The sequence below is a fragment of the Pseudoalteromonas sp. APC 3893 genome (assembly GCF_030408095.1).
Classification (GTDB): Bacteria; Pseudomonadota; Gammaproteobacteria; order Enterobacterales; family Alteromonadaceae; genus Pseudoalteromonas.
Genome location: NZ_JASDCD010000005.1, coordinates 1 through 57,232 on the forward strand (window position 1 = coordinate 1; position 57,232 = coordinate 57,232).

At 40.5% G+C, this 57,232-nt stretch carries 60 protein-coding genes, 4 tRNA genes and 1 pseudogene (1 of these 65 cut by a window edge); 36 read left to right on the top strand and 29 right to left on the bottom strand.

Annotation, left to right across the window (positions count from 1 at the left end; all coding sequences use genetic code 11):
* Positions 1-914: 914 nt before the first annotated feature.
* From QMA12_RS08475 to QMA12_RS08510, 8 genes are all read left to right on the top strand, one after another.
* On the top strand, positions 915-1,847 hold the full coding sequence (locus tag QMA12_RS08475; RefSeq protein ID WP_290209847.1) for a CHAD domain-containing protein: 933 nt from the start codon (positions 915-917) through the stop codon (positions 1,845-1,847).
* A gap of 39 nt (positions 1,848-1,886) precedes the next feature.
* On the top strand, positions 1,887-2,786 hold the full coding sequence (locus QMA12_RS08480; RefSeq protein ID WP_290209846.1) for a DUF350 domain-containing protein: 900 nt from the start codon (positions 1,887-1,889) through the stop codon (positions 2,784-2,786).
* 3 nt (positions 2,787-2,789) lie between these two features.
* The gene (locus QMA12_RS08485) at positions 2,790-4,511 is read left to right on the top strand and encodes a polyamine aminopropyltransferase (protein WP_290209844.1); all 1,722 of its coding nucleotides are present in this window, start codon (positions 2,790-2,792) and stop codon (positions 4,509-4,511) included.
* A gap of 80 nt (positions 4,512-4,591) precedes the next feature.
* Positions 4,592-5,005: a DUF2170 family protein gene (locus tag QMA12_RS08490; RefSeq protein ID WP_087534556.1), complete on the top strand. Its 414-nt coding sequence runs from the start codon at positions 4,592-4,594 to the stop codon at positions 5,003-5,005.
* A 58-nt stretch (positions 5,006-5,063) separates the two neighbouring features.
* A complete protein-coding gene (locus tag QMA12_RS08495) occupies positions 5,064-5,756 on the top strand; it encodes a PspA/IM30 family protein (RefSeq protein ID WP_087534555.1) in 693 nt (230 codons plus the stop codon).
* 68 nt (positions 5,757-5,824) lie between these two features.
* On the top strand, positions 5,825-6,463 hold the full coding sequence (locus QMA12_RS08500) for a DUF4178 domain-containing protein (protein ID WP_290209842.1): 639 nt from the start codon (positions 5,825-5,827) through the stop codon (positions 6,461-6,463).
* On the top strand, positions 6,460-6,777 hold the full coding sequence (locus QMA12_RS08505; RefSeq protein WP_290209841.1) for a hypothetical protein: 318 nt from the start codon (positions 6,460-6,462) through the stop codon (positions 6,775-6,777). Before QMA12_RS08500 ends, QMA12_RS08505 begins: the two co-directional genes overlap by 4 nt.
* A gap of 70 nt (positions 6,778-6,847) precedes the next feature.
* The gene (locus QMA12_RS08510) at positions 6,848-7,033 is read left to right on the top strand and encodes a hypothetical protein (RefSeq protein WP_087534552.1); all 186 of its coding nucleotides are present in this window, start codon (positions 6,848-6,850) and stop codon (positions 7,031-7,033) included.
* A 16-nt stretch (positions 7,034-7,049) separates the two neighbouring features.
* Here QMA12_RS08510 and QMA12_RS08515 read toward each other — a convergent pair whose 3' ends face one another.
* From QMA12_RS08515 to QMA12_RS08535, 5 genes are all read right to left on the bottom strand, one after another.
* Complete coding sequence (locus tag QMA12_RS08515; protein WP_087534562.1) at positions 7,050-7,445, bottom strand: hypothetical protein; 396 nt, start codon at positions 7,443-7,445, stop codon at positions 7,050-7,052.
* A 10-nt stretch (positions 7,446-7,455) separates the two neighbouring features.
* On the bottom strand, positions 7,456-7,929 hold the full coding sequence (locus QMA12_RS08520; RefSeq protein ID WP_290209840.1) for a hypothetical protein: 474 nt from the start codon (positions 7,927-7,929) through the stop codon (positions 7,456-7,458).
* Positions 7,930-8,057: 128 nt separating this feature from the next.
* Positions 8,058-9,434 (bottom strand): class II fumarate hydratase, encoded by a 1,377-nt coding sequence (locus QMA12_RS08525; protein WP_290209839.1) that lies wholly within the window; start codon positions 9,432-9,434, stop codon positions 8,058-8,060.
* A gap of 8 nt (positions 9,435-9,442) precedes the next feature.
* Entirely contained in the window at positions 9,443-9,808 is a 366-nt protein-coding gene (locus QMA12_RS08530; protein ID WP_290209837.1) for a hypothetical protein, read from the bottom strand.
* Between the two features lie 97 nt (positions 9,809-9,905).
* Entirely contained in the window at positions 9,906-10,088 is a 183-nt protein-coding gene (locus tag QMA12_RS08535) for a hypothetical protein (RefSeq protein WP_290209835.1), read from the bottom strand.
* Between the two features lie 181 nt (positions 10,089-10,269).
* On the opposite strand from QMA12_RS08535, the gene QMA12_RS08540 reads away from it, so the two are divergent.
* A complete protein-coding gene (locus QMA12_RS08540) occupies positions 10,270-10,863 on the top strand; it encodes a DUF938 domain-containing protein (protein WP_290209834.1) in 594 nt (197 codons plus the stop codon).
* Here QMA12_RS08540 and QMA12_RS08545 read toward each other — a convergent pair.
* The 4 genes from QMA12_RS08545 to QMA12_RS08560 all read right to left on the bottom strand — a co-directional run bounded on the left by QMA12_RS08545 (position 10,847) and on the right by QMA12_RS08560 (position 16,593).
* A complete protein-coding gene (locus QMA12_RS08545; protein ID WP_087534547.1) occupies positions 10,847-11,989 on the bottom strand; it encodes a GNAT family N-acetyltransferase in 1,143 nt (380 codons plus the stop codon). The genes QMA12_RS08540 and QMA12_RS08545 overlap by 17 nt on opposite strands.
* Positions 11,990-11,997: 8 nt before the next feature.
* Entirely contained in the window at positions 11,998-13,362 is a 1,365-nt protein-coding gene (locus tag QMA12_RS08550) for an alpha/beta fold hydrolase (protein WP_087534546.1), read from the bottom strand.
* On the bottom strand, positions 13,352-16,066 hold the full coding sequence (locus tag QMA12_RS08555; RefSeq protein ID WP_290209833.1) for an ATP-binding protein: 2,715 nt from the start codon (positions 16,064-16,066) through the stop codon (positions 13,352-13,354). Before QMA12_RS08555 ends, QMA12_RS08550 begins: the two co-directional genes overlap by 11 nt.
* Before the next feature lie 68 nt (positions 16,067-16,134).
* Entirely contained in the window at positions 16,135-16,593 is a 459-nt protein-coding gene (locus QMA12_RS08560) for an Lrp/AsnC family transcriptional regulator (RefSeq protein ID WP_290209832.1), read from the bottom strand.
* Between the two features lie 140 nt (positions 16,594-16,733).
* Here QMA12_RS08560 and QMA12_RS08565 point away from each other — a divergent pair, with 140 nt between their 5' ends.
* Together QMA12_RS08565 and QMA12_RS08570 are read left to right on the top strand one after the other, a co-directional pair.
* Positions 16,734-17,906, top strand: a complete 1,173-nt coding sequence (locus QMA12_RS08565; RefSeq protein WP_290209831.1) for a monodechloroaminopyrrolnitrin synthase PrnB family protein — start codon at positions 16,734-16,736, stop codon at positions 17,904-17,906.
* Positions 17,907-19,025: an aminotransferase class V-fold PLP-dependent enzyme gene (locus tag QMA12_RS08570; RefSeq protein ID WP_087534631.1), complete on the top strand. Its 1,119-nt coding sequence runs from the start codon at positions 17,907-17,909 to the stop codon at positions 19,023-19,025.
* Here QMA12_RS08570 and QMA12_RS08575 read toward each other — a convergent pair.
* The gene (locus tag QMA12_RS08575; protein WP_087534630.1) at positions 19,014-19,481 is read right to left on the bottom strand and encodes a hypothetical protein; all 468 of its coding nucleotides are present in this window, start codon (positions 19,479-19,481) and stop codon (positions 19,014-19,016) included. The genes QMA12_RS08570 and QMA12_RS08575 overlap by 12 nt on opposite strands.
* A 209-nt stretch (positions 19,482-19,690) precedes the next feature.
* Between QMA12_RS08575 and QMA12_RS08580 the strand changes: the two genes are divergently transcribed.
* Positions 19,691-21,106, top strand: coding sequence for a mannose-1-phosphate guanylyltransferase/mannose-6-phosphate isomerase (locus tag QMA12_RS08580; protein ID WP_290209828.1), 1,416 nt, complete (start codon positions 19,691-19,693; stop codon positions 21,104-21,106).
* 39 nt (positions 21,107-21,145) lie between these two features.
* Here the strand turns inward: QMA12_RS08580 and QMA12_RS08585 are convergent.
* The 4 genes and pseudogenes from QMA12_RS08585 to QMA12_RS08600 form a co-directional block, all read right to left on the bottom strand.
* Positions 21,146-21,259, bottom strand: a pseudogene (locus QMA12_RS08585) (2OG-Fe(II) oxygenase); the annotation flags it as partial.
* A gap of 61 nt (positions 21,260-21,320) precedes the next feature.
* Entirely contained in the window at positions 21,321-23,477 is a 2,157-nt protein-coding gene (locus QMA12_RS08590; RefSeq protein WP_290209827.1) for an ATP-binding protein, read from the bottom strand.
* 119 nt (positions 23,478-23,596) lie between these two features.
* Entirely contained in the window at positions 23,597-24,253 is a 657-nt protein-coding gene (locus QMA12_RS08595; protein ID WP_087534627.1) for a response regulator transcription factor, read from the bottom strand.
* Positions 24,254-24,479: 226 nt separating this feature from the next.
* Entirely contained in the window at positions 24,480-24,851 is a 372-nt protein-coding gene (locus QMA12_RS08600; RefSeq protein WP_290209826.1) for a histidine triad nucleotide-binding protein, read from the bottom strand.
* An 89-nt stretch (positions 24,852-24,940) separates the two neighbouring features.
* Here QMA12_RS08600 and QMA12_RS08605 point away from each other — a divergent pair, with 89 nt between their 5' ends.
* Positions 24,941-25,573 (top strand): DUF2057 family protein, encoded by a 633-nt coding sequence (locus tag QMA12_RS08605; RefSeq protein ID WP_087534625.1) that lies wholly within the window; start codon positions 24,941-24,943, stop codon positions 25,571-25,573.
* A 23-nt stretch (positions 25,574-25,596) separates the two neighbouring features.
* Here QMA12_RS08605 and QMA12_RS08610 read toward each other — a convergent pair whose 3' ends face one another.
* Positions 25,597-27,441, bottom strand: coding sequence for a M1 family metallopeptidase (locus QMA12_RS08610; protein WP_290209825.1), 1,845 nt, complete (start codon positions 27,439-27,441; stop codon positions 25,597-25,599).
* Positions 27,442-27,584: 143 nt separating this feature from the next.
* Between QMA12_RS08610 and murB the strand changes: the two genes are divergently transcribed.
* The 8 genes from murB (at position 27,585) to tuf (ending at position 32,125) form a co-directional block, all read left to right on the top strand.
* On the top strand, positions 27,585-28,595 hold the full coding sequence (gene murB / locus QMA12_RS08615) for a UDP-N-acetylmuramate dehydrogenase (protein WP_290209824.1): 1,011 nt from the start codon (positions 27,585-27,587) through the stop codon (positions 28,593-28,595).
* Positions 28,592-29,584, top strand: coding sequence for a bifunctional biotin--[acetyl-CoA-carboxylase] ligase/biotin operon repressor BirA (birA, locus tag QMA12_RS08620; RefSeq protein WP_087534622.1), 993 nt, complete (start codon positions 28,592-28,594; stop codon positions 29,582-29,584). Before murB ends, birA begins: the two co-directional genes overlap by 4 nt.
* Positions 29,581-30,276, top strand: a complete 696-nt coding sequence (locus QMA12_RS08625; protein WP_087534621.1) for a type III pantothenate kinase — start codon at positions 29,581-29,583, stop codon at positions 30,274-30,276. Before birA ends, QMA12_RS08625 begins: the two co-directional genes overlap by 4 nt.
* A 120-nt stretch (positions 30,277-30,396) precedes the next feature.
* Positions 30,397-30,472: transfer RNA gene (locus QMA12_RS08630), tRNA-Thr, on the top strand.
* 39 nt (positions 30,473-30,511) lie between these two features.
* Positions 30,512-30,596: transfer RNA gene (locus tag QMA12_RS08635), tRNA-Tyr, on the top strand.
* Between the two features lie 45 nt (positions 30,597-30,641).
* Positions 30,642-30,716 (top strand) — tRNA-Gly (locus QMA12_RS08640).
* A gap of 12 nt (positions 30,717-30,728) precedes the next feature.
* Positions 30,729-30,804 (top strand) — tRNA-Thr (locus tag QMA12_RS08645).
* A gap of 136 nt (positions 30,805-30,940) precedes the next feature.
* Complete coding sequence (tuf, locus tag QMA12_RS08650) at positions 30,941-32,125, top strand: elongation factor Tu (RefSeq protein WP_087532496.1); 1,185 nt, start codon at positions 30,941-30,943, stop codon at positions 32,123-32,125.
* A 304-nt stretch (positions 32,126-32,429) separates the two neighbouring features.
* Here the strand turns inward: tuf and QMA12_RS08655 are convergent, their stop codons facing one another.
* The 8 genes from QMA12_RS08655 to QMA12_RS08690 all read right to left on the bottom strand — a co-directional run bounded on the left by QMA12_RS08655 (position 32,430) and on the right by QMA12_RS08690 (position 39,995).
* Positions 32,430-33,365, bottom strand: a complete 936-nt coding sequence (locus QMA12_RS08655; protein ID WP_290209822.1) for an alpha/beta hydrolase — start codon at positions 33,363-33,365, stop codon at positions 32,430-32,432.
* A gap of 90 nt (positions 33,366-33,455) precedes the next feature.
* The gene (locus QMA12_RS08660) at positions 33,456-34,367 is read right to left on the bottom strand and encodes a HEAT repeat domain-containing protein (RefSeq protein WP_290209821.1); all 912 of its coding nucleotides are present in this window, start codon (positions 34,365-34,367) and stop codon (positions 33,456-33,458) included.
* 152 nt (positions 34,368-34,519) lie between these two features.
* On the bottom strand, positions 34,520-35,713 hold the full coding sequence (locus QMA12_RS08665; protein ID WP_087532640.1) for a dipeptidase: 1,194 nt from the start codon (positions 35,711-35,713) through the stop codon (positions 34,520-34,522).
* A gap of 59 nt (positions 35,714-35,772) precedes the next feature.
* Positions 35,773-36,018, bottom strand: coding sequence for a YheU family protein (locus QMA12_RS08670; protein ID WP_290209820.1), 246 nt, complete (start codon positions 36,016-36,018; stop codon positions 35,773-35,775).
* Entirely contained in the window at positions 35,990-36,994 is a 1,005-nt protein-coding gene (locus QMA12_RS08675; RefSeq protein WP_290209819.1) for a hydrolase, read from the bottom strand. Before QMA12_RS08675 ends, QMA12_RS08670 begins: the two co-directional genes overlap by 29 nt.
* Before the next feature lie 100 nt (positions 36,995-37,094).
* The gene (locus QMA12_RS08680) at positions 37,095-37,244 is read right to left on the bottom strand and encodes a hypothetical protein (protein WP_176372536.1); all 150 of its coding nucleotides are present in this window, start codon (positions 37,242-37,244) and stop codon (positions 37,095-37,097) included.
* A gap of 428 nt (positions 37,245-37,672) precedes the next feature.
* The gene (locus tag QMA12_RS08685; protein WP_087532626.1) at positions 37,673-38,086 is read right to left on the bottom strand and encodes a TIGR02444 family protein; all 414 of its coding nucleotides are present in this window, start codon (positions 38,084-38,086) and stop codon (positions 37,673-37,675) included.
* The gene (locus QMA12_RS08690; protein ID WP_087532625.1) at positions 38,073-39,995 is read right to left on the bottom strand and encodes an ATP-binding cassette domain-containing protein; all 1,923 of its coding nucleotides are present in this window, start codon (positions 39,993-39,995) and stop codon (positions 38,073-38,075) included. Before QMA12_RS08690 ends, QMA12_RS08685 begins: the two co-directional genes overlap by 14 nt.
* Before the next feature lie 131 nt (positions 39,996-40,126).
* Here QMA12_RS08690 and QMA12_RS08695 point away from each other — a divergent pair, with 131 nt between their 5' ends.
* Positions 40,127-40,330 carry a YheV family putative zinc ribbon protein gene (locus QMA12_RS08695; RefSeq protein WP_087532624.1) on the top strand — a complete coding sequence of 68 codons (204 nt, stop codon included), beginning with the start codon at positions 40,127-40,129 and terminating at the stop codon, positions 40,328-40,330.
* 8 nt (positions 40,331-40,338) lie between these two features.
* Here the strand turns inward: QMA12_RS08695 and QMA12_RS08700 are convergent, their stop codons facing one another.
* Positions 40,339-40,551 carry a SlyX family protein gene (locus QMA12_RS08700; RefSeq protein ID WP_087532623.1) on the bottom strand — a complete coding sequence of 71 codons (213 nt, stop codon included), beginning with the start codon at positions 40,549-40,551 and terminating at the stop codon, positions 40,339-40,341.
* The gene (locus QMA12_RS08705; RefSeq protein ID WP_087532622.1) at positions 40,538-41,536 is read right to left on the bottom strand and encodes a hypothetical protein; all 999 of its coding nucleotides are present in this window, start codon (positions 41,534-41,536) and stop codon (positions 40,538-40,540) included. Before QMA12_RS08705 ends, QMA12_RS08700 begins: the two co-directional genes overlap by 14 nt.
* A gap of 202 nt (positions 41,537-41,738) precedes the next feature.
* Here QMA12_RS08705 and fkpA point away from each other — a divergent pair, with 202 nt between their 5' ends.
* A complete protein-coding gene (gene fkpA, locus QMA12_RS08710) occupies positions 41,739-42,494 on the top strand; it encodes an FKBP-type peptidyl-prolyl cis-trans isomerase (RefSeq protein WP_087532621.1) in 756 nt (251 codons plus the stop codon).
* A 59-nt stretch (positions 42,495-42,553) separates the two neighbouring features.
* Here the strand turns inward: fkpA and rsd are convergent, their stop codons facing one another.
* Positions 42,554-43,024 (bottom strand): sigma D regulator, encoded by a 471-nt coding sequence (gene rsd / locus QMA12_RS08715; protein WP_290209817.1) that lies wholly within the window; start codon positions 43,022-43,024, stop codon positions 42,554-42,556.
* Positions 43,025-43,506: 482 nt separating this feature from the next.
* Between rsd and hemE the strand changes: the two genes are divergently transcribed.
* Positions 43,507-44,571, top strand: coding sequence for a uroporphyrinogen decarboxylase (gene hemE / locus QMA12_RS08720; protein ID WP_087532619.1), 1,065 nt, complete (start codon positions 43,507-43,509; stop codon positions 44,569-44,571).
* 100 nt (positions 44,572-44,671) lie between these two features.
* Here the strand turns inward: hemE and sthA are convergent, their stop codons facing one another.
* Positions 44,672-46,099: a Si-specific NAD(P)(+) transhydrogenase gene (sthA, locus tag QMA12_RS08725; RefSeq protein WP_290209815.1), complete on the bottom strand. Its 1,428-nt coding sequence runs from the start codon at positions 46,097-46,099 to the stop codon at positions 44,672-44,674.
* 13 nt (positions 46,100-46,112) lie between these two features.
* Positions 46,113-47,246 carry a fatty acid desaturase gene (locus tag QMA12_RS08730; RefSeq protein WP_290209813.1) on the bottom strand — a complete coding sequence of 378 codons (1,134 nt, stop codon included), beginning with the start codon at positions 47,244-47,246 and terminating at the stop codon, positions 46,113-46,115.
* A gap of 126 nt (positions 47,247-47,372) precedes the next feature.
* Between QMA12_RS08730 and fabR the strand changes: the two genes are divergently transcribed.
* From fabR to leuD, 12 genes are all read left to right on the top strand, one after another.
* Entirely contained in the window at positions 47,373-47,996 is a 624-nt protein-coding gene (fabR, locus tag QMA12_RS08735; RefSeq protein WP_087532616.1) for an HTH-type transcriptional repressor FabR, read from the top strand.
* Between the two features lie 105 nt (positions 47,997-48,101).
* The gene (locus tag QMA12_RS08740; RefSeq protein WP_290209812.1) at positions 48,102-49,124 is read left to right on the top strand and encodes a hypothetical protein; all 1,023 of its coding nucleotides are present in this window, start codon (positions 48,102-48,104) and stop codon (positions 49,122-49,124) included.
* A 1-nt stretch (position 49,125) separates the two neighbouring features.
* Positions 49,126-49,281 carry a hypothetical protein gene (locus QMA12_RS08745; RefSeq protein ID WP_290209811.1) on the top strand — a complete coding sequence of 52 codons (156 nt, stop codon included), beginning with the start codon at positions 49,126-49,128 and terminating at the stop codon, positions 49,279-49,281.
* An 82-nt stretch (positions 49,282-49,363) separates the two neighbouring features.
* On the top strand, positions 49,364-50,005 hold the full coding sequence (locus QMA12_RS08750; protein ID WP_290209810.1) for a peptidoglycan-binding protein: 642 nt from the start codon (positions 49,364-49,366) through the stop codon (positions 50,003-50,005).
* Positions 50,006-50,008: 3 nt separating this feature from the next.
* A complete protein-coding gene (locus QMA12_RS08755; RefSeq protein WP_290209809.1) occupies positions 50,009-50,233 on the top strand; it encodes a hypothetical protein in 225 nt (74 codons plus the stop codon).
* Positions 50,212-51,021 (top strand): DUF2235 domain-containing protein, encoded by an 810-nt coding sequence (locus tag QMA12_RS08760; protein WP_290209808.1) that lies wholly within the window; start codon positions 50,212-50,214, stop codon positions 51,019-51,021. Before QMA12_RS08755 ends, QMA12_RS08760 begins: the two co-directional genes overlap by 22 nt.
* A gap of 45 nt (positions 51,022-51,066) precedes the next feature.
* Positions 51,067-51,435: a hypothetical protein gene (locus QMA12_RS08765; RefSeq protein WP_290209807.1), complete on the top strand. Its 369-nt coding sequence runs from the start codon at positions 51,067-51,069 to the stop codon at positions 51,433-51,435.
* Positions 51,420-51,932: a DUF2931 family protein gene (locus QMA12_RS08770; RefSeq protein ID WP_290209806.1), complete on the top strand. Its 513-nt coding sequence runs from the start codon at positions 51,420-51,422 to the stop codon at positions 51,930-51,932. The genes QMA12_RS08765 and QMA12_RS08770 overlap by 16 nt, the downstream gene beginning before the upstream one ends.
* Positions 51,933-52,348: 416 nt before the next feature.
* Positions 52,349-53,902, top strand: a complete 1,554-nt coding sequence (leuA, locus tag QMA12_RS08775) for a 2-isopropylmalate synthase (RefSeq protein ID WP_087532615.1) — start codon at positions 52,349-52,351, stop codon at positions 53,900-53,902.
* A complete protein-coding gene (leuB, locus tag QMA12_RS08780) occupies positions 53,899-54,975 on the top strand; it encodes a 3-isopropylmalate dehydrogenase (protein WP_087532614.1) in 1,077 nt (358 codons plus the stop codon). The genes leuA and leuB overlap by 4 nt, the downstream gene beginning before the upstream one ends.
* Before the next feature lie 61 nt (positions 54,976-55,036).
* Complete coding sequence (leuC, locus tag QMA12_RS08785) at positions 55,037-56,437, top strand: 3-isopropylmalate dehydratase large subunit (RefSeq protein ID WP_087532613.1); 1,401 nt, start codon at positions 55,037-55,039, stop codon at positions 56,435-56,437.
* Positions 56,437-57,036 (top strand): 3-isopropylmalate dehydratase small subunit, encoded by a 600-nt coding sequence (leuD, locus tag QMA12_RS08790; RefSeq protein WP_290209805.1) that lies wholly within the window; start codon positions 56,437-56,439, stop codon positions 57,034-57,036. Before leuC ends, leuD begins: the two co-directional genes overlap by 1 nt.
* Positions 57,037-57,090: 54 nt before the next feature.
* Here leuD and QMA12_RS08795 read toward each other — a convergent pair whose 3' ends face one another.
* A protein-coding gene (locus QMA12_RS08795; RefSeq protein WP_290209804.1) for a hypothetical protein crosses the window boundary here: on the bottom strand, positions 57,091-57,232 show its final stretch. The gene runs 173 nt beyond the window's last position; only the last 142 of its 315 coding nucleotides appear in the window; its start codon lies off the right edge, out of view; its stop codon occupies positions 57,091-57,093.

Consider the following 57,232-nt stretch of genomic DNA (forward strand, 5'->3'; position numbering starts at 1 on the left):
ATCTCGGGTATAGGGAAAATCTGGAATGTTGGACAATGTAAGCTCAGTTAGAATGACTGCATTTAGCTCTATTAGATCACAAAAAGCATAAAATTAAAATAGATCATCAATTAAATGTGTTTGGTATTACTTTTTTTGGGGTCAGATTGTGGCTGAGGAAAAGCTTTTCTCGCATTTAACAAACTTCTCTTGATATCAGGTATATCCATACTATTGACCCTCTAAACGAAAATAGACTCCTTTGATTAAATTTGGAGTCTAAGGTGTTAATTAGTTAGTTGTGTAGTTAAAAGTTATACTTTCTATTCTATTTGGTGTTGAATAATGGAAAGTACCAGTTGCTTCAACTCTATGAACAATTGTTTGACTGCTTAAAAATAGCGAAGACATTAGAAAAGCGGTAATAGACATTTTCTTCATTAAAAATTCCTTATTATATAATCGGAGAGTTCTTCACCTTCTATTTTGTACCTTTTTTAGAATGTTTTAATGAGGCAACATTGTCAATGTACTAAGAACAAATTATTCAATCTGGTTAGCTAGGCCATACTATGTAATGAATATTTGTACGTTTAAGTATCCATTTTTAATTGAGCACTTTTGTAAATTCAAATGAGAGGGCATCCAACTAAATTGCAAAAACCATTACTAGATTAACTCGCTGAGCTTATGTTTATAAAGCAGAAAAGCAGAGGCTTCAAATTTGTGAGAGTGGTTATCGTATAGAGTGTTTGTCGGCTATGAGGGGGAGCTCGTGTCACCTTCTAGTTGTCATCTAGCTAATTAAAAGTTGAGTGCAGTAAAACATAGGTTTTGACCCTTAGAAAATATTATCTTGTTGCAATTTCATCCTTGGTTTACTTTCTAAGCTGTGTAAAACTAGCAGAGTTAATTTAGTAAATCAGGTGACATGAATGTCGGATATAAAAGCTTGGAAACTTATAAGCCTGTTTTGTTTGATAAGCTTGCTTATGGGCTGCCAATCGAAAGAAGAGCAGTTACAACAAACAATTCAACAATCTATAACTAAAGCAGAGGTTGAACTAAATGGGCTTGGTAAAGCCTTAGATAATGGTTCAATTCGTAATGCTGTCTTATTGACTGAATATGCGCGCATAATCAGTAATGAAAAACCTCAGTTATCGCAAATCGCTTCTGTAATGGCTCAAGATGCAACGCGAAATGGTGCGCTTTATTCTGGCTTGCAGCAACGCTTGGCTGATATTAAAAGCACGTACCTTATACCGCCCTATGAAGAAACATTACGAAACTTAGATTTATTAAGAGATGCAGCAAAACCCACTTTGTTTTCTGATGCATTGACTGATCCTATCAATATGCTAGCTGATATGTCAGGTGGTTCACTTGCCCGTGTTGGCGCTATAAGTCAGCAAGCAGAAGGTGCTGGCGAAGGTAATCAATTAGTTGGTAACCCAAATTACGGTAACTGGCAAACTAATAGTAATGGTATTAGTTTTTGGCAGTGGTATGGCATGTACCGTATTTTAGGTGATGTATTTGACCGTGTTGAATATGGTAGTTGGAGTAAACGCCGTAAGTACAGTTATTACAATGATTATGGTAGAGCGCGTTACACCAGCCCTAAACAAATGAAAGCACAAACGGCAGTTGAAACGAGAACTCGTCAATCTTATCAGCGTCAGGGGAAGCAATTTACTAGTCCGTACGCCACGAAAAAAACGGGTGCTTCAGGGCTTAGTCGTAGCAGTTACACACCACCGAAAAGCAAGAGTAGTTACTCAAAAACGAGCAGCTACAGTAATAGCTCTGGGTCGGTAAGAAATAGTAATAGTCGCACTTCTCGTGGTGTTAGCCGCGGTAAATAAACTGCCTCGTAAAGAATTAAGTGTTGGAGTTAAAAGAATATGTACGAATTTAATGGAATAACTATGTGGTCTCTGCAAGCGTTGGCAATTGATTTTGCAATTATTATCGCTTTATTTGTCAGTCTTAAATTTATTAAAGGCTGGGTATCTAACTTACATGCCAATGATGAAATCACAGAGCGTGATAACTTCGCCTTTGGTATTAGTTTTGCGGCGGGTCTGGTTGCGTTGGCAATTGTACTCACTGGTGTAAGTAGCGGTGCATTTGCTGCGACCCTACAACTAGAAGCACTGCAAATGCTAGCCTACGGCGTGTTGGCAATAGTACTAATAAAACTAGGTCACTTCTTTCAAGATAAAGTAGCACTACGCAAAGTGAGTCTACATGACGAAATAGTTAAAGGTAATGCCACTGCTGCAATCATCGATTTTGGTCATGTTGTGAGTGTAGCAATAGTGATTCGTTCAGCGTTATTTTGGGTTGCAACTGAAGGATGGCATGGCATACCGATTGTTATTGCAGCATTCATCATTGGTAGTCTAGCTCTGTTACTTGTTAGTCAATATCGTGTGCAGTTATTTAAACGCACTAATCGCAGTGGTGATTGTTTACAGCAAGCGATTGTTGATGGCAATTTAGCTGTTGGAATACGTTACGCTGGCTTTTTAATTGGTAGTGCACTTGCTATTACTGCGGCTTCAGGTATCGCGCCTTATGTTGCAGACAGTATTAATGCTAGCCTAGTGTATTGGGCTATTAGTGCGGTTGTGTGCTTAATTGCTTTTATCTTATTACATTTAATAACGATAAAAATAATCCTAGCGGGTTGTGATATTTCAGACGAAGTTAATCGTCAAAAGAATGTTGGCGTAGCAACAATTTCGGCTGCAATATCGTTTGCAGTAGGTATTACGATGGCTACGTTATTAGGCGCATAAGATTTGTCACACACAACAACGGCCCCAAGTAAGCACGCCTTACTTGGGCATGATTTTTTATTAATAACTGTTATGGCCGTACTTGCTGGGTGCGGCCTTATTTATGAATACCTCTTATCACATTATGCTGGGCGTGTACTAGGTTCGGTTGAAAGCGCTATTTATGCCATGATTGGTACTATGATAGTCGCAATGGGGATGGGGGCATTTTTAGCTCGTTGGTTTAAGGATCCATTTACTGCTTTTGCATGGCTTGAAAGCCTTATTGCGTTAGTTGGTATGGGCTGTATTTTAGCCATTGCTAGCGTGATTGCTGTGAGTTATTCATTACCACATATATTTTCCGAAATTTTTAACCTTCCCGCCGACACTATATTAAATGGCTATGTTTTTCAAAAGCTGCAAGAGTGGTCACGTTTTCTTCCCTATGTATTCGGTTTGTTACTTGGTTTATTAATCGGCATGGAAATACCGCTTATTGCCCGAATTCGTCAACATGTATATGGGCGATTTTTAGAAAACAACGCAGGGACAATTTATGGCGCAGACTATATCGGCGCAGGGATAGGTGCGGCTATTTGGGTAAGTATTATGCTTGCTATGCCCATAATGCAAGCTGCGGCATGGACAGCTCTTTTTAATATAATTGCTGGCCTGGCATTTTTATGGCGTTATCACAGCTATGTACGCTTTGCTAAATTACTTTTAGTATGCCATGTAGCGCTGTTAGTTTTATTCGGCTTTATCTTAGTATTGGGTAGTAGTTGGATGAAAGACTTAAGCAACGTGCTGTATAAAGATAAGGTTATCTATTCTGAAGCAACTAAATACCAGCATCTCGTTTTAACTGAGCGTTTAAGCCGTAATCAACCAGACCCAATAACTGACCTTTACTTAAATGGTCGTTTGCAATTTTCAAGTGTTGATGAACAAATCTATCACTCTATGTTGGTCTACCCTGCGCTATTAGCATCTAACCGCCATGATAAGGTATTAATCATTGGAGGCGGTGACGGCTTAGCGATGCGTGATGTACTTAAGTGGCCAGTTGATGAGGTGACGCTAATAGACCTTGACGCTCAGCTACTTAATTTATTTGGTCATCGTGATGAGGTATTTAATGCGCCTGCACATATAGTCAGTCGATTAACTAAATTGAACGCCGATTCGATGAATGATCCTAGAGCGAACGTGATTGTAGGTGATGCATTTATAGAGGTGGAACGATTACTTGATCAAGGTAAGCGATTCGATACGATTATTATCGACTTGCCGGATCCGAATCACCCAGATCTAAACAAAATGTACAGTGATTACTTTTATAACCATATTCGCCAGTTACTTGCAGCAGATGGTGCAATGGCTGTGCAATCGACTTCACCGTATCATGCAAAAAAAGCATTTTTAAGTATAGGTAAAACAGTCAAAGCGGCGGGCTTTAAACATGTTGAACAGTATCAACAAAATATTCCGTCATTTGGACAGTGGGGGTGGACAATAGCTACCACGAATGGCAAATCAGCCAGTGCACGAATACAAGATATTACGAGTCTGCCTGTTACTTCAAGGTGGATCAGTCAAAAATATTTACTGGCAACATTCGCTTTTCCAAACAGCTACTTTGAACAAATAAAAGATATTGAAGTCAATAGATTAGGGTCAGGTACTTTGTATGATTATTACCGTAGTGCATGGCAAGTAGAAAGCGAATTGTATAAAAATTAATAAAACAGGGTTGACATAATATGTCGCTCGTGCGAATCTTAACTCAGACATAATATGTCAGATAACAAAAAGGCAGAGACATGGAATTAAACGAACTTTCAATAAAGCTAGCATCTTTTGAAACTGAAGGCGCTAATTTTGAATCTTTCTTGATCGCCAACCAAGACGAGCAAGATGTGTTACAAGTTATTGTTGATGGAAATGATGAACTTCCAATTTTTGTTACGCAAACACAAGAGCAATTGTTATGTATTAGCTACTTGTTTGCAGATGACGAAGTAAAACCAGATTTACGTAATGAGCTAAACGAAACGTTATTACGCTTGAATGTGCCAATTCCATTGAGTGCATTTGCCAAAATTGACGACAAATATGCAATTTTTGGCGCTCTGTCGGTGAACTCATCATTTGATGACATCACCCATGAGTTAGTAACATTAGCCGATAACGCTATCGATGCCCTAGAAGCTGTTACTTTGTATTTGAATGATTAATATCTCATTTATCAGTGCAATTAAATAACAGTTAGCTATTTTAAGTGGAGTTAAGATTATGAGTATATTAAAGAAATTATTTACAGCAGTTCGTGGCGGTGCGCGTGAAGCCGGTGAAGCAATCGTTGATGCTAATGGTATCCGTATATTTGAACAAGAGATTGCTGATGCGCAAAACGCACTGCAACGCGCTAAAAAAAGCTTAACAGAAGTTATGGCTAAAGAAATGCAAACTAAGCGTGCTTTAAGTGCACTTGATGCGTCGATTGCTGAGCACGAAGCCTATGCAGGTCAAGCGCTTGAAAAAGGTAACGAAGCACTTGCTTTAGAAATTGCTGAAAAAATTGGCGACTTCGAAAACGAAAAAGCTGAACACGAGCAAGTGTTGGCAGGTTTCAGTAATCACATCGTGACATTAAAGCAGCAAGTAAAAGATGCTGAAAAGTCGATTAAAGAAAATCAACGTCAGCTTACTATGGTTAAAACCACAGAAAGCGTGCAACAAGCGACTATGGCTGTTAATAGCACATTGAATACTAATAGCTCGTCGATGACCAATGCTCGTCAATCGCTTGAGCGTATTAAAAAGCGCCAACAGGATCGTAGCGACCAACTTGGTGCTGCAAAAGAACTTGAAGCTGAAACCAGTGGCGGCGATTTAAAAGCTAAAATGGCTGAAGCAGGTATTGGTGATAGCAGCCCGAAAAGTGCAGATATATTAGCGCGCATTAAAGCTAAACAAAACGGCTAATCATCAGCTATAAATTTTAAAAGGTAACGCAGCACAGCGCGTTACCTTTTTTGCTTAAGAGGCAGTCTATGTTTAATTTCTTTAAATCTAAAAAAGCCCCAGAACGTCAATTAGCTCATGCTAGTGAACTGAAAAAAGGCGATATGCTAAGCATCATTGATTCGTTTGCTTACCCTAGTTGGTTAAAAGGACAAACGGTGCGGGTGATTGACGTGCAAACCTATCAATATCAGCACAGTAGCGATACCGAGTTTGTTTTAGAGACTAACAGCGGGCAAGTTGTTTTTTTACAAATTGAAATGGAAGATGGCGAGCAGTGGGCTAATTTCTCAATAAAGATTCAACGAGATGAAGTAGATGATATTTTTACCCTCGACGAGTTTGCACGTATTTTTGACGAAGAGTCTCTCACCTTTATAGAAGTGAAGAATACACCCGAGCGCTTTATGCAGTTTTTAGGTAAAAGTTACCAGCAAAGTGAATCGCCGTATGTTTGTTATTTTCATAAGCAAGATTATCGCAAGCAGCCATTACCGCGATATGAGCAAGAAGGTGGCGAGCCCTGTGAGATGATATGCTTAGCCTCTGACGATGAAAGCCACAGCTTAAATATTGAAATTTGGGATGGTGGTGAAACTGAGGTATCTCTTACACTGACTAGACCAATCTCCGATATTGTGGATTTATTCCCTGGAGATGCAAAGTGAGTGATGCAAAGGCTAAATGGCAACGCCAAGAGCAAGCTGTAAGGGCAACGCAAATGGCCTTTGATTTAAGCAGCGAAGTGCAAAAGTCGATAAAAAAGCAGGCGATTGATCAGGAGCTAACACCTTCAGATATGATCCGTAAAATTTTAGCGCTCGATGTTAAATCAAAAAAAACGCGTCAACGATTGTCATTTAATCTCAATGATGAGGAAATTGCATTACTAGCTGAACGCTTTGGTGTTCCGGTCGATGATAAACGAGCAGTTAAGCAACAAGTCGCTGAGTTACTTATTGCCCACAGTAATAAAAAGTAGCTGCAGTTTTGCCTTCTTAAATATAAGCCCTTACACTGAGGGCTCATACCCTAATAAAAAATGAGTTGCCGTGAATATTGTTTTAATCGCTTATTTAATTATTTTCGCTTTATTTGGTACTGCTGCGAGTTACTTTGTGCGATTTATTTACGCTTACTGGGTAAAAAAGCAAATGCCAATGCAGCATATATTTAAAGCAGGTGTGTGTATTGTTGGTGTATTAGTAATATCAGCGCTAATCCCCTTGATGGTTTAGCGCAGTAAGAAAAACGTTATTTAATTTCAAATGCTTGGCATTGTTGATTAATACACAGAGCTTGTACTGGTAAAACCGGTGAGCAATCGCTTGCTCCACTCGCTTGATTATCAAGTGCTTCTTGCTCAGTCACTTGTTGAGCTAACTGTTCAGCAGCTTCTTGCTCAGTATTTAAAGCTGAATATACTAAGTATCTGCTAGGCCCGCCACACGCTCGTTGACCTACTTCAAGAACTTTACACTGAAAGCTCGCTGTACAGCTGGTATCTTCAACTAGTTTAGATAATGCATTGTTTGCTTTAGCCAAACTTGCAGGGCTTGATGAACTAGTATCAAACGTACTTTCACAGCCAGTAATAATAAATAGGCCGGCTGCAATTGCCAGCGCTCTAGAATATGAAACGCACTTCATATTAATTCCTTTAATAAACACTTGTTGCATTACCAGCAACTTTAACACATTTATTGCTACTACACTGCGCTGCTGGTGCAGTTAAATGTTGGCAAATACTGACCATGCCGGTTTGGGCATTCAATCGGCTTTCGAGGGTTGTTATATGTTTTGCTGCTTGTTCAACTTTCTGACTATCGTTATTTTTAGTTGAATAAACAAGGTAGCTGCTTGGCCCGCCGCAGGCTCTGCTCCCTACAGGCAATACCTTGCATTGTGCGCTAGTATCGCAGCTAAGATCTTCTGTGAGTGTTTTTAATTGTCCGTGGGCTGTTTGAATTGCTTCTTTCGAAACGGCTTTGTTTTTATCACCTATAGCCACCTTCTGATTATTTTTAGTTAAAGCTGTGGGGGCTGGTTTTAATTGCTCAGCTTCTGTTGTTGCAGCGTCCGAGCAGCCAACAATAAAAAGAGGTAACACAACAACACATAATGAAAAGCGCATAACGAACCTTTATAGTGATTAACAAGTAATCACTATCATACACTTTGCACATAACACAGCAATAAAAACTATTACATTCAAAAAGGTAAACCCGTTACTTAAATAAAGTAACGGGTTTCATCGGTAGGTTATAAACCGCCTTGGGTTAGCTTAGTTGGATTAAGTAATTCTTCCAAGTCAGCGCGAGATAGCTGCGTTTCTTGCTCTGCTACATCAATGATCGGTTGGCCACTTTGATACGCTTGCTTAGCAATTTTAGCTGCTTTTGCATAACCAATAACAGGGTTTAGGGCTGTGACTAAAATAGGGTTCTTTGCCAATGCTTTGTCAATGTTTGGCTGATTGACCTTAAATGTTCGGATTGCTTTATCAGCTAATGCGCGACTACTATTTGCAAGTAACTCTATACTTTGCAATATATTATAGGCAATGACTGGCAGCATGACATTAAGCTCAAAGTTGCCAGATTGTCCTGCAACGGTAATCGTGGCGTCATTACCAATCACTTGCGCGCTGACCATTGTCGCAGCTTCTGGGATCACCGGATTCACTTTACCAGGCATAATTGAAGAGCCTGGTTGTAATGCTTCAAGCTCAATTTCACCTAGCCCAGCGAGTGGTCCTGAGTTCATCCAACGTAAATCATTGGCTATTTTCATTTGTGCGACAGCGAGCACTTTTAGTTGCCCAGATAATGAAACAATGGCGTCTTGTGAGCCAATGTTATAGAAAAAGTTTTTACTGGGCACAAAGCGTATGCCTACATTCGTGCTTAAGTTTTTACAAAATTGCTCAGCAAACTGAGGAGCTGCATTTACACCAGTACCAACGGCTGTTCCACCTTGTGCAAGTGCTGATACGCCATCTAAGCTATGACGAATAGCCCCCATAGCGGTATCAATTTGATGCTGCCAAGTATTTAGAGTTTGACTAAAAGTGACAGGCATTGCATCCATTAGGTGAGTACGGCCTGTTTTAACTATACCGCCTACTTCAGCTTTTTTACGCTCTAGCATCTGTAATAGCTGATCAAGGGCTGGAAACAGCTCATAAACAACATTAATCACACTGCTAACAGCGATAGTCGTTGGGATCACATCATTTGAACTTTGACCCATATTCACATCATCATTTGGGTGAATTAGATTGTCATTATAGCGACTAGCAAGTGTTGCAATGACTTCGTTGGCATTCATGTTGGTACTGGTGCCTGAGCCGGTTTGAAACACATCAATTGGAAAGTGATCTAAATGTTGGCCATCAATTATTTCTTGGCAGGCGCGTTCTATTGCCTGGGCTTTTTGTTTGTCTAAATGACCTAGTTCGCAGTTGCTTTGTGCAGCAGCTTGTTTTACGTATGCCAATGCCGTAATAAATTGTCTTGGCATGGCTAAACCACTAATACTAAAATTATTAACTGCACGCTGGGTCTGTGCTTGGTAAAGCGCATCGGCTGGTACTTGTAATTCGCCCATGCTGTCGGTTTCAGTTCTATACTCGCTCATAAAAACTCCTAAAAAGGGTTGAATTCGTGACTGAGAATACGTGCTTCTCGTTCAAGGATAAGATATTTTTCGTTACCATTATGGGTTCTATAAAAACGTTTTAACGCCAATAAGGGTTTGTATAGTTGCTCTGAACATTGCTTACGTATTGCGCAATGAATTAAAGAGTCGCACATTTTGTTAAGAATTTCATGGAAAGTGCGTCTTAAATAAAGTTCTTGGAGCAAGATACTTTGGCTTTTTTCATAATAGCGTGCGGCATTGAGGCCGGCTTCAATATAGTTTGCAACTAAAGCGGGGGCATATAGTCCGGGACGTTGGCAAATACACTTCATTTGTTGTTGATAATAAAGCATTGCTTGGTGTTCGTGCATAATAAAACCGAATAGCTGTAACGATAATTGTTATCATTACAGCTATTCGGTTTTGGTGCAAGTTTGAATATGTAAAACTTGTTGAAAATTTCTGGTATTAATTATAACCAAGGATGAAAATTTGATCTGTTTCATGCTTTTTATGAGCCTTATCTAGTTGATTTGTTTGTGATAGTAAATCAATTACGGTAGCTCTTTCGTCACAGTTTATTTTTTCGTTTACGGGTTTTTCGCTAGCTGCGAGTGCTGCATCGAGTGCGGTGTAGGGTGATATATACATGGTTTTCTCCTATTTATGAGTTCACATTATATATAGCATAAGCTGTACCAACTTGAGTAATAACATGTAACCACCTGATTTTGATATATTAAAAATAAACAGCGATTTTTTGACACGACAAAAGTAATTAAATTTGCTTTACTATTGTGCATAAATTCCTGATTGTGGTGCGTAAAAAAGAATGAATAAACCATTTTCTCAAGCTTGTGAAAATAATAAAGGGCCTATCTTGGCTGTTTTACAGCAATACCTAAGTGACACCCAAAATGTGTTAGAAGTGGGATCAGGGACAGGACAACACAGTGTGCATTTTGCGACGCATTTAACTCATTTGCAGTGGTACACCAGTGACCGTCCAATTAATCATGCTGGCATATTGCAATGGTTAGATGATGCCAAACTAAGTAACTTACACTCACCTTTAACATTAGATTTAAATCATGATTGGCCAGTTGAAAAAGTGGAGGCTATTTATACTGCTAATACGCTGCACATTGTAAGTTGGTCATTAGTAGAGCAGTTCTTTGCAGGTGTAAAAAAACATTTAGCGCCTGCGGGTATACTGTCTATTTATGGCCCATTTAAGTATCAAGGTCAATTTACCAGTGATAGTAATCAGCGCTTTGATGAGTTTTTAAAACAGCAAGATAGTCAAAGTGGTATTCGCGACGTTGAACTCATTATTCAACATGCGCAGCAAGCTGGTTTAACACTTTTGAGTGATAATCAAATGCCTGCTAATAACCAATTATTAGTGTTTAAACATCTCGTTTAAAAGGTAATAGGGTCTCACAGTGTTGCTGGTAAGCTAGAGTGTGCCGTCGTTCTCGCTTTAAAAAATCAGCAATCGCGAGGCTAAAGTCTTGGTCTATTATGCTGTGAATTGAATGCGTAACAACAGGTTCAAAGCCACGTGCTATTTTATGCTCGCCTTGAGCACCTGAGTGAAAGCAATTTAATTCATTGGTAATGCAGTACTCAATACCTTGGTAGTAACACAACTCAAAATGCAGGCAATCTACTTCTTCACTGGCTCCCCAATATCGGCCGTATAAGGTGTCATCACTTTTAAAGCTCAGCGTTGCTGCTATTATTTTTTCGTCTTTCAGAGCGTGCATGATCACCAGTTTATCTAACATTAAAGCATGGAGTAGAATAAAAAACTCATGGTTTAAATAACCCATGTGGCCAGAGCGTTTTAGATATGTGCGCTGATAAAACTCACAAAACTGACTGACTACATCGCGCGTGATCTGATTGCCTTGTAACCATTTAATCGTGATACCTTGCTGAGTGATTTTGTTGCGTTCTTTTTTGACTGCTTTGCGCTTTCTGGCGTTTAAGTTTTGTAAAAAGTCAGTAAAGCTTTTATAGCTGCGATTAAACCATTGAAATTGCACACCGATACGGGCCATTGCATTAAGGTCTACAAAGTCATTAACTTGTTGTTTCGGGCAAAAGTTAATATGCCAACCAGACCAACCATTTTGTTGGCAGTGTTCGGTAAGTAGCTGTGCAATGTACTCATTCGCAGCACCTGAATCATTCGCATGTATCGCAATGCGTTCACCTTCAATGGGGCTAAACGGTGAGCCACATAACCATTTCGGGTAATAGGCTAAACCATGCTGCTGATAGGCTTCTGCCCATGCCCAATCAAATACATATTCACCATAAGAATGGCCTTTTAAATAGCCTGGTGCGAGCGCGACGATTTCGTCATTTTCGTAAATAGCTAAGTGCATAGGCTGCCAGCCACTGCTTTTACTCACGGACTGGCTTTGCTCTAATGCAAATAAAAAGGCGTGATCAGTAAATGGGTTATCGCCAAAAAAAGACTGCCAAACGCTGGCATCTATTTCACTAATAGCGCTAAACCAATGATGACGAAAACGTGACATAAACGGCTCTATTGTTGTTCAACTGCGTGTAAAAACTGCTGTATTTGATAACTTAGTTCGTCAAAATAAGGGTTATATGTTAAACGCTGGAAAGGTTTATATTGGGCTAAGTTATCAGCTGTGCGTTCACCTATGTTAGGTTTCTCTATCGTTTTACATTGTTGGTAAAGTATTTCATCATCAAGGTAGCTGCCGCAATTACGATAAGCCCCTTTACTGCCATAATGTGGGTTATTCGGTGAATTAACCACTGCAATATGTGATATTCCACGAATGTTTTTACAATTTTTATTCGCGCACTGTGGATTATAAATAGTGTAATCTTTAGCAAAGCTTGTTGGTATATTTTGTTTATCACCATATAAAATAAGGGTGTCTAGGGCGTTTTTAGGACGAGCTTTTTTATCGTGTAGTGTGTTAAGTAATGCCAGAGTTGCTTGGGTATCAATAGTGGTATCTATATCACTTAAAACACTAAAAACAGGAATGTTAGGTAAGCTACGCTTTTTAATGTTTGTTAACTCAATCGTTGCCATAGCATCATCTGCAGCGGCAGCAGCATTCCAAGGGAATGACTCATACTTGGCAAAGTCAATGTCAGCGTCTTCATCTATCCAATCAACAAATGGAATTAAATCAATCCATTTTGCTAACCAACCATTTTTATTATGAGGCTCGCTTGCAGGAGAAAAGAGCATGAGCGCTTTGACTTTTTTATCAACAGGTTGACTAGTTAGGTAGTTAACCAGTAATGCTGCACCTGTAGAATAGCCACCAAGCACTACGCTTTCGTAGTCGCTTAATGTACGTTCTATGGCGTAGTCAGCGGCATCTTGCCATTGTTGTGCATTAATGTTTCGTAGTGCGTTTGCAGCGGTACCGTGGCCGGGTAACAGTATGGTTCTTACATTGTAACCTTGCTGAAAATAAACCTGCGCTAAATCATGAAAAGTAAAGGGCGAATCCGTTAGGCCATGAACTAGTAAGGCAACCTTATCGTTATTTGGTTGGCGTAATTCAAAAGGTGCAATAATATCGGCAATATTTGCCTTTTCTGGCCGTGAACCTTGCTCCACAAGTTGTTGGTAGGTTGGCGTTAGCACAGGGCATGGCATTTCTGCTCGTGGATTTCCTTGTGTAATATGCTGATAGGCAAAATCTAAATATTCTGAAAAGCTGATGCTAGATTGATATGAAAATACCTGCTCGGGTTGTTGTTTGGTAAAACGCAGTAAACCTTGTTCTTTACTTTTTACTATGAAGTCGAGATCTGTTAACTGACCAACACAATTATTATTAGCTGCAAGCACTAAGGTACTAAAACTAAGTGAAACGAATAAGCCAAGTGAGCTGAAAAATCCTTTAATTTTCATTATTATCTACATATTGAGTGAGGCACTGTGTTAGCTTATCGAGTTCAAGCGGTTTTGCAAGGTGTTGATTAAAGCCAATAGCTAACGCATGCGCTTTATCTTGAGGCATTACGTCAGCTGTAAGTGCAATAATAGGCAATTGCTCAATTGTTTTAAATTGGCGAATTAAGGCCGTGGCTTTATAACCATCCATCACCGGCATTTGGCAATCCATTAATATAATATCAAACTCATTATTTTTTATTTGCTCAACGGCAAGCTCGCCATTTTCAACTAAGGTCGGTTTTATATCTAACGAGTCGAGCATCGCTTTTATTACGAGTTGATTCACTGAGTTATCTTCAGCAACAAGTATTTTTAGCTTACTTAAATCATTATCGCGTTTGAGTTGTTGTAATTTCTTTTGTGCTGGGCACGTTACAAGCTCAAGGTTTAAAGTAAATGTGGAGCCTTCGTTTTCTTTACTGAGCAAAGAAATGTCACCAGACATCAAAAAACTAAGTTCTTTAGCTATTGTTAAACCAAGGCCTGTACCACCAAAGCGCCTAGAAGTTGAATCATCCGCCTGAGTAAAGGCATCAAAAAGTTTGTCTTGCTCTGATGCTGCGATACCAATGCCACTGTCTTTTACACTGATAGAGATACTCATTTTATCACCGGTTGCTTTGAAAGCAGTTGCATTAAGGCTTACTTCACCTTGATGAGTAAACTTAATTGCATTACTACACAAATTTAAGAGTATTTGCTCAATCCGCATTGCATCACCTTCAAACCATGTGTCACGAGGTAAATTATTATTGCAATGCCAGCCGATCCCTTTATTTTCAGCTGTGGATTTGAACATACTATTAATGCGTTCTAGTAGTTCGTTCAAGTCAAAAGGACGGCTCTCTAATACTAGCTTTTGAGACTCAATTTTAGATATGTCTAATACGTCATTAACTAAGTTCAAAAGTGACTTTGATGCTAAATTAATTTGATTAAGGTAGTGAGTTAAAGTCTCTAGATTGTCTTCTTTTTTCGCTAAACTTGAAAAACCAATCACTGCATTTAACGGTGTACGAATTTCATGACTCATATTTGCTAAAAAGCGACTTTTCGCTTTATTGGCTTCATCGGACTGTTGTTTCGCATTTTCAAGTGAACGGGTGCGCTCCGATACTAACCTTGAAAGCGCGATATGTTGGTGGTTAAACAACAATAAAACCATGAGGATAAGGCTACAAACAACGACCTGTAATACAAGTAAAAATAAAGTCAGTTGATTTGTGTAATGAGGGATAAATTCATCTTTTATGGTTAAGTCGATAAGCCAGGTTTGCCCAGAAAAGTTAATCTCAACCGTTGAAAATATGGCGTTCTTTTTATTGCTCTCTTGCCCATTAATAAAAAAAGCAGGGTGTGCTTTATCTTCATAAATAACGATATTGAACATATCGACTTGCTCTTGGGTAATTGCTTGCTCAATGATATTTCTTACTAGAAAGACCCCTGTTGCATACCCTTTTATAGTCGCTTGATCATTGTTTTGTTTAAACACGGGAGCAAAAAGTAAGTAAGCTGGCCCAGGTTGATCAGTTTGCACCAGTTTTATTATTTTAGTTCCTACAGGTTGATATTTAATACTGGGATCTAATAACGTTTGCCGCCTATCGGCACGCGAGAATACATTAAAACCAAGTGCAGATTGATTTTGAGTAAAAGGTGCTATGTACTTTACCACTACAAGTGGGTCGTTTGTGGATAAGGGGTCACCTTTGATTTCAATATCCATATGATAAATATCTTTTAACTCACTACGGAGTTTAAGTATTTGTTGTTGGCTGATTTTTTCATTCCAAGACAATGCTTTTATAAAAGCATGTTGTGCGAGTAACTCTGATGCATAACTATAAAATTCTTGTAATGTTAGGTTAGGATCAGATTGCATCTGGCTTGCGAGGCTTTGTACTGCAATTTGGCTACGATTTAAATAGCGAAATAGGCTATTTTCAATGATCAGCGCTTCTCGATTCGCTATTTGTAACGCGTTAGAACTACTTTCTTGATTATAGAGTTTTGTCGTCATTGCAACCGACACTAGCAATACCGAGCATACTAAAATGGTAGGGAGGGAGGTTAGGTTATATCGCTTATTTTTAGTTTGTAGTAAAGCAAGTAATAAAGGCGTTGTTATTAACACACCTAAAGCATCACCCAGCCACCAGTACAATACATTACTCCAGTGATTATTAATGCTGTAAGCGGGGTTAAAGATACTTAGGGCGTATACACCAATATTTGCCGAAATAAGACTGACGACTATGCCAATGATAAATATGAAAAATATGATCGCCTTTCGAGTTTTAAGGTAAAGAGGGTGTCCTAGCCAATACTTTAACAAGCCAGCCCCTACCATGGCTTGTACCACTACCCCTAAACCTATTAATAAAACCTCATTTAGTGTATTACCTACAAGCACATTATCGCTGACGCTACTTTCTCCAGCACTGAGGTTAAATGCAACTGAGGCAATAAAAAGGGCGGGGATAAATCGCCACCACCAAATAAAGCAACCCACAAGAGCAATGCCTGCAGGCAACCAGATAGGAATGACCTGGGATTGGAACGCGAAATTCGTGAGTAATTTGCCGATTAAGAAGTAAGCGGCAGAGAGAACTACGTAAAAGCATAAAGAGCTTATTTTAGACTGAAGTACCTTCACGTGTGTCCTGTTGTATTTATTTTTATATTCGCTTCAGTATAGCTAAATAGTACAAGAAAGGGGGCTTTTTATAATGGTAATTGCTTTTTACTAAAAGCTTGCTTTAAAACAATAGTTGACTCAATATTTGCAATACAATCAATGCTTCCCAGCTTATATTTAACAAAGTGCTCGTAGCTTTCTAAATCAGTAGCCACTATTTTTAGTAAATAATCATAGCTGCCAGAAATCACCCCACACTCTAAAACATAGGCAAGCTTTTCAACTTGTTCTTCAAAGGAGTTTGCTGCACTTACTGAGTTCTGATTTAATCTTACAAATGCATACACTAAAACATTTAAGCCAATCTTTTTTGGATTAACTGCGCCATGATAGCCACAAATAACCCCAGTGTTTTCGAGCTTTTTTATGCGTCTTAAACAAGGCGTATCCGATAAGTTTACCTCGTTGGCCAATTGTGAAATAGGGCTACGCGCATTATCTTGCAGGCGAATTAACAGCTCTCGATCTTTTTTATCTAAACTCATAATTGTAGGATTTCTTCAATAACTGATGATTAAATAGTTAAAACCACTAATTTTATATGGGATTTATAGGGTTTTTGCTGATTACTACTCTATGCTATCTGTTAACATAAATGCAATAAAAAACTTTGGATAAAGTAAATATGAGTAAAAATACTCAAGCATTTGACGAGTGGCTAAGAACCCGGTTTGTTGAAATAAATACTAACTTGGAGAAGTTATATTGGCAGCAAGATGATAAAGCCAATGTGGAGCTTGTAGGGGAGCAATATAAGCATCAGCTAGAGCTCGAAGGGAATACTCATATAAGTAAATTGTTAGCTGAGGGCAATACAGATGAAGGCTTTGACAGCGCATTTGATTTACTTGGCAATGTGGGCTTATTTATGGCGGCGTGTCGTCGTCATGAAATTACTGAGCCATCACGAGAAACAACATCGCCACTCGTTGAAGCGTCGGCTTTAGCGATGCACATAGGCGCTTCTATTGGGGTGACTCCACGTTTTGCTACTGCGCATTTAACCACCCATAACAAAGCCGTCAATGGTGTATATAAACGCTTTACAGACTTACCTGATGAGAAACTGTTTATTGATTACAACACAAAAGGTATTTTGGCGTATAAGCGAGCAGCCGATGCACTATTAAAGATACAACCTTTAGGTATTTCACACCCCTTGTGCGGCGATCTACTTAAAGTTGCAAAAGCGGCACTGCTAGATGTTATTGAATCAAATAACGCGTTATATACTCAGCTCGATACAGATCGATTCTTTTTTTGTGTGCGTCCATATTACAAGCCGTACCGAGTTGGCAAAGAAGTCTATCGTGGCGCGAATGCGGGAGATTTTGCTGGTATTAATGTAATTGATTTGCTGTTGGGCTTATGTTTTGCAAATGAGCCAAGCTACTCACAAATGCTGGTGGATAAATTTTTATACATGATGCCAGAAGATCAACAAATACTTCGTGAATCAATGAGTATGCCAAGTATTATGGATGATTTTTTAGCTGCATCAAGTATGCGTGAAAGTGATTGGTTTCAAACCAATGTAAAGCTGTTTATTCAGGTTTGTAAGCTTCATGGCGATACGGCAATTGGTCATCATAATCAGCTGGTTAGTAAGTTTATAGCGCAACCTGCTCAGCAAATGCAGCAACAACATATGCAAAAAGTGACGGCGAGCGGGCCGCCACTGCATGTTTTGTTAGATTCACTTGAGAAACTCAGAGATCGCCGTGCTGCGGCTAAACGTGATGATATAAAAACTCGCTATGATGACTTATCGCAGCTAAAAAAGTGGGTGAAAAAATAAATGTATAAAGATGACTTTAATTTATCTTCAGGGTGTTATCTATTAAATCACTCGGTTGGTCGGGCATTAAAAAGTAGCCAAAGCGATTTCAACGAGCACTTCTTTTCACCATGGCAAACGACTAATAAAGAGCCATGGCAGCAATGGCTATGTAGCATTGAGCGTTTCACTCAGGCTTTGAGCGATTTATTTAACAGTAAACAAACACTTTTTTGTCCGCAGGTTAATTTATCCAGTGCATTAACTAAAATATTAATGTCGCACCCAAGGTTAAAACAAAGTAAATGCAGAGTATTAATGGCGCAAAGCGATTTCCCGAGTATGGGTTTTGTTATGCAAAAAGCGTTGGCTGAAGGTGCTCAGATTAACTATATACCCAGTGAGTTAGACTTAACAGATATTAATGTTTGGCAGCAATATATAAAATCAGATACTGATTTAGTGTTTATTAGTCATGCGTATTCCAACACAGGCCAGCAGGCTCCTGTTAGCGACATTGCACAGTTATGTAAGCGCAATAACTGCTTAAGTTTAGTTGATGTAGCACAATCAGCGGGTGTCTTAGCTCTCGATTTAGCAACCGTTGAAGTCGATTTTATGATTGGCTCCAGTGTAAAATGGTTGTGTTCAGGGCCAGGAGCTGCCTATTTGTGGGTCAGTGAAGCTCAACTCGAACTTTGCCAACCGACAGATGTCGGCTGGTTTTCACATCAAAACCCCTTTGAGTTTGATATTAATCATTTTGATTACAATACTACGGCATTACGTTTTTGGGGAGGAACCCCTTCGATTGCTCCCTATGTTATAGCAGGGCATAGCATTGCATACTTTGCAAAATTAGGCGTTGCATCAGTTCGTGAATATAATCTTAAATTGTTAGCTCAGTTAAATTTAGCCTTGGGTGAATATCAGGTATCGCCCAGCTCAGCACAAGCTTCTAGCGGCACTGCTATTTTTAATTTTGCACAGCAACAAACTGATGTGATGCATGCTCTGACAGCTGCGAACATCAGTGTTGATGAAAGAGCATATGGAATTAGGGTCTCACCGCATATTTATAATGATGAAAAAGACATTGAGCAGTTTATCGCAGTCGTACAAGGCGTGCTAAGGCCCTGATTGTTGGCGTAAGTCATCTTTTAATGCGCTGAGCGTTTTAATTTGTTTTTCATGGCTGTTTATTTGTGGCTTAAAATAACTTTTTAACTCATCAGTGCGCTGAGCAATCGCATCTGCGATGGAATTTGCACCCATGCGGTTAGCACTGTCTTGCGTCATGTAGTTAATTTTTTGCTTATTCTTTGCAAACGTTTCTTTTAGTTTTTTTATTGCCTGTTGGTGCTCAGTAATTTCGCGATCTATTTTTTGTATTGTCAGGTAGTTATCCACGGAGTCTAGTGTATTTTTTTGAGTTTGCGCTATATTAGGCGTTTTAATATTGACTTCTTTGGCATTTTCATCACAAGGGAATTGACTAAATATAGCAATACCATTCTTTTCACATTGGAATACGGTGGTTGCAGCTTGGCTTGAGCCAGCTATGGTTAATACAAAAAAACATAACAACGCTCGCATTATTAATCCTTAAAATACATAAAACATGAATTTAGTTTACTTTTTTGTAGTTTAGCAATTGAGTAATTTATGTAACTAATTTATTGGATATATTTTCGGTTACTTTTAAAGTAACGGTAGAAATATCTCTATGAGTTATAGGGGCAGCATATTAAAGGAGCCTAATCTTCTGTTAGAATGAAGCAATTAAATCAAGCTGTGGCTGGTAAATGTCTTTAATCACTCCTGTAATTCTCGCTGGTGGGATCGGATCAAGGCTATGGCCTTTATCTCGTCAAGCGATGCCAAAGCAATTCCTCTCTTTGTTAGATGAGAAATCGTTATTACAAAATACCTTAGCACGGGTTAATGGTGATTGTTTCAATGACACTATTTTAGTATGTAATGAACAGCATAGATTTATTGCAAGCCATCAGTGTGAAGCCATAGGCGTAACGCCTAAAGCTATTCTATTAGAGCAGCAAGGTAAAAATACCGCACCAGCTATCGCACTTGCTGCACAGTATGCATTAGCTCAGGGAATTGATTCACCTATTTTTGTTATTCCTGCAGATCATTATATCGCTAACTTTGAGCATTTAGTGCAACAACTTCCAGATGCAATCGCAATGGCCGAACAAGGGAAACTGGTTACTTTTTCAATTAAGCCAGATACAGCTAACTGTGGTTATGGGTATATTAAACAAGGCTCAAAAATAGCTAATTCACACTGCTATCAAGTTGATGAGTTTAAAGAAAAACCAGATCTAGAACTGGCACAACAGTATGTGACAAGTGGCGAATACTCATTTAATAGTGGCATGTTTTTGTTTACGCCAAAAAGCTACCTTCGCGAACTGGAAAGGTTTGCGCCAAAAATAGCCCGCGCTGTTGCCGATGCTGCCAGTTTTAGCCAAGATTTAGGGTTTATAAGAGCTGATGAAGCAGCGCTTGAACATTGCCCGAGCGACTCTATTGATTATGCCATATTAGAGCGTAGCGATAATGTTGTGGTGCTACCCTTGGCTCTTAATTGGAGTGATGTTGGTAGTTTTAATGCGCTGTGGCAAAGTGCCAGTAAAGATAGTTTAGGCAATCATGCTAGCTATAACGACGTGTTGTTTAATAGCGAAAATAACCTTGTTTACAGTGAAGAAGGCCACACTATCGCGGCTCTAGGTGTAAATAACTTAGCCGTTATTCATACCCACGACGCAACGTTAGTGGCAAATAAAGCGCAATTAGATCAGTTACCACAGCTCCTAGCCCAGTTAGCGAATAAGCAAAGCGATAAGCTACTTAACCATCAGGCTGTTTATCGACCTTGGGGAAGTTACCGTGTGCTAGTGGAAGGAAGTGGTTTTAAAGTTAAAAAAATCACTGTTAATAGCGGTGGCAGGCTCTCTACTCAGCGCCATCAGCATCGTGCCGAACACTGGGTGGTAGTTTCAGGCTTTGCAGATGTCAGTATCGATGATAAAGCCAGTGTTTTAAAGGCCGATCAATCTTGTTATATAGCCGCAGGGCAAATCCACAGCTTAGCAAATAGTCAAGCTGAGCCGCTGATCGTGATCGAGGTGCAAACCGGTAGCATACTTGATGAAAGTGACATTGAGCGCTTTGATGATCAATATGGGCGAAACTAGCGGTTAGCGGTTTTTTATCCAGCCAATACTTAATATGTATATTAAGTAAGTGTCAAACTTTACTGGCCAATACGCGCCACATAACAGCATTTTGTCATAGCCTGAATGCTGTCGACCACGCTGCCAGCGAAATAAGTTTTTAAAAATAGCCATTGCACTTGCTCCTCGTTACTTTTATCTCGCCAACACGCCAACACGCCAACACGCCAACCCACTAACTCAACTCACTTCTAACATACTTTAAGTATTGCTCTAAACTGCTTTGCCACAGCACGATGGCTTCTGTGAGTGAATCTTTAAGCGGCTTGTTGTCTAACAGCCGGCGCTCTATTTTTTTAAGTTCAATACCATAGCGGTTAAAGCCAAGCTGTAGTGCAGTGCTTGCTTGTCGATGTAGTACTTTAATGCATTGCTCTTTGTCTTCATCAAGCAACTGTTGAGCGCGAATAAGCTTATTGCGGGCTGAAAGTACAAACTCATTGTAAATAGAAGAGACTTCATCTTCACTAAATGAGCTTGTTAACGTTTCGGCTGCAGTTTCATCATACAGCACATCACTAAGTTCAACGGCAATAATCGGTGCTTGGTTATTTTGTGAATCGCTCAGAGCTTGGCGTAGCTTATGGTGTTTTATTGGCTTGCCGACAATGTCTTTTATGCCAAGCGCAAAATATTCTTTTATTTCGTCAGGGCTCAAGCTCGCAGTAAAAGCAAGGACGGGTGTGCGTTGGTTTTTATGCTCAACCCCCTTTAAAGTCTTGAGTACTTCTTGTCCTGTTAGGTCGGGTAAATTCATGTCTAATAAAACCACATCAAAGTGGTGCTGTTGCATCAATTTAATAGCACTTTTGCCATCGCGAGCTAGTTTGATTTTATGTTCATCATCAGCCATAAATTCAATGGCTATTTTTTGATTCAGGTCTAAGTCTTCTACCAGTAAAACATCAAGTCCCGTAATGTATTCTTTCGATTGATGGCGCTGTTCGACCAAGCTCAATTCACCTAATGCAAGCGTAATATCAAAGCTAAACGAACTGCCTTTATCTAATTCGCTGAAGATATCTAAGCGAGAACCTAGTTTGTCTAATAACCTGCTGGTGATCGCAAGACCAAGGCCTGTTCCGCCTTTTTCTTTACCAGCATTGCTTTGTACATAAGGCTCGGTGAGATATTCAATTTCATCATCTTCAATGCCAGGGCCTGAGTCAATGACACTTATACGAATACGGTGTTCTAGCTGACGCTCTTCAAGCAATTCGACTCGAATTTTTACTTCACCTTGATCAGTAAATTTAATTGCATTACCCATCAAGTTTATGATTATTTGGCGCAATTTTTGTTGATCGCAATAATAACAAGCTTGCTCAGGGAGATTGTAGATTAGCTCAAAGTGCAGGCGTTTTTGCTCTGCTAATGGTGTGAGTAGTAGGCATAAATTATGTAGCCAAGTTTTAAACTCAACATCTTCTTCGTATAGAGCTTCGTTGTGTTGATCTAAGCTTGCGTAATCGAGTACTTTGTCTACTAGCAGGTTCAAAGATTCAGCTGAATTAATTATCGCTTCACAGTAGGGTTTATCGCGAGAGTCACTTGACTGGTTGAGAATTAATTGTGCACTGCCTAAAATGCCATTGAGGGGCGTGCGAATTTCATGACTAATCGTTGATAAAAACAAACCACGGATCTCGAGATCTTTTTGTGCTTTAGCGGTAAGTTGATTAAGATTTTGTTCGCGTCGCTCATTACAAAGTAGCGCCATACCCGTCGTATAGAACATGGGAGCTATTACTCCGTTAACTAATAAAGTAACACTAAACCAGTTTTCTTTTAACAGGGTAAAGTTGTTTACATCCCCCATTAAAAAAGCACGCCCAGCATAGATACAGCTGACAATAGAGAGAATAAAAATATAAACGATACTGCCGTTAGGGTAAGGTTTTCTGGCGATATGGATAAATATATAGAGTAAAAAGATGGCTTCACTTATGTGCTGTAAATCCGCGACGAGTATACTGTTACGTAAATCAGGTACCACTACGGTGAAATACATTAAAAGTGCTGCACACACTAATGTTGCTATGACAAAAAAACGTAGCTCTTTGCCTTTGTAGCCGACAAATTGACTGATAGCTAAAGCATGAATTATCGATGCACTAAACCAAAAAGCATTGGCTAAAACCATGGTGGGTAAACTATCTATATTGCCATGTAAGGCAAAACTCATAAGTGCAGCAAAAAGTACTAACGGATAAAAAATGAAAAGGAGTGTGCCTGGTGTGTTTTTATTGGTACGCCACGTTAGAAAATTTAGCAATGTCATCACAGCCATCATAGCTGCACTGGCAAAGTAAAGAGTGAGGGAGTCGAGCATATTTATTCCAAGCAGATCAGAGACCGGTTCAGAATAATAGGATTTTTCAAGCTTAGCAATTTATCAGGCGTAAAACAGGCACATAAAGTACCTGTTTTAATTTAAAACCAAACGAACGTTTAGCGGATTTCGTCAGGTATATTTTGTTGAGCCCAAGAAAGTAACTCAATGCGGTTGCGGCATTTGGTTTTTCTAAATGCGCTATATAAATGTGTTTTTACTGTGTGTGGGCTAATGCTAAGTGCTTCAGCTATTTCTTTGTTTTTAGAGCCGTTACTCATTAATGAGATAATTGCTTTTTCGCGCTTAGTTAATTTTACTGGCTCAATATCACCTTCTGTCAGCTTGTGGAGGGCGTCTTTATTAAACTGCAACATACGGTTTAACGCATTACACATGATATCGCGGCGATACCAAAGCTGATCTTCAAGCAATAAGCGAATACCTTTCATTAATACATCAGCATTATCAGTTGTATAAAATACACCACGAATACCGCTTAATAATGCACGATTAGCAAGCTCAGGATTCTCATCTAAGTTAAATAATACGATATCGCATTTTACACGAAGATTTACTAATTGTTCTTTTAATTTTTCCCATGCACCGTTACTTGAAGTTTCAATAAACAATAAACGAGTGTCCTCAGGAACATCTAAAATATTAGTTCCCGTTGTAACATTTAGCCCTTGGGTTTTTAACAATGGCTCTAATACATTAATACCAATTGTATTAATTGGCTCTAAATCTAGTAACAAAAAGGCTGAATTACTCATACTTACATACTCTTGAATAAAGTTGACTAATCAATCCTATCACGCAATCCACCCCTTTCGTATTAGAAATTTCCTAGAAAGGGGCAGGAAAAGTACACTTTTACGGATTTAAGCATGTCATATATCGAGAAGAATCATGTGAATTAATTGTTATGCACATGAATTTATTAAGTATTATTTTTAAAAAGCTAATTTCAAATTGAACCAAAAGTGCTGGTTATTTTTTTTATAGTGGTTCTTTTTTGTTATCTTGATAAGGAGGCCAACCCATACTTTTACCTGCTAACATATGTAAATGAATATGATAAACGGTTTGCCCGCCATGCTCGTTGCAATTCATGACTACTCTAAAGCCATCTTCACTGAAACCATGCTGTTTCGCAATTTTAGCGGCTACAACGTATAAATGACCAACGATAGACGTATCTTGCTCTGTAATATCGTTAATTGTTGCAATCGCTTTTTTTGGGATAATTAAAATATGAAACGGTGCCTGCGGGTTGATATCCTTAAAGGCAAGAGATAGTTCATCTTCGTAAATAATATCTGCAGGAATTTCACGATTAATGATTTTGGTAAAAATTGTTTCGGTCGTCATTTTTGTGGCTCTGTGTTGGCTTGTACTAAAGTCACTAATGACAAATTTTGCCAGCAGTGTCAAACTGAAATCAAACAGAAGGAGTTTTTATGCGTAAATTACTATTAGTAAGCACTATTGTATCGTTAGGTTTAAGTGCAACAGCGATGGCCGAAACTGTCTATTTCCCAGAAGAAATTGTCCCGCTACAAGTGGGAGATAAAGTAATTGAACATTCATTTTTTAGTCGCGTGGACGAATTAGAACTCGCACCAGGCACATATAAATTTAAGCTTAAATACACAGATTTGTACGAACAAGGGTATGACGATCATCAAGTTGTGGACTCTGAACCGTTTTGGGTATCAGTCACAATTGAGCAGGGTGAAGATTACGACATTGTGTTTAATCGTGCAGACAATGCCGTAGCGGCTAAAGTATTTGCAGAGTCCCCGCAAGTGAGCTTACAAGCTAAGGGATCATCATTAGGTATCCCCTTAGATAGTACAGTAGAGCAAAAGCAGAGCAACAGTTCGCACGTTGTTGCAGCACCTACTGCACAAGCTCAACCTGTTGCAGTTGCGCCTGTTGCTGTTAATGCACCTATCTCTCAGCCAGCTCCTGCACCGACGGTACAAGGTGCACCAAGTGCAGCGGCTATGTTAGATTTTTGGTGGCAACAAGCAAGCCCACAACAACAGCAAGCTTTCTTAGATAAGGTCATAAAAAAAGGCGCTAATTAAGCGCCTTAATTAAAGTGATTTATTTACTTAGCAAATAAATCATCAATAGTACCCTGTGCTAGCGGGTGGTAGCCTGAGCGTGCTTTGATGTATACATCATGTGCCCACTCACGCTTGCCGTTTTTAATTAATGCTTTATACAGCGGCACAATTAGTTTACGACGGCCAATTCCTGACAAGTGCTTATCAAGCGAAGGATAAATTGGTTGATAACCATTGCCTACAGCTAGCATGTACCATGCAAAGGCACGTTCAGCATTGGTTGATTGAGTTAGATTAAATTCGTTGTCTAACTCAGTCATTTTTTCAATGCTTAAGTCTCGTGGTAGGTTATTTAGAAAGTGTAACCACTCGTGCACTGTCCAGTTTGCTGTTGGCAGCTGTGCTGCAGTGGTAGAGCTTTGTAACCATGTTGTGGTTGCAGCATCTACTTTGTCAAACGCATCAGACGTTGGATTAGGTGCATCACTTGGTAAACCCGGCTGGAAAATCCACTCGTTAACTTTATCCATGCTAACAATACCTGGGTATTTTTTAATTAAGTTAGCTTCGATGTAAGTGACAAACTGCGCCGTTGTTAATGACTTAAAAGCAAACTCGTTAAAGTAGGTTTTTACAAAATCATCAAACTTTTCACGACCAAATTGGTTTTCAAGGTAGATTAAAAATAGCTGACCTTTGGTGTAAGGTACTGAACTAAATGCATCGTCTGGGTCGCGACCATTTAGTTTTAAGTTAAGGCGTGTGTCTGGCGCATCAATAGTTTTAAGCTGTGCACGAAGCCCCGCAGTATCAAGTGCTTGTTCCATTACGGCACGGTCACGGCCAAAGACTTCTTCCATAATGCGGTTTTCAACGTATGAGGTAAAACCTTCGTTTAGCCATAAATCTTCCCATGTCGCGTTGGTTACTAAGTTACCAGACCACGAGTGCGCGAGTTCATGGGCAATTAGATTAACCAAGCTCTTATCACCAGCTACTACAGTTGGGGTAATGAATGAAAGACGTGGGTTTTCCATGCCGCCAAATGGGAAACTAGGTGGTAGCATTAATAAGTCGTAACGGCCCCATGCATATTCACCATACATTTCGTTCGTTTTGTCGATCATTGCTTGGGTATCATTAAATTCGGCAACTGAGGCATCAAGGATTTCTGGCTCAGCAAAAATCCCCGTTTGCTTAGACATTGCTTTAAATTCTAAGTTACCCGCACCAATTGCAATTAAGTAAGGCGAAATTGCTTGCGGCATATCAAAGTGGTAATCACCATCTTTATAGAGCGCATCTTTATTATCGGCACTCATTACCGCACGAATATCTTCAGGGGTATGAATACGTGCAGTATAAGTAACACGCATTGCTGGCGTATCTTGTACGGGTAACCAACTACGGGCATGAATTGCTTGCGATTGGCTGTACATAAATGGGTGAGTTTTGCTCGCCGTTTGTTCTGGTGTTAACCACTGCAGACCAGAGGCTTCTGGTCGGCTATTATAGTAAATACGTACTTTTTGCGCTTGGTTTTTAAAGCTAATAGTGAGTTTTGAGCCTTTTACATCGTCGCGTTTAGCGAGTGTAAAATCTGCTTTTTTCCAGCCACCAGAGTGCGTTTTATACATAACTTTATCAATATCTAGATCGCGAGTATCAAGCACGAGTTTTTTACTTTGGCTGTTTTGCCATTCTAACGTGTGCTCAACAAAACCTTCTAATTGTTTGTCGGCAAAGTCGACATCTAAATCAAGGTTTAAGTGCGTTGTAATAACATCGTTAAGGTTCGCATACGAGTTTTGGTCAACAGCACTGGCCATTGCTTGAGAACACATACCAGCCATTGCGAGACTGAAAAAAAGAGGTGTGATTTTCATAATTACCCTGAACACAAATAAAAAGTGCTGGTTTTATAACACGATTAATAGTTGAGTTTGAACAATTTCTGCAATCTGATGCGCGTTTTGCGATGATGGGGTAAACTAATGCGATTAGTGGTAATTAACTTTTGAGGCATTTTGTGACTCACTCTGTGCAAGCTTTTCACACATTTTCGTTACCGAGTCAGTGCTCAAAATTAATTGAAATAACTGAACTCGAGCAATTACAGCAGCAATCATTTGATAGCCCTTTTTGTATTTTGGGTGAGGGTAGCAATACCGTTTTTTTAACTGACTACCATGGTCAGGTGATTAAAATGGCGACCAAAGGGATTACTGCAACTGTGCGAGAGTATGATTACTTGCTTGAAGCTGCTGCAGGAGAAAGTTGGCATCAGTTAGTTATTTATACTCTTGAACATGGTATGCCAGGTTTTGAAAATCTAGCACTGATACCGGGCACAGTGGGGGCGGCACCAGTACAAAACATCGGTGCTTATGGCGTTGAACTGGCGAAATACATTGAATACGTTGAGTACTTTGATATCACTAGCAAACAGTTTATACGTATTAATAATGCCGAGTGCCAATTTGGCTATCGCGATTCTATTTTTAAACATAGCTTGAAAAATAACGCAGTGATCACCCAAGTCGGGTTTTGTTTACCAAAACAATGGCAGCCAGAATTAAGCTATGGACCATTACAGCAGCTTGAGGATACCAGTGCAAAAAGCATTTTTCAGCAAGTGATTAAAACACGCAGCAGCAAATTACCTAACCCCTATGAACTGGCAAATGCCGGCAGTTTTTTTAAAAACCCAATAATAACTAACTCGCAGCTGCAAACACTGCTAAAAGCGTACCCACAATTACCATATTATTTTTATGACACTAAGCACCACAAGGTCGCAGCAGGGTGGTTAATCGAGCAGGCCGGTTTAAAAGGGTATCGAATAGCGGATATTGAAGTGCACCAACAACAAGCCTTGGTGTTAGTTAATCATGGCAATAGTACAGGGGCTGATTTAATTGCCATGGTGCAACATATTCAGCAGCAAGTGTGGCAGTGCTATCAAATACGGTTACAACATGAAGTACGCTTGATGGCAAGAGACGGTGAATGTCATATTGATTTAGAGGAAACACCATGAAAGCGCCCGGTGGAAATAGGTTAGCCATTTTAAATGCATTAAATAACGGTGGCTTTATCTCAGGGCAGTTACTGGGAGAGCAGCTCGGTATTAGTCGCGCTGCAGTGAGTAAACATATACAAAGCTTACAAGAGATGGGCCTTGATATTTTTAAAGTGAATGGAAAAGGTTATAGCTTGAATAATACCGTTGGTTTACTAGAGCAAAGTAAAATTCAACATTGTTACCAAGCCCTCGGGGCGGATACAGCACAAATAGAAGTACAGCCTGTAATCGACTCAACCAATAGTGAGTTAATGCGCCGTATAGCGGCAAAGCAGCAGTTAGACTCTGGCACTGTGATTGTAGCCGAAATGCAGCAAGCTGGGCGCGGACGTCGAGGGCGAGTGTGGCAATCCCCATTTGGTGCAAACCTTTATTATAGCTATTACTGGCGTTTAGATGACGGCCTTCAAGCGGCAATGGGTATGTCAATTGCGGTAGGGCTTGCCGTTTACGATACGTTAAAAGCACTCTACCAATTAGATATTGAGCTCAAATGGCCAAACGATATTTACCTCAATAAAGAAAAGCTAGCCGGTGTATTAGTTGAACTTGACGGGCAACCTCAAGGGCCATGTCAGTTAGTGATTGGTATTGGCATAAACTTACAGATGCCACAAAGCTTTAGCCAGCAAATAGACCAAGCATGGACAGACTTAAGTCAACACACCATAAAATTAGATAAAAACAAACTCGTTGCGCATCTTACGTATCACTTAGAACAACGCTTGGCACAATATAGCCTAACTGGCTTACAAGACATGTATCAGCAATGGAATACCCTAGATGCCTTTGCAGGGCAATGTGTTGAGCTAAATACAGGGCATAGAAGCTGGCGGGGTATATGTGAGGGAATAGATATGCATGGCGGTATTCGAATTCGCCAAGATGGTGAAGCGAAGAGTTACTATGGCGGTGAAATTTCTTTACGGAAAGCACAGCTATGAGACTGCTGATAGATGTAGGTAATACTGCGTTAAAAGCAGCGTTATTTAACCAGGGTAATATCACTAGCTGTAATGTAGATACTGTACAGTGGCAACAAGTTACAGAAGTTGTTTATGCATGTGTAGGTAAGAGTGAACAACTCGATGAGCTAATTAAATTTGCAAGTAGGCATAAGATTCCTTGTTTTGAAGCTGTAGTGACTAAACAGCTCGATGGATTAAGCTGCGCCTATTCGCAATTTCAAAACTTAGGTATTGATCGTTGGTTAGCCCTAATTGCAGCTTATAAGTTATGGCCACAGCAAGATTGCATCATTGTTGACACCGGTACCGCAACCACCATTGACGTATTAAACATTGATGGACAACACCTAGGTGGTTGGATAATCCCAGGGCTAGAACTGATGACCCGCTCACTGACGCAAAATACTCAACGAGTTTTTGACGATCAAACAACGCCTTTTAGCACTGAGCTGGGAGTTAATACACCTAATGGTTTAAAAAATGGGGCACTTGTGGCAACCGTTGGCGCTATTGAACAAGCTAAACTGCATTTAACAAATAAAAAACCACAGCTAATTTTGGCTGGCGGCTACGCAAAACTGTTACAAACGCAATTTGTTGATGCTATTTTTGCGGAGCATTTAGTTATGTTGGGTTTAAACTATTGGCGTGAATTAAGCGAAAAGTAACAAAAAAACCTCGTTTTGACTGATTTGTGAGCGTTTGGGTTAAAAAATTACATTTTTTTCAAATTTATTGTTGCATCCCAATACGCCTTACTCTAATATCTCGCCCCGTACTAAAGCAGTGCCGACTTAGCTCAGCTGGTAGAGCAACTGACTTGTAATCAGTAGGTCAACCGTTCGACTCGGTTAGTCGGCACCACTTTCCTTTTACCGGAAGTGCTTAGTAAAGAATTATCGTGGAGGGGTTCCCGAGCGGCCAAAGGGATCAGACTGTAAATCTGACGGCTCAGCCTTCGCTGGTTCGAATCCAGCTCCCTCCACCACTTTATTCTTGACGGTTAGAGGTAGATTAAGAACAGGTTCCTAACGCGGGCATCGTATAATGGCTATTACCTCAGCCTTCCAAGCTGATGATGCGGGTTCGATTCCCGCTGCCCGCTCCAGTTTCTGGTGTTGCTGATATAGCTCAGTTGGTAGAGCGCACCCTTGGTAAGGGTGAGGTCGGCAGTTCAAATCTGCCTATCAGCACCAGTCATACGAATCTTCTTGATTACTTCCTTTATCTGTCAGAAAATACTATTTGAAATTTGAAAAATTTAATTTAATCTACCTGCTGGTGGATTATTTTCATATGTAATCTAGATAAACAAAACTGATAGGTTCCGTCATGGCAAAAGAAAAGTTTGAACGCGTAAAACCGCACGTAAACGTTGGTACAATCGGCCACGTTGACCACGGTAAAACTACCCTAACTGCAGCAATCACTAACGTACTTGCAAAAGTATACGGTGGTGTAGCTAAAGACTTCGCATCAATCGATAACGCTCCAGAAGAGCGCGAGCGTGGTATCACAATCTCAACTTCACACGTTGAGTACGATACGCCTACTCGTCACTACGCACACGTAGACTGTCCTGGACACGCCGATTATGTTAAAAACATGATCACTGGTGCTGCTCAAATGGACGGCGCTATCCTAGTTGTTGCTGCAACTGACGGCCCTATGCCACAAACTCGTGAGCACATCCTACTTTCTCGTCAGGTTGGCGTTCCTTACATCATCGTATTCATGAACAAATGTGACATGGTTGATGACGAAGAGCTACTTGAGCTAGTAGAAATGGAAGTTCGTGAACTTCTTTCTGAATATGACTTCCCAGGTGATGACTTACCACTAATTCAAGGTTCTGCTCTTAAAGCACTTGAAGGCGAAAAGCAGTGGGAAGACAAGATCGTTGAGCTTGCAGAAGCACTAGATTCTTACATCCCAGAGCCAGAGCGTGACATCGATAAGCCATTCATCATGCCTATCGAAGATGTTTTCTCAATTCAAGGCCGTGGTACAGTTGTAACTGGTCGTGTTGAAGCTGGTATCATCAACGTGAATGACGAAGTTGAAATCGTTGGTATCAAAGAGACTACTAAGTCTACTTGTACTGGTGTTGAAATGTTCCGTAAGCTTCTTGACGAAGGTCGTGCTGGTGAGAACATTGGTGCACTTCTACGTGGTACTAAGCGTGAAGACGTTGAACGTGGTCAAGTACTAGCTAAGCCTGGTTCAATCAACCCACATACAACTTTCACTTCAGAAGTATACGTACTTTCTAAAGATGAAGGTGGTCGTCATACTCCTTTCTTCAAAGGTTACCGTCCACAGTTCTACTTCCGTACAACTGACGTAACTGGTGACGTACAGTTACCAGATGGCGTAGAAATGGTAATGCCTGGTGATAACGTTAAGATGACTGTAACTCTAATCGCACCAATCGCGATGGATGAAGGTCTTCGTTTCGCTATCCGTGAAGGTGGCCGTACTGTAGGTGCTGGTGTTGTAGCAACTATCGTAGAGTAATAGTTAACTTTTAAGTTAATTATTAGAAAAAGGTCACCTCGGTGGCCTTTTTTAATGCCCGAAATCTACGTCATGTGAAGGTGGCGCTCTTACCTTAGGCGTAGGTGCTTTGTAGCAACTATCGTAGAGTAATAGTTAGCCTAGCTAATTAATACTAAAAAAAAACCGAGCTTTGTCTCGGGTTTTTTAATACCTGTAGAAAAGCTAGCGAGTTTGCGAGAGTAAAGAGTGCGAGCTGCTCTGTGTGAATTCAAACGCCGTAGCTTGGGTTGAGTTTTACGAACCCCGAGAATTGGGGATGTAGTTAGAGCAATGGCTTTTTCTTTAACTTTTTCTGGGCGCGCTTTTGTTCTGCTTTTTTAACGTGTTTGCTTATCCATTTGGTCATTTTTGCCATTAATGCTGGCGGGAAGTCGTGGCCCATACCGTTTACTATCTTTAATTTAGCCTTCCTGATTTGGGCTGCAGTTTGCTTTCCAGCGGCTACTGGCATGACAGGGTCTAAACTGCCGTGTATGACGAGGGTTGGGGCTTTGATTTTCGTCATTAAATGTTGCCGACAGTCACTGGCGGCAATGGCTGCCAGTTGCCGGTTAAAGCCTTGTGGGTTGTGTGCTCTATCAACTCCTAATGTCGCTTGCTTGCGTAGCGTTTGTTCATCTTGCGGATAAGCAGGGCTACCAATTAATTGATTGAGCTTTATATTGTAATGAATAGCACTATCGCGATTTACTCGTAACGGGCGGTGTTTAGCTAGTTGTAAAAATAACTTTAAGCTAGAGGCCGACAGCTTAGGTTTACTTGAGCTCGACATAATTGAGGTTAAACTTAATACCTTCTTTTTATGCTGTGCAGCAATCAATTGTGCAATCATGCCGCCCATTGAGGCGCCCACGAGATGCGCTTTTTTGATTCTTAACGCTGCCATTAATTCCAGCACGTCATTTGCCATATCATCCAAAGTGTACGGGATATGAGAAGCAACAGGGAGGCGTTTACTTAACCATACTTTAAATAAATTAGGATTGCCTAGTTGTTCAAGTTGACTTGAAAGCCCCGTGTCGCGGTTATCAAAGCGTATTACCCTAAAGCCTTTCTCTGCTAAGCCTAAATATAACTCATCCGGCCATACAGTCAACTGTGCACCTAAACCCATAATTAAAATTATAACAGGCGCGGTTCTATCGCCTGTGTCTTCATAATTAATGAGAATCCCGCTTTTGGTTTGAACTGTCAGCATAATTAACTGGTTACAAGGTTTTGCGTAGTTTTAATAGAGTATAGCCATAATACGGTACTGGATCATGGCTAGAAATATGAACTTTATAAGTTAATAACCAGCACTTTTGCGTAACTCATCTAGTATATCTTGGTTGCCAATCATTTCATCAAGCGCTGCTCTGACCGCACTATCGGAAGTGTCGTTATATACTGCAAGTAGGTGTTGCGCCATTTGTTGCGTGTAGTCATCTTTCTGATTTTGGGATTGATAGTATTGCGCCACCAAACCTTGAGTGGCTAAGCGACGAACATAATCATTCGAGTCTCGTTCTAACAAGTTGGTAAACTGCTCTGCTAGGCGCTGATCCAGTATCGGTGCTTGAGTTGTTAACTCGATAGCTTGGATTTTAAATTTTTCGTCGCTACTGCTATTCGCTAAATTTAAAATGTTGCCTACTACTTCATAGTCATATTCAGGCATGCTCGATTTATTCAAGATAAACATATTCATTTGCAGTTGGCTCAGCGCCGCTAATCTATCTAAATCTGCCATATTTGGGTCTAGTATTTGCTCTCTTAATTGGGCGTTTATTTGTTTTGCATAGTCAGGTTCTGATTTGATTCTTAAATCATAGTCTTTTGGTAAGTCAGCGTAAAAGCCATAAAGCGGGTTCTGTTCGCGCAGTTCTTCAGCTTCTTGTTGCTGTTTTTCTTCTAACACATTAAGTACCAGCTCTTTAAATTCGTCGGTATCTTGATCTTGATAAGAGCCTGGTGTCTGTAGTTTTAAGTTAGCGATTTGGCGTTGTAGCGAACTCACTTTCTTGTGTAGTTCGTCAATTAAGGCTTCATTTGATTGCTGGTATTGTGCAGGAGTCCTAATAGAAATTGTGGGGCTTGGCTGTTGTTGCTTGGGTTCATTAAGCGAACTAGGCTTGTCTTTAAAAAATGCTCCGTAGCATGAAATTACCAAGGCAAGTGTTGCTATGGTGATCGCGGTAGTTCCTTTGTTTATAGCCATAAAATAATCCGCCTCTAAAATGGGTAATTTATCTTTTTTGGTTATAAAAGTCTGTTAAAAAGTGTGTTAAATGAAGATAAAAGATATGGGCCAATAAAAATGCGGTGTTCACAGAGGCTATAAGCGCTAGGCCCAAGCCTAGCGCATAAAATTTAATGTAGCTTTGCGTATTGCTCAGCTTGTTTCCAAACTCTAAGCATATTGCCACTTAAAATCTTTTTAATGTCTTTGTCGCTGTAGCCTCTGTTCATCAAACCCTGCACTAGGTTAGGGTAGCTTGAAACATCTTTTAAACCAATTGGTAATGAGTCACCCACACCGTCATAATCAGAGCCAATCCCCACATAATCGATACCAATTAGCTCAACAACGTGATCAATATGATCAAGCACCTGCGCAAGACTAGCAAACGGGTAGGGGTTTTTAGCACGATACGCGGCATCAAAATCTTGACTTAATTTAGTGCCTTCTTTTTTTGCCGACTCTTTTTTACTCTTTAACTGCTTGCCCCAAGCACCTGCTTTAGCGGTTACAAAGCTTGAACCAAAATTGATTTGGATAACGCCACCGTTCTTTTTCAGTGCTAATAGCATGTCATCATCCATATTGCGCTCAAAGCCAGGGGTGTATTTGCGTAATGAAGAGTGTGAGGCGATGACAGGCACATTTGAGATTTCCATTACTTGATAAAATGCATCATCAGAAATATGCGATACATCGACCAACATACCAATGTTGTTCATTTCAGTGACCAGCTTTTTACCAAATGGGCTTAAGCCTTTCCACTTACGACGTATATCGTAAGATGAGTCAGAAATATGGTTACTTTGCGAATGAGCTAAGGTGATATAACGCACCCCACGGTCAAAAAAGTGTTTCAGGCTATTCATGTCACCTTCAATAGGTGAGCCGTTTTCCATACCCATCGCAATCGACATTTTATTGTCTTTAAATTGCTGCTCGATATCTTGTGTTGAGTCTGCAATAGCAAATTTATCAGGAGCACGTTGCACAATTGCTTCCATGCTATCAATTAATTGATTCGCTAGCTGAAAGCTTTTTCCTTTGCCTTCAAATTCTAAATGAGCGGGAATATAAATCGACATAAATGGTGCATTTAAACCCCCTTTAACTGCGCGTGGGTAGTCAAAATCACCGCCTTTCGTCGCTTTCGTTACATCTGCCCATCTAGCATGAATACGGTAAGGAACATCAATATGCGTATCGATTAAAATGGTATCTTGGGTGAGTTTGATTGCTTTATCTGAAGGGGTGACCGTTTCTGCCTGTGCTTGGCTGGCAAGGGCGAGTGAAATTGCGATCACGACTGAGCTTAGTTTTATCATTTTTAATGGCTCTTGAGGTAAAAGAACCATTGTGAAGTTTTATCATGAGGCTGACAAGTTTACTCGTTAAATTGCTCTTCATTTTGCATAGCTTTGAATTCGTTTTTCGAAATAATGGTGACTGACTCGTGAAGCTCAGAGAAAAATACCATTGCATCGCCATTTTTTAATTGCTGGTTAACTTGTGCAACTTTACTTTCAATACTGAACTCTTGTTCGCCGTAATCGGTGCCTTCGCGTAAAACGTAACTTTCAATTAAGTTATAAAGTGTGTCTTTATCGAGTTGCTGGTGTGGAATGATCATAACTGCTCTTATTAACTAGCTGATTGAAATACTCTGGCACGACTTGTTCTAACCAATACACAGGTTTAAATGGGTTGTTACCTGATATAAAGCCGACGTGGCCGCCCTTTTCTGAGATGCGCAGCGTAACATGTTCACTTACATCTTGCCTACTTGGTACTGCTTTTATTGATAGCATAGGATCGTCTTTCGCATGCACAATTAAAGTTGGCGTAGTAATGTGTTTTAAATAGGGTTTAGCACTGGCTTGTTGGTAGTAATCTTCTGCGCCGTCAAAACCATGTAGAGGGGCGGTTAGTTGATCGTCAAATTGCCATAAATCATCAATTTTCATTAATTGCTCTGGCGTTAAATCGATTTGCTGCTTAATTTGCGGCAATTTACGACGCATTGATTTTTTCATCCGGTCGAGTAAATATTTTTGATAAATTTTACCTAAGCTTTTGCGAATAACTTGGCATGATGGTGATAAGTCATACGGGGCAGATACAACGGCTGCGCCGTCAAATAAACAGTCATCACCTTGTTCGCCAACATACTTAGCCAATACATTACCACCTAATGAAAAGCCAACCGCAACCATAGGGCGATTTGGAAACTGCTGTTTAAGTTGCTTAACAAAAAAATCAAGATCGCCAGTTTCACCACTGTGATAAGCTCGAGGTAATTTATTAGCTTGCGACGAACAGTTGCGAAAATGCATTAAAACAACACTATAACCCTGCTTTTTTAGCTCCTTCATCATGCCTTTGGCATAAAAACTGTTAATGTTGCCTTCAAGGCCGTGTAATACAACGGCAAGCGGTGCGTTGTCATTTTTTGGTAATGACCAAGCGAGTTCTAAAAAGTCGCCATCTGGCGTATCAAGTAGCTCTAATTGGTAGCGAGTAGTATGAAAAGGCCTAAAAAACCGTGGCATAATAGTTTGCACATGACGATTACTCATCCACCATGCAGGCTTAAATTTTGAAAGCATTATTTAAAACTGTTCAGCTAATTTAATTATGAGTGTAACAAATTTTTCGCAATAAAAAGCCCCTAATCAAACAAGTTGATAGGGGCTTTGCGCGTCGTGCTTAATGTAGTTGGTTAGGAGTGTCATCGTCGTGTACTTTTTTTATAAAAAAATACACAAAGAAAAGGCATAAACTAATAACAACACCTAAAAAACCAAATGATAAAAATAGTACTGGGTCGCTAAAAAAATCTCTAAAGAATACGTCCATAACCGCCTCCTAATGTCTATGGGTTAATCATAGGCTGGTTTGACTGAGGCTGATATGATCCAGATCAAGCTATTTTCCTAAGTTGATTAGCAGTGATATAGAAGTTGATTTGGATCAAAATTGCCAAGAGAAGTTAGCGAGTTTGCAAGGGGAAAGCTGAAAGTTACCAGGTAATGAATTTCAAGGTCGTCACTTATAGCGACAATTTTGCAGTAAGTTTGCTGAGCTAAATCACGGCTTTGTTTTTTAAAGCGTAGTGCCTCTAAACCTCTTTGTGAGTAAGTTACTTAAGATCTTTTTGCACAAGGAAGAGAATGAGAAGCAAATGAGGGGTATGAAAAATTTGATTGCTCGTGGGAAATGGCTTTAGCCATGAATTATGTCATTAATAAAATTAACGCGCTAAAGCACGACCCACATGAGGGCTTTTACAAATAGAGCCTTGTGTTATTTGGCGCGCTGCAAGGGGTTAGAGCAAAGCTATTAATTGTGGTTATTAACATCTGTTGCTGCTGTTTTTCTAGCTTTAGCTCAGTACTGAGTAGTTCTTTACGAATTATAGCGTAATCTGCAATCTCGGTTTGATTGGCTTTTAAATAGCCGCGGGTAGCACGTAGGGGAGTTAATACCTGCTGGTCAAATTCACTAATGGATTGTTCAAGCTTGTTTAGTTGGTTTTGGCTAATTGCTAGATTGAGAGAATCTAGGTAATACAGCAACAAGTACAGGTTGACGTTTTTACCTTGCTGGTTTTGATAAGCCAACAGGCGCGTTTGCATGTCACCTTTACTGTAAAGGTCACATGCAAATTGCCAAAAATCATCGCTGTTAAGCCAGTTCATCGGCAAACGCTTGTTCTTTTTCTTCCATCTCTTCAAGGGCCATGAGTAGCTCTTCTTCAATGTCGTTTACTTTAGGTGTTAATGTCGCTTGTTTGCTAATTAACTCTTTTAGTTTGGCTTTGTTGTCATCGTGATAAAGCTCGTTATCGCCCAGTGCAACTTCCACTTCGCTAAGTTCTGCGGAGTGTTTATCGAGTTGCTTTTCAAGTTTTTCAATCTGCTTTTTAAGGGGCTGAATTGATTTTCTAAACTCCGCTTCTAAGCGCTTTTGCTCTTTACGGTTAACTTGTGAGTTTGCTTTTGGTTCGTCATCAGTTTGCCCAACCTTGGCAGCTTCTTTATTGGCATTGAGTAACCATTGGTAGTACTCGTCTAAATCATAGCCAAACTGAGTGACTTCGCCGTTATCAACCAAGTAATATTCGTCAGCAGTGTTTTTTAGCATATGGCGATCGTGCGATACGGTCACCATTGCGCCTTCAAAGCCTTGCAATGCCATAACAAGAGCATGACGCATTTCTAAATCAAGGTGGTTAGTAGGCTCATCCAGCAGCAATAAGTTTGGCTTTTGATAAACCAGCATGGCTAAAACGAGGCGGGCTTTTTCACCCCCAGAGAATGGGGCAACTGGCTCAAGAGCTTTGTCGCCTATAAACGCAAAACCGCCTAAAAAGTCACGCAGTGATTGCTCACTAGCTTTTGGGTTTAAACGTTGTATATGTGTAACAGCGCTGGCTTTTAAATCTAAGGATTCCAATTGATGCTGAGCAAAGTAGCCAATGTTTAAACCCTGATGTTGAAATACTTCACCGGCTTGCGGTTGCAGTTCGCCAGCTAGGAGTTTAATTAAAGTCGATTTACCCGCGCCGTTACGACCGAGTAATGCAATGCGACTACCGGGTACTAAGTTAAGTTTTATGCTATCTAAAATAGTCACATCACCATAACCTGCTTTGGCTTTATCAAGTGTCATGAGTGGGTTAGGTAAAGCAAGTGGTTCAGCAAATTCAAAATCAAACGGCGAGTCGGCATGTGCTGGGGCAAGCTTTTCCATGCGCTCAAGTGCTTTAACACGGCTTTGTGCTTGTTTAGCTTTACTGGCTTTGGCTTTAAAGCGCGTAATAAATTGCTCAAGGTGGGCAATTTGCTCTTGTTGTTTTTCAAACATTGCTTGTTGTTGCAATAAACGCTCGGCTTTTTGGCGCTCAAATTGCGAGTAATGGCCTTTATAAACGTTAATCTTTTGCTGGTCGATATGCCAAATCTGATCAACCACCGCATCCAAAAACTCACGGTCATGAGAGATCAATACTAGTGTGCCTGTGTAAGCACGTAAAAAACGTTCGAGCCAATAAACTGCGTCCAAGTCTAAGTGGTTAGTTGGCTCATCCAGCAGTAGTAAATCAGCATCGCGGATAAGGGCTTGGGCTAGGTTTAAACGCATACGCCAACCACCTGAAAACGCACTGACAGGGTTTTCAATCTGGTTATTGGCGAAACCTAAACCGTGCAATAGCTCGCCCGCTTTGGCTTCTATGCTGTAGCCTTTTATATTTTCTAGCTGAATATGTACTTTAGCTTGTGTATCGCCATCGTTATTTTGCTCGGCTTTACGTAGGGCAATCCGTAACGCGTAATAATCAGGGTGGCCTTGTAGTACGTAATCAATCGCGCTTATTTCAAGCGCAGGGGTTTCTTGTTTTACTGATGAAATAGACCAATCTTTAGGAATGGTATAATTACCTGCATCTAATGAAAGCTCTGACTTTAATAAGCTAAATAAGGTAGATTTACCGCAGCCGTTAGCGCCTACTAAGCCTACTTTATGCTCCGGAAATAAGGTTGCTGAAGCATCTTTTAACAGTGCTTTACCGCCACGTAATAGTTCTATTTCTGAGATTTGGATCATGAATACGTTACTTTACTGTGCCCTGATTGAATTGCCTATATCATAGCACGGATCGACTTATGGTTATCAATCGTATCACCTAGGTAGATATTAGGATAAAATGATAGCAGTTAAAACTGTGGAGAAGTGGTGTGAAACAGAGAAAACGATTTATTGCGGGTGCAACTTGTCCTGAATGTAAAACCATGGACATGATGATGTTATATAAAGAGCATGACGTTGAAAAGGTTGAGTGTGTTCAGTGCGGTCATAAAATGACTCAGCCAGAGCAAGCTGTGCAAGCATCAACACGCCAATTTGAACAAGTGATTGGCGTGTTTAAGCCGGGTGACTAACCGCTTGTTTAATAATGCGGTGGCGGTGGCTCTTGCATTTGCGACATCAAAGAGGGCTGTTGCGACTCTTTTATTTTCTCAGCCAGTAGTTCTGTTTGGCGCTTCATTTTAGCCAACAGCTGCTGGTGAGCTTTAATTTCATCATTTAATATATCAATCGTTTCATCTTGAAAGGCCACTTTTGCCTCAAGTTCCATTAAGCGATGTTCAATTGTGTTCATTAGCTTCTCGTATAGTAAAGCGCTCAGCGATTCCGCTGGAGCTTTCGGTTAACAACGCAGTATCGTTATCAGTAAACGCGACATCTAACACCACCGCCGATTTAGGCTTACTGCCTTCGCGCGGAGTGACTCGCCAGCTTTGAATATTTTCACCATCGGCTATTTGCCATAAATCAACTAAGCGGTTAGGTGATCCAGTTAACAACAAAGTTGCTTGTTCGTTAAATCGAACCGCAGTAAAAATTTTCTGACGGGCAATATACTTTAGTTTGCTAACAAGATCACCTGTTGTCAGCTGCCATACATGTGCTTGTGCCATACTGTCTGCGGTAAAGGCGTAGCGACCTTGTGGATCAAGGGCTACTTGGGTTACACGGTTAGGGTGGTTAAAGCGGTGAATGACTTGGCCGCTTTGCGTATCCCAAAAGTAAGCAACGTAGTCGTTTGAGCCACTTAGTGCAAAGCGACCATTGGGAGAGAGGTCTACCACGTTAATTTTTTCTTGGTGACCAAGGAACTCAATGCGCCGGCCGGTCTCTAAGTTGAGGTAAACAACAACATTGTCGCTACGGCCATATAAAACACTGCGACCTTGATTGCTAATAGCGATATCGCGAATGGTGGCGGTTTTTATTTTATAATAACCAACGTTGTCACCAGTATTGATATCCCATACGGCAAACGTGGTTTTTTCTGCGGTAACGGCATGGCTGTTATCAAAGGCTATGGCCACGGTGTGTACCAGACTATCCTGGTCTTGTTGCTGAAACCATTGATATTTTAGTACCTGTTGTTGATTATCCCATAGGGCGACCCCATGGTGTATAGATGAGATCAGGCTATACTGGCCATCGTGAGAAAGTGCAGAGGCAAACGCGCCACGAGCTGCATGCTCATAGCTGGCAGTCGCGTGTTCTTTTTGTTCTGAGCAAGCAATTAATAAAGTGCAGCTCAGAAGATACAAAAAAGTACGAAATATCGACATATTACAGGTATTTCCCCTTAACTCTTGTTGACTGAGAGGTTAGACTAGGACGCGATAAAGGTCGAGGTCGTTTATCTAATGATTTGAAATTGGCATATCGCCGTACTCAGTAATTAGATAAGCAGCCTATCATGTAGGCCGTTAATCTTTAACTAGTAATAATACAATAAATGACATCTGCAAAGTGTGTCGGAGATTTAAAATGAAAAAGACGATTAAATTGTCATTGATTGCAGCGTCAGTTTTAGCGCTTACGGCTTGTAATCAAGAAGCAAAACAAGAACAAGCAGCACCAGTTAAGTTAGAAACTGAAGCACAACAACAAGCATACGGTATTGGTGCATCAGTTGGTAACTTCTTAAATAAAGACTTAGCCGATAAAAAAGAGCTAGGTGTTGAGCTTGATCAAGCACTACTTATGCGCGGTTTTGAAGATGCACTTGCTGGTGAGTCTAAGCTTGATGAAGAAAAAATCCGTGAAGTGTTAACGGCACTTGATACATCTGTACGTACTAAGCAAGAAGCTCACGCGAAAGTAGAAGCTGAGAAAAGTAAAGCTGATGGTGAAAAATACCTAGCTGATAATGCTGCAAAAGAGGGCGTTACAGTGACTGAGTCAGGTCTTCAATATGAAGTGATCACTCAAGGTGATGGTGAAAAACCTGTGGCGACAGACGTAGTTAAAGTACATTATCAAGGTACTTTATTAGACGGTACTGAATTTGATAGCTCTTATTCACGTAATGAGCCAACAACTTTCCCACTTAATCGTGTTATTCCTGGTTGGACTGAAGGTCTACAGCTTATGCCTGTTGGCTCTAAGTACAAGTTCACAATCCCTGCTGATCTTGCTTACGGCGACCGTGACTTAGGTAAAATTCCAGCTAACTCTACACTTGTTTTTGAAGTAGAACTACTTGAAATTCAAGATGAAGAGCAAGCTGCAGCTGCTGAGTAATTTACTCAAGTTAGCAAAAAGGGGCCATTTGGCCCCTTTTTTAATGCAACTTAAAAAGCTTAATCAGTGTGATTAGAATACAAGTTGTCAATGAGTTCATCTTCAAGCTCAAAACGTAGCTCTAATGCTTCACCTAATTTAGATAAGTCATTATCAAAATCATTTAATAACTCATCTTTAGTCACCTCTGCGTATTTATCATTAAAATCCAGAGCAATATCTGTAGTATCAGAAATACGAGGGTATAGGTCGTTGGCAAGCTGTTGGCTTTTTGGGCCTTTTTGCTCACATGCTTTTGCTATATCGTCATAGACCTCAAAGTGCCCAGCTGATAAATAATCCATTAATATTTGGCAAAAGCTTTGAGTTTGTAGTTGATCAGGCAAGGCATGATCTTTTTTATCATAAGGAGCAAAACCTGCAATTTTACAATAAAGTACTAATAGCTCTTGGCGCTCTGTTAACCATTTGTCGATTATTGTGTGGCTACCGCCCCATTTTTGTTGAGCTTTTTCCAAACGCGTCAGCATGATTATTCTCCTAAGCTGGGTTGGTTTTCTTTATATAACAATGAAATATGCAGCAAAGATCAACACATTTTTTTATTATTTCGGTAACAAAATTTGAACTGAATGATATATAAGCAGTTTTTATATATTATTAGTATTATTTCAGACAAGAAAAAACCACCATAAAGGTGGTTTAATTTCTTTTCCATGACTTGTTTAAACAAGCTTTCTTTTTGTTATGGGAAGATTTTTATTATTATTGTTATATAATTTTTATTGTTGTTATTGTTAACGCAGGACAAGTTATACCAAGCTTTTTACCATGTTGCAAACTTATTAATGATAAATTTCAAATGTTATTTTTGTTACTCGACTTTTAAACGTTAAATAAAACCCTTGATCTGCATCTATCAATCTATGTTTTAGCTTCATTGCAATAGAGCACTTGGCGATATGGTGATACAATCTGCGCAATATATATCAGCTTTAGGATCCTTTACGCTATGAGCGAATTAAAAAACGACCGTTATTTACGTGCACTACAGAAACAACCCGTTGATGTGACTCCGGTATGGATGATGCGCCAAGCTGGCCGTTATTTACCTGAATACCGCGCTACACGTGCACAAGCGGGCGATTTTATGAGCCTATGCAGAAATGCTGAACTAGCCTGTGAAGTAACTTTACAGCCGCTTCGCCGTTATCCACTAGATGCCGCTATTTTATTTAGCGATATTTTAACGATTCCAGATGCGATGGGCTTAGGCTTGTACTTTGAGACCGGTGAAGGCCCTAAGTTTGAACGTCCGATTTCATCATTAGCTGATGTTAAAAAAATTCCAAAGCTTGACCCAACGGATGAGCTTGGCTATGTAATGAACGCCGTAAGTACTATTCGCCGTGAGTTAAAAGGTGAAGTGCCACTAATTGGTTTTTCTGGTTCACCATGGACTTTAGCCACTTATATGGTTGAAGGCGGTAGCAGCAAAGTATTTGGCAAAATCAAAAAAATGGCGTTTGCAGAGCCACAAACACTGCACTTATTACTTGATAAATTAGCTGATTCAGTGATTGATTACCTTAATGCGCAAGTAAAGGCCGGTGCTCAATCACTTATGGTTTTCGATTCATGGGGTGGTGTATTAAGCCCGCGTGATTACAACGAGTTTTCATTGCAGTACATGCATAAGATTGTTGATGGTTTAATTCGTGAATATGACGGCCGTAAAGTGCCTGTAACACTATTTACTAAAAATGGCGGTCAATGGATAGAAGCAATCGCGGCAACAGGCTGTGACGCTGTAGGGCTTGATTGGACTATCAATATTAGTGATGCTAAACGTCGTGTTGGCGATAAAGTGGCGTTACAAGGTAATATGGACCCATCAATGCTACACGGTACGCATGATCGCATTCGCCAAGAAGTCGGCACTATTTTAGAAGACTTTGGTACTGGTAATGGTCATGTATTTAACCTAGGTCACGGTATTACACCAGATGTAGATCCTGAAAACGCAGGTGTATTCATTAACGCAGTACACGAGTTAAGTGCGCAATATCATAAATAATAGCCGTTAAAATAACGAGCCATACGTTATTTGCCTAGTAAAAAGCCCGCTAATTTTAAGCGGGCTTTTTGTTGTCTTTTAAGGCGCTTTTAAATATGGGTTATTTAAATAAGCGGTTTAAACCATTTAACGCCGCAACACGGTAAGCCTCAGCCATGGTTGGGTAGTTAAATGTAGTATTTACAAAGTAGTCGATATTATTGCCACCATTTTTTTGTTCCATAATGGCTTGGCCAATGTGAACAATTTCAGAGGCACGCTCACCAAAGCAATGTACGCCAAGTACTTCTTTAGTTTCAGTATGAAATAATATTTTTAAACTGCCTACTTCAGTGCCGGCAATTTGAGCACGTGCTAAGTGTTTAAACTGTGCACGGCCTACTTCGTACGGTATTTTAGCCGCAGTAAGTTGTTGCTCGGTTTTACCGACTGAACTCATTTCAGGAATAGTATAAATACCCGCCGGAATATCAATGATCAGCTTTTCATCGCAATTACCACAAGCGATGGCATCAGCTGCAATTCGGCCTTGATCAAATGCAGCACTGGCGAGACTTGGATACCCAATCACATCACCCACTGCGTAAATGTTATCAACCTCGGTTTGGTAGGTTTCATTTACTTTTAATTGCCCACGGCCATCCGCGTTTAAACCGACTGCTTCAAGGTTTAAACCATCGGTGTTACCCGTACGGCCATTGGCAAATAAAATACAATCAGCTTTAACGCGTTTGCCTGATTTCAAATGCATTACAACACAGTCATCACGGGTTTCAATGCGGTCAAACTCTTCGTTATGACGAATAACAATACCGCTGTTCCAAAAGTGGTAGCTTAATGCATCTGATATTTCAGCATCCATAAAAGCCAATAAGCGGTCGCGAGTATTCACTAAATCAACCTTTGCGCCTAAGCCTTTAAAAATAGACGCATACTCACAACCAATTACACCAGCACCATAAATTAAAACGCGATGTGGGTCGTGCTCAAGGCCTAAAATCGTGTCGCTGTCGTAAATGCGCGAATGGTCAAAGTTGACTTCTGGCGGACGGTAAGGGCGTGAACCTGTTGCTATTACAATGGTTTTTGCCGTTAAGCGCTCAGTTGAGCCATCAAGACGCCTAATTTCTACGGTGTTTTTATCAACAAAGCTCGCATCACCTTGAAACAAGTGAATACGGTTTCTATCGTAAAAGCTACTACGTAAATTAGATTGCTTTGAAATTACTGAACTTGCATGGCGCAAAATATCAGGGAAGGTTAAGCGGCTTGGTCGCTCGCCCACATTAAATAGCGGGTTGGCTTTATACTCAATATAACGGCTAACAGAGTGACGTAGCGCTTTTGAGGGAATAGTGCCCCAATGCACGCAACCGCCACCGACGCCCTCTTGGCGTTCTATAACGGCTACTTTTTTGTTGCTTTTAGATAGGTTCATGGCGGTACCTTCACCGCCAGGACCCGTGCCTATAATAATCGCATCATATTGAAACGATTGTTGCTCTTTCTTTACTTGTTGTTTGGCCACAGCCACTCCTACATTAACTAAAAGAGGCTTTTAATAACCTCGCATTCAGTGCTAGCCATGCTTGCTTTTGTGTTTCCCAAGCGGCTTCTAGCTCATGGTATTGTGTAATTAAAGCTGATTTTTCGCATTGTTGCAGCATGTTATTCTTTTTAACTTCAAGTACCTGTTTTTTTAGGGCACAAAAGTGTTGTAGCTTTTTCAACAATAAATCATATTCTTGCTGCAATAATGTAAGCTTATCTTGCGCTAATGGCAATTTAGCTAAGCGAACTTGCGTTTTGTTCATTAAAGTTTCGGCTTTTGCTTTTTCAATACGCTCTACCGGCGTGCGCTTAAGCTTTTTAGCTAACCCAACAGCAGCTAAAGAGCGGATCATCCATTTGGTGGGGTCATAATGAAACCATCTAATGCCATTGCGGTAATCGCTGGCAAAAATATGATGGAAGTTATGATAACCCTCACCATAAGTAAACAGCGCTAAAAAGCCGTTATCTCTTGCTGTATTTTTTTCAGTGTAAGGGCGAGAACCCCAAATGTGTGCCACTGAATTGATAAAAAAGGTAAAATGCTGACTTAACACCAAACGCAATAATCCTGCTAATAATAGCATACCAAACACATCGCCGACCATTAAACCAAGTGCTAATGGAATACCAATATTAGTAGCAAGTACTAGCTTCATGTAGTGACGGTGTTGCCACATCACTACTTTATTACGTTGTAAGTCACGGCAGTTGCTGTAATCACCATAGCTGTCACCTTGATAATCACGAAGCATCCAACCTATATGGCTATACCAAAAACCATTGGTTGCAGCGTATGGGTCTTTGATTGGGTCATCTACTTGACCATGATGAATACGATGATCGCTACTCCAATGCAATGCACTGTTTTGTAATGCAAAGGCCCCACCTAGAGCAAAAAAGGCTTCAATAACAGGGTGGGCATCGTAGGTTTTATGAGCCCATAAACGGTGATAGCCAGCTGTTATCGACATACCAGCGTAAAACATACAGCCGACAAATGCAATCCAGTGCGCGCTGGTAAATCCGTAGGTAATTCCATACCAAGGGACTAAAGTAGCAGCAGCTAAAAAAGTTAGGCTAAAGAACAGGACATTGGTCCAAATAATAGGTGGTTTTTTCATCTTTTAAAATCTGAGCGTACACTTGTAAGCTAAAATAATATTTCATTCTCTCGCCGTCAAGTATTAGACTGACGAATTCACATAAAAGTCATCATAAATTGATTTAAATTAAATCAGGAGTAGTTCATGTCGGGTGTTCGCGCGCAACAGAAACAAAAAACACGACAAGCTTTAATTGAGGCGGCATTTAATCAGCTAAGTGCTGATCATAGTTTTTCTAACCTCAGTTTACGTGAAGTTGCGCGTGAGGCTGGTATTGCGCCTACCTCATTTTATCGTCACTTTAAAGATATGAATGAGCTGGGTTTGACCATGGTGGATGAAGCCGGCCTAACACTTCGCCAATTAATGCGCCAAGCGCGACGCCGTATTGCCAGTGGCGGCAGTATTATTACCACTTCTGTTGTGACCTTTATGGAGTTTATTGATAACTCAAGTAACCAATTCAGGTTACTACTACGCGAGCGCTCAGGCACTTCCAAAGCATTTAGAGCCGCAGTTGCCCGTGAAATTAAACATTTTATTTTAGAACTAGCCCACTACCTTGAAAGCGAAACCCCATGCGATGCGACGCATGCCTATATTCAGGCTGAAGCTATGGTCACACTGGTATTTAATGCTGGCGCAGAAGCCCTTGATATAGAAGGTCAGCAACGTGATGAACTGGTAGAGCGAGTAATTTGGCAACTACGTTACATTACTCGTGGCGCAAGCAATTATGTAAGAGAAACCAAAGCTGAAAGTGAATAATTAGCATAAATGCTTGTAGATTTTTTGTTCCTATTTCTTTATTATTGGCAACTACGTTTGTACCTAGTTAATTAAAGCTAAGTAATAGAGAAAGCGAGGATGCACATGCTCACCAAGGACGCGGTGAACTTTCAACATGCCCATATTTTTGATGAAGTAAAAGACGAAGTAATGACACCTGATGTCACATTTACTTACGTCAGGCGTGCTGAATTCTTTTCATTACCAAAAAAACTACAACGGCTTATCCAAGATAATCAGTATGGTGTTATTGATAAACGCCAAGCCGTTCGGCTTCGTGATGATCCCCGCAGCCAGTTTTGGGCATATGACAAAACATGGCGAAAAGTCAGCTACAACACTTATAAAAACACCGCGCAAGGTTTAGTTGTTTATCCAAAAGAGCCTGTAAGTAGTACTAAGTTTTCGTCATCTGGTGGAGTAAATACTGCACCTGATTATTCTGCTTCGGAGCATTTATTAAGTGACTCCCAACAAGCAAACTTTTTAGCAAACCCCGCGCTACTCAATAGCCAATATGGCGAAGGCCAAGCAAACTACATAGCTCAATCAACGCAAAAAAGTAGCCGTGCATCAAGGCCAACCGTTGTTGAAGTTCACTTGCCCGCAGTGTGTATATACAAACCCGTTGTGCAAAGCACCGTGTTGTTAAAAGCGTCGCACCAAGTTAGGCAAAACTTTTCAAATCATCTATTACAAGCCAGCGAAACAGTAGAACAACTTGCCCAGCAATATACAGGCTATAAAAATGCTAATTTAATTTACGACTACAACTTAGGCTTTAGTAATCGTAAACCCGCTAGATCAGGTACTAGCTTACGGGTGCCAGACGGCTGGAAGCTCAATATTGAAGGCTCAAGTAGCAATAGTCGCAATGTGGTTATTAAATGGCAAGGGCCAACTAACGGGCAAGTAACCTTGCAGCTCGACAAAAAACGTCCCGACGAAGTATCGTTTTGGCAGCATTATTTTTCTGTAAAACCAGGTGTTTATACCGTGGTTGTTACCGCTAGTGGTGCAGTAGACACCACCACGTTTACAGTTGAGCAGCCGACATTAGCGTATGAAATCGAATTGCTCGACGAAGCCGGCGATCCGCAAAGCTAATATGGGCTACAAAATTCGCCTGCGTAATGGTCATGTTATTACCGGTCAACTCGATCAAAATGGCTATGCCAATGTCTCAGGTCCTGACTTTGAAAACGCCAAAGTCAGCTTTTTTGAATTAGACGACAAAGACTGGCTCGTAGGCGACATCACCTAACAATGGCTTTGCTCACTCAGGTTAAGCTTAGGCACAGTTACCTTAGGCATACATAGTTACACTTAGGTATAAGGATATATCAATGACACAGCAACATACTGTCGTACAAGGCGACACCTTATTGCGCATAGCAAGGCAATATGGCTTTAGAACCTCTGCAGGACTATACAACCACCCAAGTAATGCAGAGTTTAAGGCATTACGCCCCGATCCCAATTTAATTTTTCCCGGTGACGTTATTATCATCCCACCAAAAAGCAAAATTCATGCCACTAAAAACACCTTTGTAGTTCGCAATGAAAAAGAATATTTTCGTTTGCAAATAATTCATGAAGATGGTGATGATATTACCGGTAAGCGCATTGTACTCAACATTGGCAGTCAAATTATCGATACCGTATTACCGAGTGACGGTTTAGTTGAAGTTGAACTCAATGAGAACGACACACTCACCGCTCAGGTTGATTTATATCTCAAGGAAGAGCAAAGCTCACCCAGTGAAACTTTTACCGCACAAGTGGGTCAGTTAGACCCCGTTGATACCCTTTCAGGCGTACAAGCGCGTTGTAATTCATTAGGGTTTGATTGCGGCAAAGTAGATGGCGTTAATGACACAAAAACCAAAGCCGGGGTGAGGGAATTTCAACAAGCGCAACAACTACAGGTAGACGGCATTGCAGGGCCGGTTACTAAAAGCCGTCTTGTTTATGTTTATGGAGCCTAAGTTATGAGCCAAGCAATGCCCATGGCAGTCAATAAAGTTAACACACTGGTTATCAGTACAAATGTTGGTGCGTTACAAAAGCATATCATAGTTAAAGTGATTGGTGATGTAGATATAAAAGCGCAGTTGTTTAGCCAAGGTAGCGCGGTTAACTTGGAGCAACACAAGATTCAACCGACGCGAAAGAACCAACTAATGTGGTTAAGTTGTTTGAGTTATATCCAGTAAAGGCATTTCAAGATAGGCATTATGAAGAAGGTATTGGTACTAAAGCAAATGAAAGCGATTCAACCTTAGATATGGGTTTAGCATTTAGTTTTGATGAGCGTATTAAGAGCTCTTTAGTTGAATTAAAGCTATTTTTAGCAACCCCTCGCTTTAACGAAATCAAAATATGCTTAATAGATGTATTTGGTTTTAGCCGTGGTGCAGCGCAAGCGCGGGCATTTGTTAATCAAGTGAATGCGATTTATAAAAATAATCCACACTATTGGGGCGGTATTAAGCCCGTTATTCGCTTTGTTGGCTTATTCGACAGCGTTGCATCTACTGGTGGCGATGGTGATAACAACCACAGTGAGTTTTATGCCAATGATGAGCTTGATTACCCCGTTAATTTAAACCTAGCAAGTAGTAGTGCGGGGTTTGTAACGCACTTGGCGGCGTTTGATGAAATGCGTGATAAATTTCCACTGAGCTCATTACGCACCCGTAATAAGCAGCTGTTAGCAAACCAGCGAGAAATAGAATTACCCGGTGTGCATTCAGACATTGGCGGCGGTTATGGCTCCGTAGAAACAACTATATTATACCCGTGGCAATATATTGCTGGGCAAGCCGGAGAGCCTGAACATGATAAGGAATTGGCGCAGCTTAAAAAGTCACTTGAGCAAAAATATTATTGGCCAACCATTAATATTGAGTTTAAAGCAAGTAGGCCAAGGATGAACAGAAAGCCAAAACGCATTCGCAATAAACCAGAAGATACAATTTACACAGGTTATAAACCGTATTGACGGCGTAATTTAAATAATACCTTACCCCATTATAGCCTAGCGCTAATGCATGAAACGGCGGTTAACCAAGGGGTGCCACTACAAAGCTTAACGGAGCTTGCTAACCGCAAACAGGCTGACGGCCAAGCTTTACCTTATATTTTACCTAACGAGCTTAAAGCACTGGTTGATAGCGCCCGTAGCTTTGGCCCACAAAGTGATGCCTGGCAGGCTTTATATAAAGATTACATCCACCACAGTGTTAAATATTCAGCAACGATTGATGCGATTGCTCATGGCCCAGAAGAAGACGCTGAATTTACCAGCAAAAACCAACAACGCGAGCTTTTTTACAATCAGCCAGAACAAGCTGAAAAGAGTGAGCAATGGCAATCACAATTAATAAATGGATATAGATTATGGACAAGCTCATAAAATCACTCATCACACTCGCTTTAACATTATTCGCTGTAGGGTGCTCGTCAACAGGAACAATTGATTACATGGTTGCAGGCGGTGCGACACAAAAGGGTAATGAAATTTGGGTGCAATCAATTACTTTTGATAATAGTAGGGGTATTCCTATGGGGAGCCTTGGTTGTTGCTGGCAAAGTGCCGGTAAAACAAGTGGCGTTTACAATCAAAAATTCCCAGAAAAAGTCGCGGTTGAATGGTTAGATGAGTCAGAAAATAGAATTTACTACGGTGAAGTGGCAATAGATAAAAATGGTTATAAATTAGCTAAAAATTTACCTTCATACACAGCGCACACAGGTAAGGTTTTTAAAGATGTAAAACCGTATTTAATAGTCGGTATGGGTGAGTCAGGTGAAATCAAAGTTTGGTTATCTAATACCCGTTCAGCGGGATTTACAGGCCGTGTATTACACGAACTAGCCTCAGGGCAAGCACAGTGGCGAGAGAATAAATGACAGGTTTTGATAAAAGCTGGACTTTAGTGATAATAAAAATAGAAAACTTATCTAAGCAGGATCGCTCGCAAAGCAAAGTATATTATGATTGATTTATGTATGGGTTGAATTAACAAACCAATAAAAAAACATTTTGTAAATTATATCTTCTTTAATTGCAGGTTTTTATTTGTTTTAAAGGTTACATTATGCTTGCTTGTGTTGTTTTGAAGTGTTAAAAATAGGCTTCACTGAACACACACATTTAGTAAAGATGATGAAAAATACACAGTTAATTACATTAAAACTAAACCTCTTACTGCTAACGTATGTAAGCGGGGATTAGTGTATTTTCATTAGAAAACATTAAAAAACCCCGCAATATGCGGGGTTTTTTTTATCTCGCAACTAGGGCAGCTGAGAATTAAGGGTAGATTATGCAAGATAAAGACAAGGTATGGATTTTCGACACCACATTGCGTGACGGTGAGCAGGCGCTTAAAGCAAGCCTAACTGAAGATGATAAAATCCAACTGGCGCATACTATTAGTCGTCTAAATGTGGATGTGATGGAAGTGGGCTTTCCGGTTTCGAGCCCTGCCGATTTTCGTTCAGTACAACGCATTGCCACTGAAGTGAAAGGGCCTATTATTTGTGGTTTAGCACGCTCTGTTGCTAAAGACATTGAAGCCTGCGGTGAAGCATTACGCACGGCGCAACAAAGCCGTATTCATACTTTTATCGCTACCAGCCCGCTGCACTTAGAACACAAACTACGTATGAGCTTAGATGACGCGACAGCCATGGCGGTTAAATCAATCAAACTTGCGCGTAATTATACAGATGATGTGGAGTTTTCATGTGAAGATGCGGGCCGTACGCCACATTGGGATTTATGTAAAATTGTAGAGCAGGCTATCAATGCGGGTGCATCTACGATTAACTTACCCGATACCGTTGGTTTTGTAACGCCAGACGAATACGCGGCGATGATCCATCATTTAATGAATAATGTGCCAAATATAGATAAAGCCCGTTTGAGTGTGCATTGTCATAACGACTTAGGGTTGGCAGTTGCAAACTCAGTTGCGGCTGTTCAAGCTGGCGCACGCCAAATAGAATGTACTATCAATGGTATTGGCGAACGTGCGGGTAACTGCTCGCTTGAAGAAGTGGCGATGATCATGAAAATGCGCCAAGACCACTTAAAAGTACATACCGATATTCGCAGCGAAGAAATTTACCGCGCTTCTCGCCAAGTGGCAAAAATTTGCAATATGCCAGTGCAACCGAATAAAGCCATTGTTGGTGAAAACGCATTTGCTCACAGTTCTGGTATTCACCAAGACGGTGTATTAAAAGCGCAAAATACTTATGAAATCATGTCGCCAGAAAGCGTTGGCGTGCCAAATAACCAATTAAATATGACCTCACGTTCGGGGCGTCATGTTATTGAGCATCGCTTAGAAGAGTTAGGTTATCAAAAATCTGATTACGATATGGATAGTTTATACGCAAGCTTTTTAGTGTTAGCGGACCAAAAAGGCACGGTTTACGATTACGACCTTGAAGCGATGATCTACTTTAATCAAATCAATGATAAAGACGAAAAATATCAATTAGAGTTTGTTAACTCAACGTCTAATTCACAGTCGGTGGCAAGTTCAACTATTGGCATGACTATCGGTGGCGAATCGAAACAAGAAGCCGCAACCGGCAACGGACCAGTTGAAGCGTCATTCTTAGCGATTGAGCGCTTAACGGGTATGGCTGTTGAAATGATTGAATTTAATTTAGAAGCCACAGGTGAAGGTGCCAGTTCATTGGGGCAAGTCAATATTATAGCTAAATACGATGGTCGCCCTTATCACGGAGCGGGCATAGCTGCGGATGTGGTTGAAGCGTCAGTACGCGCCATGATCCGTGTTTATAACTTAATTTATCGTGCACAAAAAGTGTCTGATTTAAAACAACAAAGGAAAGCAGGATGAGTCAAACAAATTACAGCGTTGCGGTATTAGCAGGCGACGGTATCGGCCCTGAAGTAATGGCAGCAGCAGAAAGCGTGCTTGATGCAGTAAGTAACAAGTTTGGCTTTACCATGACTCGTCATCCTCACGCTATTGGCGGTGCAGCAATTGATGAGTTTGGCAAAGCATTACCAGATACAACGCTTGCAGCGTGTGAAAAGGCCGATGCGATTTTATTTGGCTCAGTAGGTGGCCCTAAATGGGAGCACTTACCTGCTGATGAACAACCAGAACGTGCCTCTTTACTCCCACTGCGTAAGCACTTTGGGTTGTTTTGTAATTTACGCCCAGCCCAGCTATTGCCAGCATTAAGTGCAGCTTCACCACTACGTGCAGATATTAGTGAACGTGGTTTTGATATTTTATGTGTGCGTGAGCTAACAGGTGGTATCTACTTTGGAGATAAAGGCCGTACAGGTGAAGGTGCTGATGAAGCTGCATTTGATACACAAACTTATTCGCGCAAAGAAATAGAACGCATTGCTCGTTTTGCTTTTGAAGCGGCAAAATTACGCAGTAATCATGTTACATCAGTTGATAAAGCGAACGTACTCGCATCAAGCGTGTTATGGCGTGAAGTGGTAACGGATGTCAGCAAAGACTACCCTGAAGTCAGCCTAGATTATATTTATGTTGATAACGCAGCAATGCAATTGGTTAAGCAACCAAGTCAGTTTGATGTATTACTTTGTGATAACTTGTTTGGTGATATTTTGTCTGATGAATGCGCGATGATCACAGGTTCTATGGGGCTATTACCTTCAGCGAGTTTGAATCAATCGGGTTTTGGTATGTATGAACCTGCTGGTGGCTCAGCCCCAGATATTGCAGGCAAAGGCATTGCTAACCCAATCGCACAAATTTTAAGTGCGGCGCTGATGTTGCGTTATTCGCTAGGTCAAGACGAAGCGGCGCGCAGTATTGAAAAAGCAGTAGCAGAAGCCGTGGAAGCGGGTGTAGGCACACCAGATATTTATCCAAATGGTGGATACACTACAAGTGATGTTGCAGCAGCAATCGTTTCACGCATCTAAATATTTTTATAGCCGAAGCACCGTTATGTTTCGGCTCAAAACAGCATTAGGGAATTAGCAAGTGGCCCAAACTTTATACGACAAAATCTGGCAAGCACACGTAGTTGCCAGTATTAATGAGCAAACTGACTTACTTTATATTGACCGTCATTTAGTGCACGAAGTAACCTCGCCGCAAGCGTTTGCAGGCCTTCGTGAAAAAAATCGTAAAGTACGTTGCCCAGAAAAAACCATCGCAACGATGGATCATAATGTATCGACTAAAAGCCGATCACTTGATGCCGCCAGCGAAGTATCAAAGAACCAATTAATGGCGCTTGATGCAAACTGTAAAGAATTTGGTATTACGCTTTACGATTTAAACTCAATTAATCAAGGCATTGTGCATGTAATGGGGCCTGAGCAAGGGATTACCTTACCGGGCACCACCATAGTGTGTGGCGATAGTCATACCTCAACTCATGGTGCATTTGGTGCGCTTGCTCACGGTATTGGCACTTCTGAGGTTGAACACGTACTAGCGACGCAAACGTTACAACAGAAAAAAGCCAAGTCATTAAAAATTCAAATCAATGGCGTTTTACGCCCAACAGTGACAGCCAAAGATTTAATAATGGCGGTTATTGGTAAGCTAGGTACTGCCGGTGGTACAGGCTATGTAGCAGAGTTTTGTGGTGAAGGTATTGAAGCGTTATCAATGGAAGCACGTATGACGCTGTGTAACATGAGCATCGAAATGGGCGCGAAAGCCGGTTTAATCGCTCCAGATAAAACTACTTATGATTACTTAAAAGGCCGCCCGTTTGCACCCAAAGGCGCTGATTTTGATGCAGCTATTTCCTATTGGGAAACGTTAAAAACTGACAAAGGTGCGCAGTTTGATTTAGAAGTAGAACTAGAAGCGAGCAGCATTCAGCCGCAAATTACTTGGGGTACTAGCCCTGAGCAAGTTATTGGCGTAGATGAATTTATTCCGGATCCAGACAAAGAGCCTGATTTAATTAAAGCTGATGCAATTCGTAGCGCACTTAAATACATGGACTTAAAAGCGGGAGAAAAGCTGTCATCAGCAAGCGTTGATACCGTATTTATTGGCTCATGTACTAACAGTCGGATTGAAGATTTACGTGCTGCTGCTCATATTGTGCAAGGTAAGCAAGTTGCTGCTGGCGTTGAAGCGTTAATTGTACCGGGCTCAGGCTTGGTGAAAAAACAAGCGGAAGACGAAGGCTTGGCCGATATTTTTAAAGCCGCAGGCTTTGAATGGCGCGAGCCGGGTTGTTCAATGTGTTTAGCAATGAATGACGACCGTTTAGGTGCAGGAAAGCGTTGTGCATCTACCTCAAACCGTAACTTTGAAGGCCGTCAAGGCCGCGGCGGACGTACACATTTAGTAAGCCCAGCAATGGCCGCAGCGGCAGCAATACATGGTCGTTTTGTTGATATTAGAGGAGAAGCTTAATGAGCACTTATTTTAGCGGCTTAGTGGCCCCACTAGATAAAAACAATGTTGATACAGACCAAATTATTCCTAAGCAGTTCTTAACATCAACTAGCCGTGATGGTTTTGATGCAGCCTTGTTTTACGATTGGCGCTATTTAGATAACGGCGAGCCAAACCCAGAGTTTATTTTAAATCGCCCTTGTTACCAAGGTGCGCAAATTTTGCTAACTCGCGATAACTTTGGCTGTGGCTCATCACGTGAGCATGCACCTTGGGCACTTAAACAATACGGTTTTGAAGTGATTTTGGCTGAAAGCTTTGCTGACATTTTCTTTAACAACTGCGGTAATAACCAAATGCTTGCGATTGCATTACCAGCGCAAACATTGGAAGATTTATTTGTACTGAGTGAACAACATGACGATATTCATATCGACATCGATCTTGAAAATCAAACGTTGACCAGTAACAAGTTTGCACCAATTAGCTTTGATATTCGCAAAGACGTAAAAGAGCGTTTATTAAGTGGTTTAGATTTTATCGGCGTAACCGAAACGCTAAATCCGCAAATCGACGCCTTTGAAGCAAAGCTTAACGCTGAGCGTCCTTGGCAGTAGTGGTTTAAAAGTGATTAAATAATGAAACGCGGCTCAGGCCGCGTTTTTTTATGGTTAATATATATAAGCAATCGTCAAACCTAGTACTGTAAGTGCAAAGCAAATAGTCATATTAATAGTTTTAAGCTTTTTAAATTGACTAATTTTTGGGTCATCTAGGGTTGAGAAAAAGCCATTTTTGAGTGATTCATTAAAA

Excerpts from the sequence above, each read along its gene's own strand:
- QMA12_RS08685 (WP_087532626.1), bottom strand. The coding sequence starts at position 38,086 with ATGAACTGGCTTAACAGCGATGATTTTTGGCAATTTGCATGTGACCTT.
- QMA12_RS08755 (WP_290209809.1), top strand. The coding sequence starts at position 50,009 with ATGAGCCAAGCAATGCCCATGGCAGTCAATAAAGTTAACACACTGGTT.
- QMA12_RS08675 (WP_290209819.1), bottom strand. The coding sequence starts at position 36,994 with ATGCTTTCAAAATTTAAGCCTGCATGGTGGATGAGTAATCGTCATGTG.
- QMA12_RS08665 (WP_087532640.1), bottom strand. The coding sequence starts at position 35,713 with ATGATAAAACTAAGCTCAGTCGTGATCGCAATTTCACTCGCCCTTGCC.
- QMA12_RS08625 (WP_087534621.1), top strand. The coding sequence starts at position 29,581 with ATGAGACTGCTGATAGATGTAGGTAATACTGCGTTAAAAGCAGCGTTA.
- QMA12_RS08770 (WP_290209806.1), top strand. The coding sequence starts at position 51,420 with ATGGACAAGCTCATAAAATCACTCATCACACTCGCTTTAACATTATTC.
- QMA12_RS08515 (WP_087534562.1), bottom strand. The coding sequence starts at position 7,445 with ATGAAGTGCGTTTCATATTCTAGAGCGCTGGCAATTGCAGCCGGCCTA.
- QMA12_RS08610 (WP_290209825.1), bottom strand. The coding sequence starts at position 27,441 with ATGAAAATCACACCTCTTTTTTTCAGTCTCGCAATGGCTGGTATGTGT.
- QMA12_RS08570 (WP_087534631.1), top strand. The coding sequence starts at position 17,907 with ATGTATAAAGATGACTTTAATTTATCTTCAGGGTGTTATCTATTAAAT.
- QMA12_RS08705 (WP_087532622.1), bottom strand. The coding sequence starts at position 41,536 with ATGTCGATATTTCGTACTTTTTTGTATCTTCTGAGCTGCACTTTATTA.
- QMA12_RS08590 (WP_290209827.1), bottom strand. The coding sequence starts at position 23,477 with ATGCTCGACTCCCTCACTCTTTACTTTGCCAGTGCAGCTATGATGGCT.
- QMA12_RS08560 (WP_290209832.1), bottom strand. The coding sequence starts at position 16,593 with ATGAGTTTAGATAAAAAAGATCGAGAGCTGTTAATTCGCCTGCAAGAT.
- QMA12_RS08580 (WP_290209828.1), top strand. The coding sequence starts at position 19,691 with ATGTCTTTAATCACTCCTGTAATTCTCGCTGGTGGGATCGGATCAAGG.
- hemE (WP_087532619.1), top strand. The coding sequence starts at position 43,507 with ATGAGCGAATTAAAAAACGACCGTTATTTACGTGCACTACAGAAACAA.
- QMA12_RS08525 (WP_290209839.1), bottom strand. The coding sequence starts at position 9,434 with ATGAGCGAGTATAGAACTGAAACCGACAGCATGGGCGAATTACAAGTA.
- QMA12_RS08680 (WP_176372536.1), bottom strand. The coding sequence starts at position 37,244 with ATGGACGTATTCTTTAGAGATTTTTTTAGCGACCCAGTACTATTTTTA.
- fabR (WP_087532616.1), top strand. The coding sequence starts at position 47,373 with ATGTCGGGTGTTCGCGCGCAACAGAAACAAAAAACACGACAAGCTTTA.
- leuA (WP_087532615.1), top strand. The coding sequence starts at position 52,349 with ATGCAAGATAAAGACAAGGTATGGATTTTCGACACCACATTGCGTGAC.
- QMA12_RS08520 (WP_290209840.1), bottom strand. The coding sequence starts at position 7,929 with ATGCGCTTTTCATTATGTGTTGTTGTGTTACCTCTTTTTATTGTTGGC.
- QMA12_RS08495 (WP_087534555.1), top strand. The coding sequence starts at position 5,064 with ATGAGTATATTAAAGAAATTATTTACAGCAGTTCGTGGCGGTGCGCGT.
- QMA12_RS08690 (WP_087532625.1), bottom strand. The coding sequence starts at position 39,995 with ATGATCCAAATCTCAGAAATAGAACTATTACGTGGCGGTAAAGCACTG.
- QMA12_RS08490 (WP_087534556.1), top strand. The coding sequence starts at position 4,592 with ATGGAATTAAACGAACTTTCAATAAAGCTAGCATCTTTTGAAACTGAA.
- QMA12_RS08740 (WP_290209812.1), top strand. The coding sequence starts at position 48,102 with ATGCTCACCAAGGACGCGGTGAACTTTCAACATGCCCATATTTTTGAT.
- leuD (WP_290209805.1), top strand. The coding sequence starts at position 56,437 with ATGAGCACTTATTTTAGCGGCTTAGTGGCCCCACTAGATAAAAACAAT.
- QMA12_RS08605 (WP_087534625.1), top strand. The coding sequence starts at position 24,941 with ATGCGTAAATTACTATTAGTAAGCACTATTGTATCGTTAGGTTTAAGT.
- leuB (WP_087532614.1), top strand. The coding sequence starts at position 53,899 with ATGAGTCAAACAAATTACAGCGTTGCGGTATTAGCAGGCGACGGTATC.
- QMA12_RS08750 (WP_290209810.1), top strand. The coding sequence starts at position 49,364 with ATGACACAGCAACATACTGTCGTACAAGGCGACACCTTATTGCGCATA.
- QMA12_RS08670 (WP_290209820.1), bottom strand. The coding sequence starts at position 36,018 with ATGATCATTCCACACCAGCAACTCGATAAAGACACACTTTATAACTTA.
- QMA12_RS08660 (WP_290209821.1), bottom strand. The coding sequence starts at position 34,367 with ATGGCTATAAACAAAGGAACTACCGCGATCACCATAGCAACACTTGCC.
- QMA12_RS08530 (WP_290209837.1), bottom strand. The coding sequence starts at position 9,808 with ATGCACGAACACCAAGCAATGCTTTATTATCAACAACAAATGAAGTGT.
- QMA12_RS08565 (WP_290209831.1), top strand. The coding sequence starts at position 16,734 with ATGAGTAAAAATACTCAAGCATTTGACGAGTGGCTAAGAACCCGGTTT.
- QMA12_RS08550 (WP_087534546.1), bottom strand. The coding sequence starts at position 13,362 with ATGAAAATTAAAGGATTTTTCAGCTCACTTGGCTTATTCGTTTCACTT.
- birA (WP_087534622.1), top strand. The coding sequence starts at position 28,592 with ATGAAAGCGCCCGGTGGAAATAGGTTAGCCATTTTAAATGCATTAAAT.
- QMA12_RS08545 (WP_087534547.1), bottom strand. The coding sequence starts at position 11,989 with ATGTCACGTTTTCGTCATCATTGGTTTAGCGCTATTAGTGAAATAGAT.
- QMA12_RS08540 (WP_290209834.1), top strand. The coding sequence starts at position 10,270 with ATGAATAAACCATTTTCTCAAGCTTGTGAAAATAATAAAGGGCCTATC.
- QMA12_RS08480 (WP_290209846.1), top strand. The coding sequence starts at position 1,887 with ATGTACGAATTTAATGGAATAACTATGTGGTCTCTGCAAGCGTTGGCA.
- tuf (WP_087532496.1), top strand. The coding sequence starts at position 30,941 with ATGGCAAAAGAAAAGTTTGAACGCGTAAAACCGCACGTAAACGTTGGT.
- QMA12_RS08535 (WP_290209835.1), bottom strand. The coding sequence starts at position 10,088 with ATGTATATATCACCCTACACCGCACTCGATGCAGCACTCGCAGCTAGC.
- QMA12_RS08600 (WP_290209826.1), bottom strand. The coding sequence starts at position 24,851 with ATGACGACCGAAACAATTTTTACCAAAATCATTAATCGTGAAATTCCT.
- QMA12_RS08655 (WP_290209822.1), bottom strand. The coding sequence starts at position 33,365 with ATGCTGACAGTTCAAACCAAAAGCGGGATTCTCATTAATTATGAAGAC.
- QMA12_RS08700 (WP_087532623.1), bottom strand. The coding sequence starts at position 40,551 with ATGAACACAATTGAACATCGCTTAATGGAACTTGAGGCAAAAGTGGCC.
- rsd (WP_290209817.1), bottom strand. The coding sequence starts at position 43,024 with ATGCTGACGCGTTTGGAAAAAGCTCAACAAAAATGGGGCGGTAGCCAC.
- QMA12_RS08765 (WP_290209807.1), top strand. The coding sequence starts at position 51,067 with ATGCATGAAACGGCGGTTAACCAAGGGGTGCCACTACAAAGCTTAACG.
- QMA12_RS08745 (WP_290209811.1), top strand. The coding sequence starts at position 49,126 with ATGGGCTACAAAATTCGCCTGCGTAATGGTCATGTTATTACCGGTCAA.
- QMA12_RS08575 (WP_087534630.1), bottom strand. The coding sequence starts at position 19,481 with ATGCGAGCGTTGTTATGTTTTTTTGTATTAACCATAGCTGGCTCAAGC.
- QMA12_RS08595 (WP_087534627.1), bottom strand. The coding sequence starts at position 24,253 with ATGAGTAATTCAGCCTTTTTGTTACTAGATTTAGAGCCAATTAATACA.
- QMA12_RS08500 (WP_290209842.1), top strand. The coding sequence starts at position 5,825 with ATGTTTAATTTCTTTAAATCTAAAAAAGCCCCAGAACGTCAATTAGCT.
- QMA12_RS08730 (WP_290209813.1), bottom strand. The coding sequence starts at position 47,246 with ATGAAAAAACCACCTATTATTTGGACCAATGTCCTGTTCTTTAGCCTA.
- QMA12_RS08475 (WP_290209847.1), top strand. The coding sequence starts at position 915 with ATGTCGGATATAAAAGCTTGGAAACTTATAAGCCTGTTTTGTTTGATA.
- fkpA (WP_087532621.1), top strand. The coding sequence starts at position 41,739 with ATGAAAAAGACGATTAAATTGTCATTGATTGCAGCGTCAGTTTTAGCG.